Annotated in this window: 47 protein-coding genes and 1 other RNA gene (2 of these 48 running past the window's edge); 19 read left to right on the top strand and 29 right to left on the bottom strand. The window is 66.2% G+C overall.

The window, feature by feature from the left end; genetic code table 11:
• The 8 genes from cmk to gyrA form a co-directional block, all read right to left on the bottom strand.
• Positions 1 to 287, bottom strand: the beginning of a protein-coding gene (cmk, locus tag OKW38_RS23595; protein ID WP_429363279.1) for a (d)CMP kinase. It extends 400 nt beyond the left edge of the window; 287 of the gene's 687 nt are visible here — the first part of the coding sequence; its start codon is at positions 285 to 287; the stop codon falls past the left edge of the window.
• 47 nt (positions 288 to 334) lie between these two features.
• Complete coding sequence (aroA, locus tag OKW38_RS23590) at positions 335 to 1,639, bottom strand: 3-phosphoshikimate 1-carboxyvinyltransferase (protein WP_429363277.1); 1,305 nt, start codon at positions 1,637 to 1,639, stop codon at positions 335 to 337.
• Between the two features lie 18 nt (positions 1,640 to 1,657).
• Positions 1,658 to 2,599: a prephenate dehydrogenase gene (locus OKW38_RS23585; RefSeq protein WP_429363807.1), complete on the bottom strand. Its 942-nt coding sequence runs from the start codon at positions 2,597 to 2,599 to the stop codon at positions 1,658 to 1,660.
• Positions 2,600 to 2,660: 61 nt separating this feature from the next.
• Positions 2,661 to 3,782 (bottom strand): histidinol-phosphate transaminase, encoded by a 1,122-nt coding sequence (gene hisC / locus OKW38_RS23580; RefSeq protein ID WP_429363276.1) that lies wholly within the window; start codon positions 3,780 to 3,782, stop codon positions 2,661 to 2,663.
• Positions 3,783 to 3,863: 81 nt separating this feature from the next.
• A complete protein-coding gene (gene pheA, locus OKW38_RS23575) occupies positions 3,864 to 4,943 on the bottom strand; it encodes a prephenate dehydratase (RefSeq protein ID WP_090801324.1) in 1,080 nt (359 codons plus the stop codon).
• Between the two features lie 63 nt (positions 4,944 to 5,006).
• A complete protein-coding gene (serC, locus tag OKW38_RS23570; protein ID WP_184070725.1) occupies positions 5,007 to 6,089 on the bottom strand; it encodes a 3-phosphoserine/phosphohydroxythreonine transaminase in 1,083 nt (360 codons plus the stop codon).
• 206 nt (positions 6,090 to 6,295) lie between these two features.
• Positions 6,296 to 6,901, bottom strand: coding sequence for a DUF2059 domain-containing protein (locus OKW38_RS23565; RefSeq protein WP_090801328.1), 606 nt, complete (start codon positions 6,899 to 6,901; stop codon positions 6,296 to 6,298).
• 124 nt (positions 6,902 to 7,025) lie between these two features.
• Positions 7,026 to 9,656, bottom strand: a complete 2,631-nt coding sequence (gene gyrA / locus OKW38_RS23560; RefSeq protein WP_429335123.1) for a DNA gyrase subunit A — start codon at positions 9,654 to 9,656, stop codon at positions 7,026 to 7,028.
• 475 nt (positions 9,657 to 10,131) lie between these two features.
• Between gyrA and ompA the strand changes: the two genes are divergently transcribed.
• The 5 genes from ompA (at position 10,132) to OKW38_RS23535 (ending at position 13,483) form a co-directional block, all read left to right on the top strand.
• Complete coding sequence (ompA, locus tag OKW38_RS23555; protein WP_090801331.1) at positions 10,132 to 10,779, top strand: outer membrane protein OmpA; 648 nt, start codon at positions 10,132 to 10,134, stop codon at positions 10,777 to 10,779.
• A 235-nt stretch (positions 10,780 to 11,014) separates the two neighbouring features.
• Entirely contained in the window at positions 11,015 to 11,713 is a 699-nt protein-coding gene (gene ubiG, locus OKW38_RS23550) for a bifunctional 2-polyprenyl-6-hydroxyphenol methylase/3-demethylubiquinol 3-O-methyltransferase UbiG (RefSeq protein ID WP_090801333.1), read from the top strand.
• A 41-nt stretch (positions 11,714 to 11,754) separates the two neighbouring features.
• Positions 11,755 to 12,468 (top strand): phosphoglycolate phosphatase, encoded by a 714-nt coding sequence (gene gph, locus OKW38_RS23545; protein WP_090801335.1) that lies wholly within the window; start codon positions 11,755 to 11,757, stop codon positions 12,466 to 12,468.
• A 144-nt stretch (positions 12,469 to 12,612) separates the two neighbouring features.
• Positions 12,613 to 12,982: a transfer-messenger RNA gene (gene ssrA / locus OKW38_RS23540) on the top strand.
• A 303-nt stretch (positions 12,983 to 13,285) separates the two neighbouring features.
• Complete coding sequence (locus OKW38_RS23535) at positions 13,286 to 13,483, top strand: hypothetical protein (protein ID WP_429363805.1); 198 nt, start codon at positions 13,286 to 13,288, stop codon at positions 13,481 to 13,483.
• A 115-nt stretch (positions 13,484 to 13,598) separates the two neighbouring features.
• Here OKW38_RS23535 and OKW38_RS23530 read toward each other — a convergent pair whose 3' ends face one another.
• Positions 13,599 to 13,865 carry a hypothetical protein gene (locus tag OKW38_RS23530; RefSeq protein ID WP_018421395.1) on the bottom strand — a complete coding sequence of 89 codons (267 nt, stop codon included), beginning with the start codon at positions 13,863 to 13,865 and terminating at the stop codon, positions 13,599 to 13,601.
• 130 nt (positions 13,866 to 13,995) lie between these two features.
• Positions 13,996 to 15,075, bottom strand: coding sequence for a substrate-binding domain-containing protein (locus OKW38_RS23525; protein WP_429335125.1), 1,080 nt, complete (start codon positions 15,073 to 15,075; stop codon positions 13,996 to 13,998).
• Between the two features lie 134 nt (positions 15,076 to 15,209).
• On the opposite strand from OKW38_RS23525, the gene OKW38_RS23520 reads away from it, so the two are divergent.
• From OKW38_RS23520 to OKW38_RS23505, 4 genes are read left to right on the top strand one after another with little or no spacing between them, the layout of a single operon-like run.
• The gene (locus OKW38_RS23520; protein ID WP_090801339.1) at positions 15,210 to 15,695 is read left to right on the top strand and encodes an NAD(P)H-dependent oxidoreductase subunit E; all 486 of its coding nucleotides are present in this window, start codon (positions 15,210 to 15,212) and stop codon (positions 15,693 to 15,695) included.
• Entirely contained in the window at positions 15,692 to 17,266 is a 1,575-nt protein-coding gene (locus OKW38_RS23515) for a formate dehydrogenase beta subunit (RefSeq protein WP_429363274.1), read from the top strand. The genes OKW38_RS23520 and OKW38_RS23515 overlap by 4 nt, the downstream gene beginning before the upstream one ends.
• Positions 17,267 to 17,281: 15 nt before the next feature.
• On the top strand, positions 17,282 to 20,266 hold the full coding sequence (fdhF, locus tag OKW38_RS23510) for a formate dehydrogenase subunit alpha (RefSeq protein WP_429363272.1): 2,985 nt from the start codon (positions 17,282 to 17,284) through the stop codon (positions 20,264 to 20,266).
• Positions 20,267 to 20,274: 8 nt separating this feature from the next.
• The gene (locus OKW38_RS23505) at positions 20,275 to 20,535 is read left to right on the top strand and encodes a formate dehydrogenase subunit delta (protein ID WP_184027626.1); all 261 of its coding nucleotides are present in this window, start codon (positions 20,275 to 20,277) and stop codon (positions 20,533 to 20,535) included.
• Positions 20,536 to 20,621: 86 nt separating this feature from the next.
• Here OKW38_RS23505 and OKW38_RS23500 read toward each other — a convergent pair whose 3' ends face one another.
• Positions 20,622 to 22,346: an FAD-dependent monooxygenase gene (locus tag OKW38_RS23500; protein WP_429363270.1), complete on the bottom strand. Its 1,725-nt coding sequence runs from the start codon at positions 22,344 to 22,346 to the stop codon at positions 20,622 to 20,624.
• Positions 22,347 to 22,557: 211 nt separating this feature from the next.
• On the opposite strand from OKW38_RS23500, the gene OKW38_RS23495 reads away from it, so the two are divergent.
• The gene (locus OKW38_RS23495; protein ID WP_429363268.1) at positions 22,558 to 24,405 is read left to right on the top strand and encodes a tetratricopeptide repeat protein; all 1,848 of its coding nucleotides are present in this window, start codon (positions 22,558 to 22,560) and stop codon (positions 24,403 to 24,405) included.
• A gap of 74 nt (positions 24,406 to 24,479) precedes the next feature.
• On the opposite strand, the gene OKW38_RS23490 is transcribed toward OKW38_RS23495, so the two are convergent.
• Positions 24,480 to 25,781: an MFS transporter gene (locus OKW38_RS23490; protein ID WP_429363266.1), complete on the bottom strand. Its 1,302-nt coding sequence runs from the start codon at positions 25,779 to 25,781 to the stop codon at positions 24,480 to 24,482.
• A gap of 320 nt (positions 25,782 to 26,101) precedes the next feature.
• Between OKW38_RS23490 and OKW38_RS23485 the strand changes: the two genes are divergently transcribed.
• Both OKW38_RS23485 and OKW38_RS23480 read left to right on the top strand, forming a co-directional pair.
• A complete protein-coding gene (locus OKW38_RS23485; RefSeq protein WP_018421404.1) occupies positions 26,102 to 26,626 on the top strand; it encodes a GNAT family N-acetyltransferase in 525 nt (174 codons plus the stop codon).
• A 200-nt stretch (positions 26,627 to 26,826) separates the two neighbouring features.
• A complete protein-coding gene (locus OKW38_RS23480; RefSeq protein ID WP_429363264.1) occupies positions 26,827 to 27,852 on the top strand; it encodes a hypothetical protein in 1,026 nt (341 codons plus the stop codon).
• Positions 27,853 to 27,861: 9 nt separating this feature from the next.
• Here the strand turns inward: OKW38_RS23480 and OKW38_RS23475 are convergent, their stop codons facing one another.
• The 3 genes from OKW38_RS23475 to OKW38_RS23465 all read right to left on the bottom strand — a co-directional run bounded on the left by OKW38_RS23475 (position 27,862) and on the right by OKW38_RS23465 (position 32,259).
• Complete coding sequence (locus tag OKW38_RS23475) at positions 27,862 to 28,575, bottom strand: DUF2968 domain-containing protein (RefSeq protein WP_167368603.1); 714 nt, start codon at positions 28,573 to 28,575, stop codon at positions 27,862 to 27,864.
• Positions 28,576 to 28,921: 346 nt separating this feature from the next.
• Positions 28,922 to 30,373 carry a gamma-glutamyl-gamma-aminobutyrate hydrolase family protein gene (locus tag OKW38_RS23470; protein ID WP_090801352.1) on the bottom strand — a complete coding sequence of 484 codons (1,452 nt, stop codon included), beginning with the start codon at positions 30,371 to 30,373 and terminating at the stop codon, positions 28,922 to 28,924.
• A gap of 128 nt (positions 30,374 to 30,501) precedes the next feature.
• A complete protein-coding gene (locus OKW38_RS23465; RefSeq protein ID WP_090801353.1) occupies positions 30,502 to 32,259 on the bottom strand; it encodes a cation:proton antiporter in 1,758 nt (585 codons plus the stop codon).
• A gap of 209 nt (positions 32,260 to 32,468) precedes the next feature.
• Here OKW38_RS23465 and OKW38_RS23460 point away from each other — a divergent pair, with 209 nt between their 5' ends.
• The 7 genes from OKW38_RS23460 to guaD all read left to right on the top strand — a co-directional run bounded on the left by OKW38_RS23460 (position 32,469) and on the right by guaD (position 42,477).
• A complete protein-coding gene (locus tag OKW38_RS23460; RefSeq protein WP_429335134.1) occupies positions 32,469 to 33,848 on the top strand; it encodes an amidase in 1,380 nt (459 codons plus the stop codon).
• Between the two features lie 128 nt (positions 33,849 to 33,976).
• On the top strand, positions 33,977 to 34,486 hold the full coding sequence (locus OKW38_RS23455) for a disulfide bond formation protein B (protein ID WP_429363262.1): 510 nt from the start codon (positions 33,977 to 33,979) through the stop codon (positions 34,484 to 34,486).
• A 337-nt stretch (positions 34,487 to 34,823) separates the two neighbouring features.
• Positions 34,824 to 36,362 (top strand): xanthine dehydrogenase small subunit, encoded by a 1,539-nt coding sequence (xdhA, locus tag OKW38_RS23450; protein WP_429363260.1) that lies wholly within the window; start codon positions 34,824 to 34,826, stop codon positions 36,360 to 36,362.
• Positions 36,362 to 38,851, top strand: a complete 2,490-nt coding sequence (gene xdhB, locus OKW38_RS23445; RefSeq protein WP_429363259.1) for a xanthine dehydrogenase molybdopterin binding subunit — start codon at positions 36,362 to 36,364, stop codon at positions 38,849 to 38,851. The genes xdhA and xdhB overlap by 1 nt, the downstream gene beginning before the upstream one ends.
• A complete protein-coding gene (gene xdhC / locus OKW38_RS23440) occupies positions 38,832 to 39,848 on the top strand; it encodes a xanthine dehydrogenase accessory protein XdhC (protein ID WP_429363257.1) in 1,017 nt (338 codons plus the stop codon). Before xdhB ends, xdhC begins: the two co-directional genes overlap by 20 nt.
• 47 nt (positions 39,849 to 39,895) lie before the next feature.
• Positions 39,896 to 40,960, top strand: coding sequence for an adenosine deaminase (locus OKW38_RS23435; RefSeq protein WP_429363255.1), 1,065 nt, complete (start codon positions 39,896 to 39,898; stop codon positions 40,958 to 40,960).
• Positions 40,961 to 41,112: 152 nt separating this feature from the next.
• Positions 41,113 to 42,477, top strand: a complete 1,365-nt coding sequence (guaD, locus tag OKW38_RS23430) for a guanine deaminase (RefSeq protein ID WP_429363253.1) — start codon at positions 41,113 to 41,115, stop codon at positions 42,475 to 42,477.
• A 78-nt stretch (positions 42,478 to 42,555) separates the two neighbouring features.
• Here the strand turns inward: guaD and OKW38_RS23425 are convergent, their stop codons facing one another.
• From OKW38_RS23425 to OKW38_RS23360, 14 genes are all read right to left on the bottom strand, one after another.
• Complete coding sequence (locus tag OKW38_RS23425; RefSeq protein WP_187613239.1) at positions 42,556 to 42,930, bottom strand: hypothetical protein; 375 nt, start codon at positions 42,928 to 42,930, stop codon at positions 42,556 to 42,558.
• Positions 42,931 to 42,941: 11 nt separating this feature from the next.
• On the bottom strand, positions 42,942 to 43,754 hold the full coding sequence (locus tag OKW38_RS23420) for a hypothetical protein (RefSeq protein ID WP_429363251.1): 813 nt from the start codon (positions 43,752 to 43,754) through the stop codon (positions 42,942 to 42,944).
• A 147-nt stretch (positions 43,755 to 43,901) separates the two neighbouring features.
• Complete coding sequence (locus OKW38_RS23415; protein WP_090801370.1) at positions 43,902 to 45,146, bottom strand: NAD(P)/FAD-dependent oxidoreductase; 1,245 nt, start codon at positions 45,144 to 45,146, stop codon at positions 43,902 to 43,904.
• Positions 45,143 to 46,423: a beta-ketoacyl-[acyl-carrier-protein] synthase family protein gene (locus OKW38_RS23410; RefSeq protein WP_429363249.1), complete on the bottom strand. Its 1,281-nt coding sequence runs from the start codon at positions 46,421 to 46,423 to the stop codon at positions 45,143 to 45,145. Before OKW38_RS23410 ends, OKW38_RS23415 begins: the two co-directional genes overlap by 4 nt.
• The gene (locus OKW38_RS23405; protein ID WP_429363247.1) at positions 46,420 to 47,646 is read right to left on the bottom strand and encodes a beta-ketoacyl-ACP synthase; all 1,227 of its coding nucleotides are present in this window, start codon (positions 47,644 to 47,646) and stop codon (positions 46,420 to 46,422) included. Before OKW38_RS23405 ends, OKW38_RS23410 begins: the two co-directional genes overlap by 4 nt.
• Complete coding sequence (locus OKW38_RS23400) at positions 47,646 to 48,371, bottom strand: 3-ketoacyl-ACP reductase FabG2 (protein WP_090801376.1); 726 nt, start codon at positions 48,369 to 48,371, stop codon at positions 47,646 to 47,648. The genes OKW38_RS23405 and OKW38_RS23400 overlap by 1 nt, the downstream gene beginning before the upstream one ends.
• Complete coding sequence (locus OKW38_RS23395) at positions 48,368 to 48,856, bottom strand: hotdog family protein (protein ID WP_429363245.1); 489 nt, start codon at positions 48,854 to 48,856, stop codon at positions 48,368 to 48,370. The genes OKW38_RS23400 and OKW38_RS23395 overlap by 4 nt, the downstream gene beginning before the upstream one ends.
• 5 nt (positions 48,857 to 48,861) lie before the next feature.
• On the bottom strand, positions 48,862 to 50,046 hold the full coding sequence (locus tag OKW38_RS23390) for a beta-ketoacyl-[acyl-carrier-protein] synthase family protein (protein ID WP_429363244.1): 1,185 nt from the start codon (positions 50,044 to 50,046) through the stop codon (positions 48,862 to 48,864).
• Positions 50,043 to 52,502 carry an MMPL family transporter gene (locus tag OKW38_RS23385; RefSeq protein WP_429363242.1) on the bottom strand — a complete coding sequence of 820 codons (2,460 nt, stop codon included), beginning with the start codon at positions 52,500 to 52,502 and terminating at the stop codon, positions 50,043 to 50,045. The genes OKW38_RS23390 and OKW38_RS23385 overlap by 4 nt, the downstream gene beginning before the upstream one ends.
• Complete coding sequence (locus tag OKW38_RS23380; RefSeq protein ID WP_429363240.1) at positions 52,502 to 53,212, bottom strand: LolA family protein; 711 nt, start codon at positions 53,210 to 53,212, stop codon at positions 52,502 to 52,504. Before OKW38_RS23380 ends, OKW38_RS23385 begins: the two co-directional genes overlap by 1 nt.
• Positions 53,200 to 53,640 carry an acyl-CoA thioesterase gene (locus OKW38_RS23375; protein ID WP_429363238.1) on the bottom strand — a complete coding sequence of 147 codons (441 nt, stop codon included), beginning with the start codon at positions 53,638 to 53,640 and terminating at the stop codon, positions 53,200 to 53,202. Before OKW38_RS23375 ends, OKW38_RS23380 begins: the two co-directional genes overlap by 13 nt.
• A 90-nt stretch (positions 53,641 to 53,730) precedes the next feature.
• A complete protein-coding gene (locus tag OKW38_RS23370; RefSeq protein WP_429363236.1) occupies positions 53,731 to 55,455 on the bottom strand; it encodes a glycosyltransferase family 2 protein in 1,725 nt (574 codons plus the stop codon).
• A complete protein-coding gene (locus OKW38_RS23365) occupies positions 55,455 to 57,194 on the bottom strand; it encodes an AMP-binding protein (RefSeq protein ID WP_429363234.1) in 1,740 nt (579 codons plus the stop codon). Before OKW38_RS23365 ends, OKW38_RS23370 begins: the two co-directional genes overlap by 1 nt.
• Positions 57,194 to 57,671: the 3' portion of a hypothetical protein gene (locus tag OKW38_RS23360; RefSeq protein ID WP_429363233.1), read on the bottom strand. 191 nt of this gene lie beyond the right edge of the window; only the last 478 of its 669 coding nucleotides appear in the window; its start codon lies off the right edge, out of view — the gene reads right to left on this strand; it ends in the stop codon at positions 57,194 to 57,196. The genes OKW38_RS23365 and OKW38_RS23360 overlap by 1 nt, the downstream gene beginning before the upstream one ends.

Here is a 57,671-nt window from a genome sequence, read left to right as displayed (position 1 = left end):
TCCTCGGCACGAATTTCGGTCGATACATCGACGCCGTCGAGCTGCGCGAGCCCCTCGCGAAACGTGATATGCAGGTCGTCGATCAGTTTGACAAGTGCGTCGACGTCGTCCGCCGCGATGCCGTAGCGCAGGCTCGCGAGTGCCGCGAGCCGGTAGAGCGCGCCGCTGTCGAGCAGGTGAAAGCCGAGGTTGGCGGCCACCATCGCGGCCACAGTGCCTTTGCCGGAGGCGCTGGGGCCGTCGATCGTAATGACGGGCGTCTGGTGAAAGGGACGGATCGGTTTCATCTAAAAATGTCGCACATCGGGCGATTCGCACGCGAATCTGGATTGCATCAGGGTTGCGCGAGCGCCGTGAAGCGCTCGAAATAATCGGGGAACGTCTTGCCGACGCACCTCGGGTCGTTGATGCGGATCGGCACACCGCCCAAGCTCACGAGCGAGAAGCACATCGCCATACGGTGGTCGTCGTAGGTGTCGATCGCGGCATTCGGGATGAGCTTTTCGGGCGGCGTGACGACGAGGAAATCCTCGCCCTCCTGCACCTTCGCGCCGACCTTGCGCAGCTCGGTCGCCATCGCGGCGATGCGGTCGGTTTCCTTGACGCGCCAGCTTGCGATGTTGCGCAGCGTGGTCGTGCCGTCCGCGAACAGCGCGGCGACCGCGATCGTCATCGCCGCGTCGGGGATCAGGTTGAAGTCCATGTCGATCGGATCGAGCTTGCCATGGTCGTTGCCGACGCCGCGCACTTCGATCCAGTCCTCGCCCATCTGCAGGTTCGCGCCCATCTTGATCAGCGCATCGGCAAAGCCGACGTCGCCCTGGATGCTCGCGCGGCCCACCCCTTCCACTCTCAGCGGGCCGCCGCCGAGCGCTCCCGCGGCGAGGAAATACGACGCCGACGACGCATCCCCCTCCACCATGATCGCGCCTGGCGACTGATAACGCTGCCCGGCTGGCACCACGAACTGGTGCCAGCCGTGACGCTCGACGTTGATGCCGAAGCGCGCCATCAGCTTGATCGTGATCTCGATGTACGGCTTCGAGATCAGCTCGCCGTCGACCTGCACGGTGGTGACGCCGCTCGCGGTGCGCAAGAGCGGCAGCGTCATCAGCAGCGAGGTCAGAAACTGGCTCGACACGTCGCCGCGCACGCGGATCGGCGCGTCGGCCGTGGTCTGGGCGGGACGGATGCGTAGCGGCGGATAGCCTTCGTTCTGTTCGTAGTCGATCTTCGCGCCGATCTGGCGCAGGCCGTCGACGAGATCGCCGATCGGCCGCTCGTGCATGCGCGGCACGCCGTGGATCCGGTAGTCGCCGCCGTTCACGGAGAGGGCCGCGGTCAGCGGACGCACCGCCGTACCCGCGTTGCCGAGGAACAGGTCGGCCGTTCGCGCGGTGAACGCGCCGCGCGTGCCGGTCACGACGCAGGTGTCACCGTCGCGCTTCAGACATACGCCAAGCTTTTCGAGCGCGGCGAGCATCACGCGGGTGTCATCGGAATCGAGCAGGTTCGTGATCGTCGTCTCGCCTTCGGCGAGCGCGGCGAGCAGCAGCACGCGGTTCGAGATGCTCTTCGAGCCGGGCAGACGAATCGTGCCGGACGCACGGGAAAAAGGTCCGAGATCGAGGAATTCCATGATGTGTCCAGTTTCCGGTTATTTGGACGCGTCGCTGGAGGCCACGCCAGCCGCGCGCTGCTCCTGCCACTGACTGCGCGCGACGCGCGAGCGCGCGAACACCGCTTCGAGCGCGGCGCCGTCGCCGGCCTCGATCGCCGTGCGCAGGCGCGCGAGCACCGCGGTATACGCGTCGAGTTCGTCGAGCAGCGCCGCGCGATTGGCGACGCAGACGTCGCGCCACATCTCCGGACTCGACGCGGCGATGCGCGTGAAGTCGCGGAATCCGCCCGCCGCGAACGAGAACTTCAAAGCGGCGTCGGGCGAACTGAGGATTTGTTCGACGAGCGCGAACGACAGCACGTGCGGTAGATGACTGACCGACGCGAACACGCGGTCGTGCTGCTGCGGCGTCATGTCCCGCACCAAGGCGCCGGTGGCGCGCCACATCGCCGCGACGCGCTCGACCGCTTCCGGCGCGTTCTCCGGCAGCGGGCACAGCACGACGTTGCGGTTCACGTACAGATCGGGCAACGCGGCGTCGACGCCGCTCGACTCGCGGCCGGCGATCGGATGGCCCGGCACGAACTGGCCGATCCGTGCACCGAGCGCCGCGCGCGCGGCGGCAACCACGTCGGACTTGGTGCTGCCCGCATCGGTGACGATCGTGTTGGCGTCGAGATGCAGCGCCATGCGTTCGAGTAGCGGCTGTGTCTGCGCGACCGGCGCCGCGAGCAGCACGAAGTCCGCGCCCGCTAGCGCGTCGCGCAGCGCGGCGTCGTCGGTGAGCGCCGCAGCGCCGTCGATCACCCCGAGCGCCAACGCGCGCTCGCTCGACGCGGACGTCCGTCCCACCCCAACCACCGTGCGTGCCCCGCCGGCCTCGCCGCGTTCGCGCAACGCGCGCGCGAGCGATCCGCCGATCAGGCCGACACCGAAAATCACCAGCTTGTTAAAAGAAAACGCGGCCACGTCGCTCACACAATACGGACAATAAGCGCGCCGCTCCTGCCGGCCGACGCGCGGGATCAAGGAGCAATGCTTACGCAGCGGCAGGCTCGGCAAGCGTCTTTTCGAGCGCCGCGAGGAACGCTCCGTTTTCCTCCGGCAGGCCGATCGTGATGCGTAGCCATTGCGGCAAACCGTAGTTGCCGACCGGTCGCACGATCACAGCCTGTTTCAGCAGCGCGAGATTCACCCGGGCGCCGGCTTCGTCGTCACCGCCGACGCGCACGAGCACGAAGTTACCTTCGGACGGCACGTATTCGAGACCGAGCTTGTCGAACGCCTCGGTCAGAAGCTTATAGCCCTGCGCGTTCAGCGCTGCGCTCTGTTCCAGAAATGCGCTGTCGTTCAGTGCCGCAATCGCCGCGGCCTGCGCGAGCGTATTGACGTTAAACGGCTGACGCAGTCGATTCAGCAGATCGGTCAAGCCGGGCTGCGCGATCGCGAAGCCGATACGCAGGCCCGCCAGGCCGAACGCCTTCGAGAAAGTGCGCGACACCAGCAGGTTCGGATAGCGGCGCACCCAGTCGATCGAGTTATAGCGCTTGTCCGCCGACAGATACTTGGTGTACGCCTCGTCGAGCACGACGACCACATGGCGCGGCACTTTGCCGAGAAACGCCTCGAGCGTAGGACCGTCGACGAACGTACCGGTCGGATTGTTCGGATTGGCGACGAACACGAGACGCGTGTCGTCGTCGATCGCGGCAAGCATCGCGTCGAGGTCGTGACCATAGTGCACGGCCGGCACGACGATCGCGCGCGCGCCGACGCCTTGCGTTGCGAGCGCATAGACCGCGAACGAATACTCCGAGAACACTACCGCCTGGCCCTTCTCGACGAACGCGTGCGCGGCGAGTTCGAGGTTGTCATTGCTGCCGTTGCCGAGCGTGATCCACTCGGCCGGCACGCCGTAGCGCGCGGCGAGCGCCGCCTTCAGTTCGAAACCGTTCGAGTCCGGATAGCGGCCGAGGTCGGCGATCGCCTGCGCCATCGCGCGCTGCGCGGATTCCGGCATGCCGAGCGGATTCTCGTTCGATGCCAGCTTCACGATGCTCGCCTCGTCGAGACCAAACTCGCGGGCCACTTCCGAAATCGGCTTGCCGGCGATGTACGGCGCGATCGCACGCACATAGGAAGGGCCGAAAGACGCTGTCATGAAAATCTCCGAACGACGATGGATAGTGAAATATGCGTTCGGGCAGTGCACTTGGCGCCGCCCGGACGGCGCTGCCAGCCCTTACCGGGCGCGCGGATACGAGCCGAGTATTTTCAGGAACGCGGCCTTCTCGCCGAGCCCGGCGAGCGCGGCGGCCACGGCCGGGTCGTCGCGATGGCCTTCGACATCGATATAGAAGTAGTACTCCCACGTGCCGACGCGCGCCGGGCGCGATTCGAAACGCGTCATCGACACGCCGTGGCGCGCCAGCGGCTCGAGCAGCTTGACCATCGCACCCGGTTCGTTCACGACCGACACAATCAGCGAGGTCTGGTCGTAGCCGCTCGGACCGGTCGGCTGCTTGCCGATCATCACGAAGCGTGTGCGGTTGTGCGGATCGTCCTGGATCAGCGCGTTGGTGACCTGCAGGCCGTAGTGGATCGCGGCGCGGTCGCCGGCGATGGCCGCGACCGTCGGATCTTCGGCTGCCATCCGTGCAGCTTCCGCGTTGCTCGACACCGCCTGGCGCTCGAGATGCGGCGCGTTGGTCGACAGCCAGCGCTGGCACTGCGCGAGCGCCTGGGCGTGCGCGCACACGCGCGTGACGCCGGCGAGCCCGTTTTGCGTGAGCAGGTTGTGATGAATCGGCAATGCGAGTTCGCCGCCGATGGTCAGCTGCGTTTGCAGCAGCAGATCCAGCGTGCGCGACACCGCGCCTTCGGTCGAATTCTCGACCGGCACGACGCCGTAGTCGGCGGCGCCCGCCTCGACCGAGCGGAACACTTCATCGATCGACGGGCACGGCAGCCCTTCGATCGACTGACCGAAGTACTCATGCATCGCCTGTTCGCTATAGGTGCCGACGGGCCCGAGGTACGCGGCCTTGATGGTCTTTTCGAGCGCGCGGCTTGCGGCCATGATCTCGCGCCAGATCGCGCCGATGTGTTCGTCCGCAAGCGGCCCCGCGCTCATCTCCTGCAGGCGCGCGATCACCTGCATCTCGCGCTCGGGTCGGAACACCGGTGCGTTGAAATGCTTCTTGACCTCCCCGACTTCGAGCGCGACCGACGCGCGCTGGTTCAGGAGCGCGATCAACTGCGCGTCGAGCGCGTCGATGCGATCGCGCAGAGGTTTGAGTCGTGTATTGAGTTCGTCGTCCATGCGTAAAACGGCTTTGCCGGGTAACTGCTGGAAAAGAGGCGCACGCCTGCCGGTCAGTGTGACTCAGGCACTGCGCTGTTCGAATTCCTTCATGTATTCGACAAGCGCTTTGACGCCTTCGAGCGGGACGGCGTTATAAATCGACGCCCGCATGCCGCCGACGGACTTGTGGCCCTTTAGCTGCACCAATCCCCGCGCTTTCGCGCCGGACAGGAAATCTTCGTTGCGCGACTCGTCGGCGAGGAAGAACGGTACGTTCATCCGGGAGCGCGAGCCACGCTCGACCTTGTTCAGATAGAAGCTGCTCGAGTCGATCGTGTCGTACAGCAGCTTCGATTTTTCGAGGTTGCGTGCCTCCATCGCCAGGAGGCCGCCCTGCTTCTTCAACCACTTGAACACGAGCCCGGCAATATAGATCGCGTAGGTGGGCGGAGTGTTGTACATCGAATTGTTCTCGGCGACGGTCTTCCATTCGAACGCCGACGGGCAGATCGGCATCGCGCGATCGAGCATGTCCTCACGCACGATCACGACCGTCACGCCGGCCATGCCGATGTTCTTCTGCGCACCGCCGAATAGCACGCCGTATTTGGCGATGTCCATCGGGCGCGACAGGATATGCGACGACGCATCCGCGACGAGCGGAGTATCGCCGAGGTCGGGAATCTCGAAGGTTTCGACGCCGTGAATGGTCTCGTTGGTGCACAAGTGCACGTAAGCCGGATCGTCCGACAGCTGCCATTCCGAGCGCGCCGGCGCGCGGGTGAAGCCCTCGGCTGTCTTGCCGGTCGCGGCGAGATGCACGCTGCCGTATTTCTGCGCTTCCTTGAACGATTTCTCCGACCACGAGCCGGTGATGACGAAATCCGCGCGCGGTTTCGAGCCGAGCAGGTTCATCGGCACGATCGCGTTTTCGCCGAGTCCGCCGCCCTGCAGAAACAGGATGCGGTGGCTTGCCGGCACCTGCAGCAACTCGCGCAAATCGGTCAGCGCTTCCTCGTGGATCAACATGAATTCCTTGCCGCGATGGCTCATTTCCATCACGCTCATACCACTGCCTTGCCAATTCAGCATCTCGTCGGCTGCCTGGCGCAGCACTTCTTCGGGCATGGCCGCTGGGCCGGCGGAGAAATTAAAGACGCGCATGTGAGGTCCTGGAAGCGGGCGCGAAATAACGAAGTCGCGCGGGAATCGGCGAAAAGAACTGCGAAATGGCTCGCCGAAAAAGAAAATGGTCGTCTGCGCCAGTGCGCAAACGACCATTATCGCATTGTCGCCGCCAACCCGCCACGCCGGGTGGCCCAGTGGGCGCGACGACAGGCCGGCTGATCAGCGCAGCCTGCGAGCGGAATTTACTTGGCAGCCGGCTTGACCGATGCGACTTCCTTGTCGGCCTGCTCACGCGTTGCCTTGATCGATTCCGGCATGTACTTCTGCATCAGACCGTTCACGACGTCGCGGCCAACCTGGTCTTGCACCTGGATGAACTTGCGACCGGTCGGGCTCTTGTAGAACGTGGTCAGATCCTTGATTTCCGACGTGCTGTAGTACTTTGCGTACGCGTCGTACTGAGATTGCATCGCGTCCTGACGGAAAGAGTCGGTCGCGAACACCTGGCCCGCGCTGTCCACCAGCTTCGGCACTGCGTTCTTTTGCAGCGTCGGCACGGCGGCCTGCTTCTGCTTGTCCGTCATCGTCTTGTTCTCGGTCAGCGCGTCCGACAGGATTGCCGGAACGAGCTGCTTGGCCTGCATCTGCGCGCTGTTGCCGATTGCGCCAACCAGCTTCTGCGCATCGATGGCGTCGAGCAGCTCCTTGATGGCAGCTTGCTTGGCCGGATCAACCGGTGCTGCTGCGGCAGCCGGAGCCGCAGGCGCCTGGTTCTGCAGCGCTTGAGCCATGGCGAAGGTCGGCACGATGGCAGCCAGCAACATCAGTTGTTTGAATCGTTTTTGCATCACTACTCCCTAAGAGAAATTAACTTGAACTGCACGCCACACGGGAAAGCGTACCGGCCCGATACGCGGTGACCCGCAGCGTAGCTTCAACGTATTAACTGAGACTGAAAGCCGCTGGCACGGATCAAGCCGCGCCGCCGCCCTCACCGCCGTTATCACCTTCAGCGGAGCCGTCGGAATCGCTTTCCGACTCGCCCTCGGCCTCCGCTACCTGTTGCAGACCGGACAGCTTGGTCCCTTCGTCAAGGCTGATGAGTGTAACACCTTGCGTTGCGCGTCCCATTTCGCGAATTTCCGACACACGCGTGCGAATCAGCACGCCCGTCGTGGTAATCAGCATGATCTGCGCTTCCGGGTCCACCAGCGTCGCGGCAACGACCTTGCCGTTACGCTCCGACGTCTGGATTGCGATCATGCCCTTCGTGCCGCGGCCGTGACGCGTGTACTCGGTGATTGGGGTGCGCTTGCCGTAGCCGTTCTCGGTTGCGGTGAGCACCGACTGCTGCTCGTCGTCGGCCACCAGCAACGCGATCACGTTCTGGCCGTCCTCGAGTTGCATGCCGCGCACGCCGCGCGCCTCGCGGCCCATCGGACGCACGTCGTTTTCGTCGAAGCGCACTGCCTTGCCCGAATCCGAGAACAGCATCACGTCGTGCTGGCCGTCGGTGATCGCGGCGCCGATCAGGTAATCGCCCTCATCGAGACCGACCGCAATAATACCCTTGCGCAACGGCCGGCTAAATGCTTCCAGCGGCGTCTTTTTTACCGTTCCCAACGCGGTCGCCATGAACACGAACTTGTCGGCCGAGAACTCCTTGACCGGCAGCACGACCGTGATCTTTTCGCCTTCTTGCAGCGGGAACATATTGACGATCGGCCGGCCGCGCGAATTGCGCGAACCCTGCGGCACTTCGTAGACCTTGACCCAGTACACACGGCCGCGGTTCGAGAAGCACAGGATGTGGTCGTGCGTATTGGCAATGAACAGCGTGTCGATCCAGTCGTCTTCCTTCATGGAAGTGGCCTGCTTGCCACGACCACCGCGCTTCTGGGCTCGATATTCGGACAACGGTTGCGATTTCACGTAGCCCGCGTGCGACATCGTCACGACCATTTCCTGCGGCGTGATCAGGTCTTCGGTGTTCAGCTCGGTCGCGTTCAACTCGATCTTCGAGCGACGCGCATCGCCGAATTCGGCCTTGATGGACGTGAGTTCGTCGACGATGATCGCCGAAATGCGTTCCGGGCGAGCCAGAATGTCCAGCAGGTCAGCGATCTGCGCCATCACGTCGCGGTATTCGCCGATGATCTTGTCTTGCTCGAGACCGGTCAGTCGCTGCAGGCGCATCTGCAGGATTTCCTGCGCCTGCGTATCGGACAGACGGTAAAGGCCGTCGGTCTGCATGCCGAACGACGGGTTCAGTCCCTCCGGACGATAAGCTTCGCGACCGCCCGCCGACGCGTTTTCCGACTCGGCGCGTGACAGCATTTCGCGCACGAGCGACGAATCCCACGCGCGCGACATCAGCTCCTGCTTGGCGATCGGCGGTGTCGGCGCGGCCTTGATGAGCGCGATGAATTCGTCGATGTTCGCGAGCGCAACCGCGAGACCTTCGAGCACGTGACCACGTTCGCGCGCCTTGCGCAGTTCGTAGACGGTGCGCCGCGTCAGCACTTCCCGGCGATGCGACAGGAAGCACGTCAGCATTTCCTTCACATTCAGGAGCTTCGGCTGGCCGTCGACGAGCGCGACCATGTTCATACCGAACGTGTCCTGAAGCTGGGTCGCCTTGTACAGATTGTTCAGCACAACCTCGGGCACTTCGCCGCGCTTCAGCTCGATCACGACGCGCATGCCGCTCTTGTCGGATTCGTCGCGGATGTCGGAAATGCCTTCGAGCTTCTTCTCGTTGACGAGCTCGGCGATGCGCTCGAGCAGCGAGCGCTTGTTCACCTGATAGGGCAGCTCGTCGACAATGATCGCCATGCGCTGGCCACGGTCGATTTCCTCGAAGTGCGTCAGCGCGCGCATCACGACGCGGCCGCGGCCGGTGCGATAGCCGTCGCGCACGCCGGCCACGCCGTAGATGATGCCGGCGGTCGGGAAGTCGGGCGCGGGGATGATCTCGATCAGCTCGTCGATCGTCGCTTCCGGGTTTTTCAGCAGATGCTGACACGCGTCGACGACTTCATTGAGGTTGTGCGGCGGGATATTGGTCGCCATGCCGACCGCGATGCCGGACGAACCATTGATCAGCAGATTAGGGATGCGCGCGGGCAGGATGGCCGGCTCGTTCTCGCTGCCGTCGTAGTTCGGCACGAAGTCGACCGTTTCCTTGTCGATGTCGGCCAGCAGTTCGTGGCCGATCTTCGCCATGCGGATTTCGGTGTAACGCATCGCCGCGGCATTGTCGCCGTCGACGGAACCGAAGTTCCCCTGGCCGTCGACGAGCATGTAGCGCAGCGAGAAGTCCTGCGCCATCCGTACGATCGTGTCGTAGACAGCAGTGTCGCCGTGCGGATGGTATTTACCGATGACGTCGCCGACGATACGCGCCGACTTCTTGTAGGCGCGGTTCCAGTCGTTGTTCAGCTCGTGCATCGCGAACAGCACGCGCCGGTGCACCGGCTTCAGGCCATCGCGGACATCGGGAAGCGCTCGCCCTACGATCACGCTCATCGCGTAATCGAGATACGAACGGCGCATTTCCTCCTCAAGGGAGATTGGCAGAGTCTCTTTGGCGAATTGATCCATTATCCGTATCTTTTACGTGCGAAGGCGGGGTTTCGCCGCTTCTTCGCGTAAGCATTGCAGGCGCAACGCATCACGCGATTCTAACATGCCACGAATCCACGCCCGACGAAGGTACGTATACATATTAGAGGGCCACCCGCCAACACCTCGCCGATCGCACAATTTCAGTCTCGTCAGGCTCGATTCCTGCATGGGACCAATTCGCCGCTCAGCCAGAGCCGGCGGACCGCTCAGACGAAAACATTTGTTGCGCATGCACCACAATTGGAGGGGGATTTGATCGGGGGCGGATTTTTTTTTCGTCGGAAGGGAACGATATGGCAAAATGCCAACGCACAAAGAGTCAGACACTGCTCGAAGTCTACACAAACGGTTTTTGTTCCGCACCAATGTTATACTTCGAGCAATGTATGACTGGTCTTCGTCAACAGGCTCGCAGTAAACCTGCGGTAATCTCAATTTCGAGAGGAGAAATATGAATAAACTTTCAAAGCTCGCGTTCATTGCAGCTACCGCAGTTATGGCTGCATCCGCCATGGCGCAGTCGGTGCCGGCGTCGCGACAAGCTACCAACGACAACTGGGTGAATGGTACTGGCGAATACGTGTGGATGAACGGCACGAACGAGCTTTGCTGGCGCGATGCATTCTGGACGCCCGCAACGGCTAACGCCAAGTGCGACGGCGCTCTGGTTGCTCAGGCTCCGACCCCGCCGGCACCGGTCCCTCCGCCTCCGGCTATCTCCAGCGAAAAGATTACGTATCAAGCTGATGCGCTGTTCGACTTCGACAAGGCAATCCTGAAGCCGGCCGGCAAGGAACGTCTGAGCGAACTGGCATCGAAGATCCAGGGCATCAACCTCGAAGTCGTCGTCGCTACGGGCCACACCGACCGTATCGGTTCCGTCGCCTACAACGACCGTCTGTCGCTGCGTCGTGCTCAAGCTGTGAAGGCCTTCCTGGTCAGCAAGGGCGTCGAAGCCAACCGTATCTACACGGAAGGCAAGGGTCCGCGCAACCCGGTTACCACCGGTTGCAACCAGAAGAACCGCAAGCAACTCATCGCCTGCCTCGCACCGGACCGCCGCGTGGAAGTCGAAGTTGTCGGTACGCCGAAGCAGTAAGCTGGAAAATTACCGCAGTATCGAAAGCCCCGCTTCGGCGGGGCTTTTTTTATGCGCGGGTACCGCGGCCTGGCGTGATGCGCGACGCAGGAGGGTCCCGCTCAGCTACCAGCGGCTCGCAGCTTGCATCAGCGCCCGCTACCCGACGCGCTTTTGCCGCTCTTTCTCTCGCCCTATATACTCAGGGTTTATCCTCGAGCGTCCGCTCACCGCTTTCATCGAGGCAGCCTTCACCATGACCAACGCCGATCCTCACGAACTACAGAAATTCAGCGACCTCGCGCATCGTTGGTGGGACCCGAACGCCGAATTCAAGCCGCTGCACGAACTGAATCCGATTCGTCTAAGCTGGATCGACGCCCACGCCCATCTCGCCGGCAAAAATGTGCTCGATATCGGCTGCGGCGGCGGCATCCTGTCGGAATCGATGGCAGGTTTGGGCGCTCATGTGAAGGGCATCGATCTGTCGACGCAGGCACTCGGTGTCGCCGATCTTCACAGTCTTGAAAGCGGTGTAACCGTCGATTACGAAGAAATCGCGGCTGAGGCGCTGGCCGCACGCGAACCGGGCACCTATGACGTGGTCACCTGCATGGAAATGCTCGAGCACGTGCCCAGGCCGGCCGCGATCGTCGAGGCCTGCAAGAATCTTGTGAAGCCGGGCGGCTGGGTGTTTTTCTCCACGCTGAACCGCAATGTCAAGTCGTATCTGTTCGCGGTGATCGGCGCCGAATACATCGCGCGAATGCTGCCGATGGGCACGCACGACTACGCGCGCTTCATCCGCCCGTCGGAGCTCGCCGGCTTCGTGCGCGCCGCCGAACTGCGCACGGCGGACATCAAGGGCATCGTGTACAACCCGCTCAGCAAGCTTTTCGCGCTGTCGTCCGACACGAGCGTCAACTATATGCTCGCCTGTCGCCGCGACGCCTGAATTACCCGAACCGCCCCGATCCGCCGTATCCAAAACGAACAATGAGCGACCCGACTCCCCTGCCGCAACGCGAAGACAACGACGACACGCTCGGCTTTTGCCTCGCCGTGCTTTTCGACCTCGACGGCACGCTTGCCGACACGGCGCCCGACCTCGCGGCCGCCGTCAACAAGATGCGCCACGACCGGGGGCTCAAGATGGTGCCGCTCGAGAAGCTGCGCCCGCTGGCTTCAGCCGGAGCGCGCGGACTAATCTGCGGGGCGTTCGGCATCGGGCCCGATCATCACGAATTCGCATCGATGCGCGAGGAGTTTCTCGCGAACTACGAAGCAGATCTGTGCATCGAGACGACGCTCTTTCCGGGTATCGCGGAAGTGCTCGACGAACTCGACGCGCGCGGCGTGCGCTGGGGCATCGTCACGAACAAGGTCGCGCGGCTCACCGAGCCGCTCGTCGCGCAACTCGGGCTCGAGGAGCGCGCCGGCTGCGTGGTGAGCGGCGACACGACCCCGCATTCGAAGCCGCACCCCGCGCCGTTGCTGCACGCGGCGCGTGAGCTGGACATCGCGCCGGAGCGCGTCGTCTATATCGGCGACGATCTGCGCGACGTGCAGGCCGGTTTTGCCGCCGGCATGAAGACCGTCGCCGCGGCGTACGGCTATTGCGGCAACGACATTCCGCCGACCCGGTGGCACGCGCAACACGTCGTAGAATCGACGGCCGAGTTGCAAACCCTGCTGCGCGACATCGGCTGACAAAGTCAGACAGATCGGCTGAAGGGCCCGTCCCCCACTCCTGTTAGCCATGTTGCACCATTCAGCAGCCACCAAAGACGCACGACGCGGCCCTCGATCTATTGTAAAATCTCCTTTGGCTCACATATGTGAGCAACGAACCGCGGGGGCGACCTGGTTTCGACAGGGGTTGCGAAGCGGCTAGGGCATGTCGAGGACCCGTCACCTCGTTAATCAATGGGAAAAACGTAACTGCAAACGACGATACGTTCGCACTGGCAGCCTAAGGGCCGCCGTCCTCTGCCTAGTTCACTGACGGGCTAGTGTCGCAAGACCGGTAGCAATACCGACAGAGGTCATATACGTCAGTTAAGCCTTGGCGGCGTCACGACGTCCGGGTCGAAAATTTAGTGAATCGCCGTAGCGCAGCGTGTTCGTCCGCGTCGCTGCGGTTAAATCAAAAGACAGAACTAAACATGTAGAACTGGTCGTAGAGGACTTCTGGACGCGGGTTCGATTCCCGCCGCCTCCACCAAATACCTGGAACGTTCGCGATGAACGGCCCCAAAAAACCCCGGTAGCGTAACGCTGCCGGGGTTTTTTATTTTCGGCACCGTCCGCGACGCTTTGCGGGCCGGCCACACGTCTCCCCTTCACTCAGCGGGGACGCACAACACGCCCCGGTAAATCCGCGGCCGCTGCCTATACTCGTAGCTCGAAGCGAGTCGTCACTCGTCAACCACGCCGCCAAAACAGGAGCCTGCGTCATGCGCAAGACCATCGCTCTGCTGGCCCCGCTCGCACTCGCCGTGCTACACGCCGGTGCCTTCCGCCCAAACTGTCCGACGGCCGCTTCGTCACCGCTGACGGCATGACGCTCTACACGTTCGACAAGGACGCCACGCCCGGCGTCAGCGCCTGCACCGGCGGCTGCATGAGCAACTGGCCGGCAGCCACGGCGGCGCCGACCGACAAGCCGTCGGGCGATGCAAAGGGGGACGGCTTCAAGGAAATCTGGCACATCGCCAGGCCATAAGAATCCACTCCGGCCGGCAACTGGGCCGCCATCGCCCCCGCCACAAAGCACAACGCCGACCCAAGGGCCGGCGTTGCGTCAAACCTCGAAGCTCGAGCGAAGCCCGAGCCAATTCTTATTCGTCTTTCGGGCACTGCAGATTGCAGCCATTCGGATCGCCCATATCGCCGCGCTTGCGCGCCTGCGAACGTCGGCCGTGCTGATACTTGTCCGACGGGGCGGACGCGGCGAACGGCATCTGCGGATGCTCGTTAATGCGGAATTCGTCGGTCAGGATGCCACCCGGCACGCCAGGCGAATTTTGCGCGTAAGCGACGGAGACGGTGGCACAGAGCACACCAGCCGCGGCAGCGGCGGCACATGCATGGAGAAGAGCTTTCATGTCGGTTCAGCGCGGCTTGGCGCGCGGTAAAGGCGGATACGAAGCCAAGAGAGTAGCCGAAACCGGCGCGCTGCGCAGCCGCGCACGCCGAGCGCCACCGCTTTTCTGGTTACAGGCTCTTACTCCGCCGTTACGCGAGCGCGCCGCCGAGCCCCTCGTCCAGATCGACGAGCCTGCCGCAGTCGCACGGATCGTAGCCGGCGAGCTGCTCGACGCGTTGATGAAACGCGCTGCCGCGCAACAGGTTGATCACCGTCGCGAGCGGCGCGCGACAGAGGTGCGCGCGATCGCACGCGAAGTAATAGTCCTCGTCGACGATCGGAATGAAGTCGAGCCCGAAATGATGCGCGGCCGGTTCGACGCCGAAGCCTATGTCCGCCATGCCGCTCGCGACGAACGCCGCGATCGCCGAGTGCGTCAGCTCGGTCGACGCATAGCCGTTGACGCGGTCCGGGTCCACACCGACCTGTCGCAGCGCGAGATCGAGCACCATCCGCGTACCCGAGCCCGGCTGGCGGTTGACGAAACGGATGTCGTCGCGCGCCAGATCGCCGAGCCCGCCGATCCGCTTCGGATTGCCCTTGCCGATGAACAGACCCTGCTTGCGGCGGGTCAGATGCACGAGCACATGGCGTTGCGGATCGAGCCAGCGCCGGTAGGTATCGGCGCACACCGCGCGGAACTCGCCGAGCGGCAGATGAAAGCCCGCCAGATCGCACTCGCCGCGCGCAAGCGCACTAACCGCCTCGGCGCTGTCGCGGTACTTGATCTCGACCGGCAGATCGTTGGCGACCAGCGCCGTAACAAGCGCGGCCACCGCGTAACCGTGCGACGCGTGGATGCGCACGTCATCGGCGGGGGGCGCAAGCCAGCGGTTCAGATCGCTCGCCACTTCGCTCGCGAGCGCCTGCAAATTGCCGTCGAGCCGCTCGCCGCAGAGCCGCTGCCCGCGCAGCACCGCGTGACCGAGGTCGGACAACACCGAGCCGCGCCCACGCTCTTTCGCGATCAGAGGACCACCAAACCGCTCCTCGATGCTGCGCAGCAAGCCCCATGCGTGCCGATAGGACAAACCCTTAAGCGCCGCGGCCTGCGCAATGCTGCCAGATTCATCGACGAGCGCGAGCAGCGGCACCACGTCAGACAGGCTGGCCTCGCGGCCATCCGCGCCCTTCACCACCAGCTCGACCTGACATTCGATCCTGACCATATATGCTTGACCGTTTCCTATTGCGCGCGCCGGTCGGCCCGCCTATCTTTCGGCTATACCATATCGAATAAGCGAAGCATACGTGCATGCATTATGAATAACAAGTGCATATATCGCTTCGGAGGAGCCCCCCTTTGGACGATTCTCTCGCCACGGCGCCGGATCAGCTCGTGCAACGTCACGCGCAGCCGGGCCGCACACTCATCACGATCCTGCACGCGATCCAGGACGAACTCGGCTTTGTGCCACCCGCGGCGGTCGGACCGCTCGCCCGCGCGCTGAACCTGTCGCGAGCGGAAGTGCACGGCGTCATCACTTACTACCATCACTTTCGCACCTCGCCTGCAGCGCCCGTCACGGTGCAGCTGTGCCGCGCCGAAGCGTGCCGCAGCATGGGCACCGAGGCGCTTGCCCAGCACATCGAGGCGCACACCGGATGCCGCTTCGACGCCGGTCACGATGACGGCGCAACGGTGGAACTCGAATCGGTGTACTGCCTCGGCCAATGCGCGCTGTCGCCGGCGATGATGCTCAACGGCACGCTGCACGCGCGCGTGTCGCCGCAAAAATTCGACGCGCTGTTCGCCGCTGCCCGCAAATGCGTGGAGGTGCCGGCATGACGCGCATCTATGTTCCGCGAGATTCGTCGGCGCTCGCGCTCGGCGCCGATGCGCTGGCCGAAGCCATCGCCAGCGAAGCCGCGCGCCGCGGCATTGCGATCGAACTGATCCGCAACGGCTCGCGCGGGTTGCTGTGGCTCGAACCGCTCGTCGAAGTTGCGACGCCCGAAGGCCGCATCGGCTATGCGAATGTCGACGTGGAAGACGTCGCCGCGTTGTTCGACGCGGGCTTTGTCGAGGGCGGCGAGCATGCGCGGCGCGTCGGCGTGGTCGACGAGATTCCGTATCTGAAGAAGCAGCAGCGCCTGACCTTCGCGCGGATCGGCATCACCGACCCGCTGTCCATCGACGATTACGTCGCGCACGGCGGCCTCGAAGGCCTACGCAACGCCCTGCAAACCGACGGCGATGCCGCCTGCGAAGCGCTGATCGAATCCGGTCTGCGCGGCCGCGGCGGCGCGGCCTTCCCGGCCGGCATCAAGTGGCGCACGGTGCGCGGCGCGAAAGCCGCGCAGAAGTACGTCGTCTGCAATGCCGACGAAGGCGATTCCGGCACCTTCTCCGATCGTCTCGTGATGGAAAGCGATCCGTACGTGCTCATCGAAGGCATGATCATCGCCGGCGTCGTGACCGGCGCGACCGTCGGCTACATCTATGTGCGCAGCGAATACCCGCACTCGATCGCGACGCTCGAAGCTGCCATCGCCCGTGCGCGCACAGCCGGCTGGCTCGGCGACAGCGTGCTCTCGAGCGGGCAGCGTTTCGAGCTGTTCGTCGCGAAAGGCGCGGGCTCGTATGTGTGCGGCGAGGAAACCGCGATGCTGGAATCGCTCGAAGGCAAGCGCGGCATCGTCCGCGCAAAGCCGCCGGTGCCCGCACTCGTGGGTCTCTATGGCCAGCCCACCGTGATCAACAACGCGATCACGCTCGCCACCGTGCCGATCATCTTCGCGCGCGGCGCCGCGTTCTATAAAGACTTCGGCATGGGCCGCTCGCGTGGCACGCTGCCGTTCCAACTGGCCGGCAACATCAAGCGAGGCGGCCTCGTCGAACTCGCGTTCGGCGTGACCTTGCGCCAACTGCTCGACGACTTCGGCGGCGGCACCGCGAGCGGCCGGCCGGCGCGCGCGGTGCAGGTCGGCGGTCCGCTCGGCACCTATCTGCCGCCAAGCCAGTGGGACATTCCGATGGACTACGAGGCGTATGCGGCAGTCGGCGCGGTGATCGGCCACGGCGGTCTCGTCGTGCATGACGACACCTCGAATCTTGCCGAGCTCGCGCAATACGCGATGCACTTCTGCGCGCTCGAATCGTGCGGCAAATGCACACCGTGCCGGATCGGCTCGACGCGCGGCGTCGAGGTGATCGCGCGGATTCGCAACGGCGACACGTCGACGCGTCAGGTGCAATTGCTGCGTGATCTGTGCGACACGATGGTAGCCGGCTCGCTGTGCGCGATGGGCGGCATGACGCCCTATCCGGTGCTGTCCGCGCTCGATCATTTCCCTGAAGACTTCGGTCTCGCCGCCGATCCCACTGCCGACCACGCCACCAAAGCGGCCGCGGCCTGACTCCAGGAGTTCACCATGTCCGACCAGTTCAACTCCCCTGCCGGCGCCCCGAAGGAAGTCCCCCTGGGGGGCGGCTGCGGCTCAGGCAACTGCGCGTGCAAGTCGCAAGCCCTGGCACGCGCCGCCAACGCGTTCGCCGACGACACCGACTACGGCACCCCCGCCCGCCACTCGGACGTCGACGTGACGCTCGACATCGACGGCCAGGCGGTGACCGTACCGGCGGGCACGTCGGTGATGCGCGCGGCGGCTGAAGCTGGCGTCAACGTGCCGAAGCTGTGCGCGACCGATTCGCTCGAGCCGTTCGGCTCATGCCGCCTGTGTCTCGTCGAAATCCAAGGACGGCGCGGCTATCCGGCCTCATGCACGACGCCGGTCGAAGCCGGCATGAAGGTGCGCACGCAGACCGACCGTCTGCAGTCGCTGCGTCGCAACGTGATGGAGCTGTACATCTCCGACCATCCGCTCGATTGCCTGACCTGCCCCGCCAACGGCGACTGCGAACTGCAGGACATGGCGGGCGTGACCGGCCTGCGCGAAGTCCGCTACGGCTTCGACGGCGCGAATCATCTGAAGGACCAGAAGGACGAATCGAATCCGTACTTCACGTACGACCCGGCGAAGTGCATCGTCTGCAATCGCTGCGTGCGCGCGTGCGAGGAAACCCAAGGCACGTACGCGCTGACGATCACCGGACGCGGCTTCGAATCTCGCGTCGCGGCCAGCGAGAACCAGCCGTTCATGGAATCGGAGTGCGTGTCGTGCGGCGCCTGCGTGGCCGCGTGCCCGACCGCGACCTTGCAGGAAAAGACCGTCGTGATGCTCGGCCAGCCCGAGCACTCGGTCGTCACCACCTGTGCGTATTGCGGCGTCGGCTGCTCGTTCAAGGCAGAGATGAAGGGCAACCAGGTCGTGCGGATGGTGCCGCACAAGAACGGCCAGGCCAACGAAGGCCATGCGTGCGTGAAGGGCCGCTTCGCGTGGGGCTACGCGACCCACAAGGACCGCATCAAAAAGCCGATGATCCGCGCGACGATCACCGACCCGTGGCGCGAAGTCAGTTGGGACGAAGCGATCTCGTATGCGGCATCGGAATTCCGCCGCATCCAGGCGAAGCATGGCCGCGATTCGATCGGCGGCATCACGTCGTCGCGCTGTACGAACGAGGAAACCTACCTCGTGCAGAAGCTCGTGCGCGCCGCGTTCGGTAACAACAACGTCGACACCTGCGCGCGCGTCTGCCACTCGCCGACAGGCTATGGTCTGAAGACGACGCTCGGCGAATCGGCGGGCACCCAGACGTTCGCATCGGTCGATAAGGCCGACGTGATCATGGTGATCGGCGCGAATCCGACCGATGGCCACCCGGTGTTCGCCTCGCGTCTGAAGCGACGCGTGCGCGAGGGTGCGAAGCTGATCGTCGTCGATCCGCGCCGGATCGACATCGTCGATACGCCGCACGTGAAGGCGTCGCATCACCTGCAATTGCGGCCCGGCACCAACGTCGCGATCGTCAACGCGCTCGCGCACGTGATCGTCACCGAAGGCCTGCTCGACGAAGCGTTTGTGGCCGAGCGCTGCGAAACCCGCGCGTTCGAACAGTGGCGCGATTTCGTCGCGCTGCCGGAGAACTCGCCGGAAGCGACCGAAGCGGCGACCGGCGTGCCCGCGCAACAGGTACGCGAAGCCGCGCGCATCTACGCGAGCGCCGGCAACGCCGCGATCTACTACGGCCTCGGCGTCACCGAACACGCGCAAGGCTCGACGATGGTGATCGGCATCGCGAACCTGGCGATGGCGACCGGCAACATCGGCCGCGAAGGTGTCGGCGTGAATCCGCTGCGCGGCCAGAACAACGTGCAAGGCTCGTGCGACATGGGCTCGTTCCCGCACGAGCTGCCGGGCTATCGCCACATCAGCGATCCGCTCGTTCGCACTCAGTTCGAAAACGCCTGGAACGTCGCGCTGCAACCGGAACCGGGCCTGCGCATTCCCAACATGTTCGACGCCGCGCTTGACGGCAGCTTCATGGGCCTCTACTGCCAGGGCGAGGACATCGTGCAGTCGGACCCGAACACGCATCATGTGGCGGCGGCGCTGTCGTCGATGGAATGCATCGTCGTGCAGGACATCTTCCTGAACGAGACCGCCAAGTATGCACACGTGCTGCTGCCCGGCTCGTCGTTCCTCGAAAAGGACGGCACGTTCACCAATGCCGAGCGCCGCATCTCGCGCGTGCGCAAGGTGATGCCGCCGCTCGGCGGCTACGCGGACTGGGAAGTCACGCTGCTGCTGTCGCGCGCGCTCGGCTACGAGATGGACTACACGCATCCGTCCGAGATCATGGACGAAATCGCGCGGCTCACACCGACCTTCCACGGCGTGTCGTACCAGAAGATCGACGAAATGGGCAGCATCCAGTGGCCATGCAACGAGGACGCGCCCGACGGCACGCCGACGATGCACGTCGACACCTTCGTGCGCGGCAAGGGCAGGTTCGTGATCACGAAGTTCATCGCATCGCCGGAGAAGGTCACGCGCAAGTATCCGTTGCTGCTGACGACCGGGCGCATTCTGTCGCAGTACAACGTCGGCGCGCAGACGCGCCGCACCGAGAATTCGCGCTGGCATGACGAAGACCGGCTCGAACTGCATCCGCACGATGCCGAGGAACGCGGCATCAAAACCGGCGACTGGGTCGGCATCGAATCGCGCGCGGGGCAGACCGTGTTGCGCGCAAAGGTGACGGAGCGGATGCAGCCGGGCGTTGTCTATACGACGTTCCACTTCCCCGAATCGGGCGCGAACGTGATCACGACCGACAGCTCCGACTGGGCGACCAACTGCCCCGAATACAAGGTGACCGCGGTGCAGGTGATGCCGGTCGAGCAGCCGTCGCAATGGCAGAAGGACTATTCACGCTTCAATAGCGAACAGCTCGAACTGCTGAAGCAGCGCGAGCTGGCCAATGCGGCCGCGGCCGTCACCGCGGGCAAGTGAGGCGAGCCATGGACAATCGGAATCTGATCGACATGGCGAACCGGATCGGCGACTTCTTCGAGTCGATGCCCGACCACGAGGAAGCGCTGACCGGCGTCGCCGAACACATCCGCCGCTTCTGGGAGCCGCGCATGCGGCGCGCGCTGCTCGCGACGCTCGACGAAGCGCCGGACACGTATGACATCGCGCTATCGGACTTCACGCGCGAGGCGATCGTCAGGTATCGCGAGAAGTTGACGCCGGCGCCGGCCCAGGCGCCGGCGGCTTAGGCTCGGGCGGTTTCCCCAATCAACCAGGCGCGGCGGCGCGATCCGCTGCCGCGTGCGTGCCCATGCCACGCAACAGGCGGCGCCGATCACAACGTCGCCTGTTCCGATATCTCTCCCCCAACCGTAAACCACGCTTCGCAGTGCCGTACGAGACCGTGCAGGTCCGAGCCGGTGCGTCCGCGCGCGCTGATGTAGCCGTCGGGCCGCACCAGATAAAACGACGGCCGCGTGCGCCCATACGATTCGGACAACGCCGGGCCGCCGTCGCCGCTCGTATCGGTGACGCGCCAGATTCGCACCGCGTTCGGCAGCAGCCGCTCGACCTCGGCGGCGAGCTTTTCTACTTCGGGGTCGGGCGGCGGTGCATGTTTCGCGGCGGGATCGAGCGGCGTGCCATCGACGGGCAGCGGCGGCAACAGCAGAAACAGCGAGAAGAACGCCGGATCGTGCAGATCGAAAATGCAGCCGACGCCCGGCGCGCGCCCGAGCGGACCGTCGACGACGTGCACGAGCGCATCGGGTGCGCGCTCGCCCGCGCGCGGGCCGCCGTCGAGCATGCGTTCGAGCGTCAGCGGACTGCGCCGGTACTGGATCGACAGCTCGCTGATCGTCGCGCGTGCGGCATCGCGCAGCGGACCGAGCGTGGCCAGCACCGGCATCACGCGCTCGCGCAGCAGCTTCATCGGTCCGTGATCGGCCTCGGCCATCTGCGTGATGAAACCGGTCTGCCGCAGCACCTCGCGCTCGATCGGATGTCGCTCGGCGTGATACGTGTCGAGCAGACGATCCGGCGCCGCGCCGCCGATCACGCGCGCGAGCTTCCAGCCGAGATTGAGCGCTTCCTGGATGCCGGTGTTCATGCCTTGCGCGGCCGCGGGGCTGTGTACGTGCGCGGCATCGCCGGCGAGGAAGATGCGGCCCACGCGCAGCCGATCGACCATCCGGCTGTTCACGTGGAAGTACGCCGACCACGCCAGATCCGACACGTCGACGCGCTCGCGCACGCGTCGCGCGATCAGCGCCTTGCATTGTTCGAGCGACGGCGCCGGCGCCCGCTCCAGCGGCGGCTCGCCGAGCACCGCGGGGGCCGGCGGCGCGGCGCTGCCGGACGGCTCGACCGCATGATCGGCGATCAGACGATGGCGGCCGTGGCCCATCGGAAACAGCGCGACGAGACCGTCGCCCGACGCGAAGATATGGAACTCGTCGTCGGGCCAGTCGGTTTCGGCATGCAGGTCGGCGAGCAGAAAGGTCTGGTCGAAGGTCTTGCCCTCGAAGCTCAGGTCGAGGCGATGGCGAATCGAACTGTGCGCGCCATCGGCCGCAATCAGATATGACGGGCGCATGGCTTCCGTGCGGCCGTCCGCGCGGCGCAAGGTCGCCTGAACGCTCGCGGAGCCTTGCATGAACGCCACGAGCTCGACGCCGCGCTCGACCTTCACGCCGAGCGTCGCCAGATGCTCGGTCAGGAGCCGCTCGGTCACCGACTGGTCGAGAAATAGCAGATAGGGATAGCGCGTGTGCAACGGGTCGAAATCGAGCTGCGCAAGCCGCATGCCGTTCGAAAACAGATTCGCCACGCGCGCGCGATGGCCGAGCTCGAGAAACGGTTCGACCAGCCGATGCTGCTCGAGCAGTTCGAGCGTACGTGCCTGAATGCCGATCGCGCGCGAGTAAGGATTCGGCTGCGGCGCCTTGTCGATCAGGCGCACGGGGACGTGGGCGCGCGCGAGACTCATCGCTGCGGCAAGTCCGGTGGGACCGGCCCCGACGATCAGCACCGGCGACGCGTCGTAGGCGGCAGCGTCCATGCGGAACTCCGGAGGCAACAATGCGTTCTAGTGTACGCCGCCACTCTTGCGCACACGGGTGCGCTGCATCAATCGCGCGTCGGCAAGACGGGTTGCGCGGGGGTTCCATCCGTCGTTGCCCATGAACTCACGCTCCGCGCAAATCCGGGCCGCTTGCGCAAGTATGGGAAAATGCGCCCTCAGTCTGATTGATCCAAAAGCCCTCCCCGTCATGCAACCTGTATTTGACCGCGCGTTCGCGGCGCATCGTGACGGCCGCCTCGACGACGCCGAACGCGGCTACCGCGCCACGCTCGACCACGACCCCAGCCATGTCGACGCGCTGCATCTGCTCGGCGTGCTGCGTCACCAGCAGGGCCAGCACGCCGAAGCCGCGGCGCTGGTGCGGCGCGCGGTCGATCTGCGCCCCGAAGACGCGGCGCTGCAGCTGAACCTCGGCAATGCGCTGAAGGCGCTCGGCCAGATCGACGCCGCGATCGAGCAGTTCCGCAACGCGCTGACGCTCGCGCCGACCTTCCCGATGGCGCACTACAACCTCGGCAACGCGTACGCGTCGCAAGGCCGTCACGAAGACGCCGCCGATGCGTTCGAACGTTCGCTGCGCCTGCAGCCGAACGACGCGTCGTCGCACAACAATCTCGGCAACGCGCTGCACGCCCTCGGCCGTCACGCGGACGCGATCGCGTCGTTCCGGCGCGCGCTCGAGCTGCGCCCCGGTCACGCGGGCGCGCTGAACAACATGGGCATGTCGCTGAACGCGCTCGATCGACCGAACGAGGCAGTGCCCTGCTTCGAGGCCGCGCTCGCCGCCGAGCCGCGCTTCGTCGCCGCGCACTTCAATCTCGCGAATACGTTCGATGCGACCGGCCGCCATGCGCGGGCAGTCGCGTCATTTGAAGCGGCGCTGCGTCTGCAGCCGAACCTGCCGCCGGCGATCTATGGCATGGGCAACGCGCTCGCGTCGCTCGGCCGTGCCGAACAGGCGCTGCCGTATCTGGAGCGCGCGGTCGGGCTCGATCCGCAATTCGCGCTCGCGTGGCTTGCGCTCGGCACCGCGCACCAGGCGCTCGGCGCGCACGCGGCCGCGGTGCGCGCGCTCGATCAGGCGTTGCGGCTGCGCCCGGATCTCGCGTCCGCGCATATGAACCGTGCGCTCGCGTGGCTCGCGATGCGCGACTTCGAGCGCGGGCTGCCCGAATACGAATGGCGCTTGCAAACCGTCGCGCAACCGGTGATCCAGACGTTGCCGCGCTGGCACGGCGAGTCGATCGAAAAACACACGCTGCTGATCCATGCCGAACAGGGTTTCGGCGACACGCTGCAGTTCGTGCGCTTCGTACCGCGCGCAGCGCTTCGCGCCGCGCGCGTCGTGCTGGAAGTGCAGCCGCAGTTGGTGCCGCTCTTCGCGCCCGTCGCGCAGGCATGGCGCGTCTCGCTGATCGCGCAGGGCCAGCCGCGCCCCGCCGCCGATCTGCAGATTCCGCTCTTGAGCTTGCCGCTAGCGCTCGGCACGCGCTACGACACGATTGACGCGCGCACGCCCTATCTGAGCGTGCCGCCGGCCTATGGCCGCAAATGGCGCGGCTCGCTCGGCGGTCAGGCGAAGCGCAAGATCGGGCTCGCATGGTCGGGGCGCATCCAGCGCAACGAAACCCGCACGATGCCGCTCGCCGCGCTGGAGCCGCTGTTCGCACTGGATGGCATCGACTGGATCGTGTTGCAGCCCGATCTGTCCGAGGACGACCGCGCGGCGCTCGACGCGCATCCGCGCGCGGCCGCGATCCATCGCTTCGACCACCGCATCGGCGACTTCGCGGATACCGCGGCGATCGTCGAGCGGCTCGACGCGGTGGTGTCGATCGACACGTCGATCGCGCACCTCGCGGGCGCGCTGCGCAAGCCGCTGTGGCTGATGCTGCCGTTCGCCGCCGACTGGCGCTGGTTCGACGGCGACACGCGCAGCCCGTGGTATCCCGGCGCGACGCTCGTACGTCAGCCGCGGCCGGGCGCGTGGGATGAAGTCGTCGAGGTGGTCGCTGACGAATTGCGGCACGGGTAGCCACAGACCACGCGTCGCAAACAAAAGACCCCGCTAGCGCGGGGTCTTTTGTTTTCAGAACACGAAGTGAACCGTCAGGCCGCCCGATACTGACTGCGTGACTCCGGCGTGCGATACAGGAACAGCGTCGCGAGCAGACCGCAGATTGCCGCCACGCCGAGGACCAGGCCCGGCGCCGCCTTGTTGCTGGTCACATGGATCAGCAGCGTGGCGATGGCCGGCGTGAAGCCGCCGATCGTCGTCGCGAGACTGTACGCGAGCGAGAAGCCAGCGGTTCGCACTTCGACCGGCATCACTTCGGTCAGCGCGACGACCATCGCGCCGTTGTAGCAGCCGTACAGGAACGACAACCATAGCTGCACGGCGAGCAGACGCGCGAACGACGGTTCGGCGACGAGCCATTGCAGCGCCGGATACGCGGTGAGGATCGTCAGGATCGTGAACGCGAGCAGCACCGGACGGCGGCCGACGCGGTCCGACAACGCGCCGGACAACGGCAGCCAGATCAGATTCGAGATACCGACGCAGACGGTGACGACGAGCGCGTCGATCGCCGACAGCTTCAGCACTTCCTTGCCGAAGGTCGGCGTGTAAGCGGTGATCATGTAGAACGACACGGTCGTCATGACGACCATGCCCATGCCGCCCAGCACGATCGGGTAGTTCGCGAGCATCGACTTCAGGATCTCGCCCACGCTCGGACGATGCTTGCGCGCCGTGAACTCCTCGGTTTCCTGCAGCGAGCGGCGGATGATGAACAGGAACGGCACGATCAGACAGCCGATCAGGAACGGCACGCGCCAGCCCCACGCGAACATCTGCTCGGCGGGCAGAATCTTGTTGAGCCCCACGCCGATCAGCGCGGCGAATACCACCGCGACCTGCTGGCTGCCCGATTGCCACGAGCAATAGAAGCCCTTGTTGCCCTTCGTCGCGATCTCCGACAGATACACCGACACGCCGCCGAGCTCGGCGCCGGCGGAGAAGCCTTGCAGCAGCCGGCCGAGCAGCACCAGCACGGGCGCCACGAGCCCGATGGTCGCGTAGCCCGGTATCGTCGCGACCGTCAGCGTGCCGAGCGCCATCAGGCTCAGTGTGAGGATCAGGCCTTTGCGACGACCGTGATGGTCGATGTAGGCGCCGAGCACGATCGCGCCGAGCGGACGCATCAGGAAGCCCGCGCCGAACACGGACAGCGACAGCATCAGCGACGCGAAATCGCTGCCGCCAGGAAAGTAGGTCTTGGCGATCGCGGAAGCGTAGTAGCCATAGACCATGAAGTCGTACATTTCAAGAAAGTTGCCGCTGACAACGCGGAACACTGTCTTGACCTTGGATTCTTCGGTGGTGGAAGCGGCGTGGGTCGCTGTAGACATGACACTCTCGGATAGGCCCGCCGCCCTGTCGGACGGATCGACGCGGACGGTGACGAGCGGGCAGTTGAAACGATCCACTGCTTGGCAAGCGGATGCTGCAGGCGAACGCACAGGCATAAGCAAGTGCGCCCGGGGGCGCCGCATTTTGCTGCTCACGGCGCTCATTCGATATCAGGGTAAACGCTGAGCTCGATGTCGGGCCGATGCCACGTAATGTTACTGCTGATAGGGTCGACGCGAAACGCATACAGTTTGCTTACGCGCGACACCCGCGGGCAGCGGTAGACTGTCCGCGCGAGGCCATTCAGTCGATTACGCCGATGCGAACCACCCCTGCTCTTTCCCTGCGCCCCGCCACGCTCGAGGACGCCGCGCTGATTGCGTCGATCCACAGCGCCAGTTGGCAGGCGACCTATCGCGGTCTGTTGCCCGACGCGTTCCTCGACGGCGAAGTCACGCGCGAACGCGCCGCCTATTGGGAAGCACGTCTCGGCGCGCCGGGCGGCGAGCGCCGCATCGTGCTGATCGCCGAGCTGGCCGGCGAGCCGGCCGGCTTCGTATGTGTCGAGCGCCAGCCCGAGTCCGCGTGGGGCGTGCTGCTCGACAACCTGCATGCGCTGCCCGGTTATCAGGGCATCGGCGTCGGCAAAACACTGATGCACGCAGCCGTAGACTGGACGCGCGCGCAAGGCGAGGCACAGCTGTACCTATACGTGCTCGAGGGCAATACGGCGGCGATCGGCTTTTACGAGCGACACGGCTGGCAGTTGGTCGGCGCGGAGCCCGATCAGATGGGCGGCGTGGATATCACCGCGTTGCGCTACGTGTACCGGTTGAAGGCTTGAACGCCGTGGTTGAGTGTGCGTGATGCGCGTGGCGTCGCGGGGACGGCGCGCGCCGGCGGTATTCCTGTTTTCGGAGTCATCTGAACGGTGGACGACGTAGTTTCGAGGCATGATTTTCTGTTGCCGATGGCTTCATCGGCCCCCTACAGATTCCGTCACTGCCACACCGGTGAGCCTGTCCGAGACACCGGAAGAAACCGATGACCAGCACGCCACTCATCCTGATTGAAGGCGCATTCGCGCTTCCCCCTTTCCGTACGCTCGACCACCTGCCCGAACCGTTCGGCCGCGACTGGGCGTTGCTGTCCTGGCGAACCGGGCTCGATTCGCTGTATGCCGCGCTGCTGCGCACCGTGTGCGTCAGAGATCAGCAGTTGCTGTCGTATGGGCAGTGGGTGTCGATCGACGGCGTGCTGACCGGCGTGCTAACTGACATGAAGCGGCCGACAGAGACGCCCGTCGCGAACGCCACGCAGCCTGCCGGGGAACCGTCGAATACCGCGACGGCGGCGCATCCCGCTATGCAACGGAAGGTGCCTCAGGGTCCAATGCGAATCGCGCTCAAGGCCCGCTCGCCGCGAATCGCGCAGCGGCGCACTGTGCGGCATCGGCGAACGGTCGCGGCGAGTGCCGGCGTAATCGGCTGCGTCGCAGTGCTGGCGTGGTGGATCGTCGATCAGCCTCTGGCGCCGCGGCATATGGCCTCCGACATGCTGAAATCGGCGCAAGCTCTGAAGCCCCGTCGTGATGCGCCGGCGCCGGTAGAAAAGCGTCGTGCGCAGCATCTGGTTGCGAGTCCCGAGGCACCGGTGATTGCGGAGGCCGTCACACCGGCTCCTGTGCTTCCGCCATTACCTGCCGACGTGGCCGCCGCCGCACCCGCGCGCATCGCGGCTTTGCCTCAGCGCACCGCCACGCGACATGCGCCCACGCCGCGTGACGCGATTCGCTCATCGCCTCCGCGTCGTGCGCTTCGCGTGCAAACGCATCCGCTTCCGGTAAATCGGCATGCCGCGAATGACCCATCGCATGAAGCGCGCGTTCGTACCCGGTTCGGCGAAGACGGATACGCTGATGTAACGACGTTCGCCATGATGTCTTTGCGCGACGTCGCGCCGCTGCCGCGCTCCACCGTGTCGAACAATCTGCCGGCAAATAGCACCGAGTGGATGAACCACATATCGCAGCGTCGCGTCACCGAAATCCCGGAACAATTCGCGCAATGAGCGCTGCCGTTACTTCGACGCAGGCAAACCCGCTTCCGTCTGCTGCTGCAAGCGCGTGATCGCGCTCTGAAGCTGACGCAATTGCGCCTGCGCGTTGTCGCGCTCCGCGCGCAGCGCGAGCGCCTCGTCGCGCGTCTGCCGCTGCCGGTCGTCGACCTTCGCCTGCTGCGTGCGGGCGACGTCGAGATCGGTCTGCAGCCGTTGCGCCTGCTGCTGCGATATCGCGATGCTGCCCTGCAGATATGCATTCTGCGCCTGCAACCGCGTGCGATGAATCTCGGCGTCCGCGAGTTGCTGCGTCTGCTGCGCGAAACCGGCGTAGATCGCTTCCGCGCGCTCTGCCGAATCGCTCCTGATCACGCGCCAGAAATGCTTGTTCTGAAACAACGCGACGTAGTACGTCATCCGCGGCGGATGGAAGAACAGGCTCGCACCGTAGCTGCCGTTGTAGGTCGTGCGCAGTTCGCTGAGGTTCGCGTCGTGGATCAACTGGATCAAATCGGCGACGTCGCCGCGCGCGGCAGCGGGCGTATTCGCGGACACCTCGGGCTCAGCGACGGACTGGGGGCCAGCCTCTCGCGGCGCCAACTCCCCTGGAGCCGGCCGCGTGCCCGCCAGCGGCGCGCTCACGCTGTCCTGCTGTGCCACCGCAACACCCGTATGCCACAACGCATAGACACCGGCGAGCAACATAGCGCGCCGGATAACCAAGGAGTACTTCATATGCCTGCTCCACGCCGATCGAGAATGACGTTGGATTATCGCGCGGATTTATCGCGACGCGAAGCTCGTGGGCACTGTATGGACACGCTCGAAATCGAGATAGACGGTTGGCGCAGCGAACCACTCCATCCCGAAATCACAGTCGCAAAATAAAGACGCCACCCAGCTCGCACTCCTGACTATTTCGAGAGAAGAAAACGCACTGCCACATAACGTGACAGCGCGTCAGATGGATGGAATGGCTCCGTCGGGCTGCGGAAAACAGCGAAAGCGCGGGACCGATGCGCAACCACGCCGCGGACTCAACCTCGACCGCGCACGCCGCGCCAACGCAAACCCGCCTTGCTTAAAACCGCGTCTCCCGCGCGACCCGCAGGAACGTATCGAGCAACGGCGTGCAATCGAGCAGCTCCGGGCCGCCCGCGCGATGAAACTCCGGGTGCCACTGCACGCCCATCACGAACGGCGCGCGCCGGTAGCGCACGGCCTCGATGATGCCGTCCGACGCCGACACCGCCTCGATATTGAGATCGCGGCCCAGCGTCTTTACCGCCTGATGGTGGATCGAGTTGACGATCGCGTCGTGCCGTCCGGGGAACATGTTCAGCAGCGTCGAGCCATCCGGAAAATGCACGCCGTGCCGGTGCTGATCGTAGTTTTCGTTGACGTGGGCGTTCGCGGTGGGCACTTCGGTCGCGATGTCCTGATATAGCGTGCCGCCGAACGCGACATTGATCAGCTGACAGCCGCGACACACGCCGAGCACCGGCTTGCCCGATTCGACGAACTCGTGCAGCAGTTCGAGCTCGTACATGTCGCGCACGCGGTCACCGGGCCATTCGTGGCTGGCCGCCGATTCCGCATACGTCTGCGGCGACACGTCGGCGCCGCCTTGCAGCAGCAGGCCATCGAGATGCTTCGCATAGTCGCGCAGACGGATGTTGCTCGGGTGCAGCATGCCCTGATGACCAACGGTCGGGATCATGAACACCAGCACGTCGCGCGACATCACCCAGTGCGCGACCGACTCCTCCAGATACTGCAGCGTCTTGCCGCGCAAGCCCTTCGCGCCCGGTTCCGGGTGGAAGATGCGCGCCGACACGCCGATGCGCAGCGTGCGCTGCGTGATCCGCTGCCCCGCGCGATCGAACAGCTGCCGCGCGCGCGCCGCGATGATGCGGCCGAACACGCTCCACGCGGAGTCGCTCTGCTTCAGATAGCGCGGTGGCGACGGCGGCAGCGCGTTGGGTGGCGGCGGGTTCGTGGCGCTGAAATCGGGTGCCGCGCCGAAACCGGGCGGCGGCGAGCCGGGCGCGCGCGCCGCGGGTGCGGCGGCTGCCTCGGTGGCGATTTCGTCTTCGGTGGCGAGGTCCGCCGCGCTGCCGCCAGCCGCGCGCGGCTCGCCGGCGGCCACCGTCGGTTTCGCGAGCGGCTCGGGTTTCACCATGGTCGCGCCGCCGGCGTACGTACCAGCGCGCCGCACTTCGCGCTCGTGCACCTTGGCTTCCTGCCGCGCGGTCGATTCGGCGGCGGCGCTGCGCGCCTCGGCCGCGTCGCGCAGCCGCGCCGTGCGCGGATCTTCGGGCGTGACCGACGATGCGCTGAGCGGATCGTCGGTCGACGACCTCGCGGTCGCCTCCTCGGCCGTCGGGCTCGTGTCTTTGGCGGCCGACCGGATGGCATCTTCATGCGAGGGAGGAAGCGAGGCGGCCGGTTCGGCCGGCGCACTGCTCGGCGCGGGGGAGGCCGGCTGCGGACTGCCGGTCGTGCCGGCGTTTTCGGGTTTGTTTTCGCTCATGACTGTCGGACGGGCGCCTTACACGCGAACGAATGAATATGCCCTGATTATCCGTCAGTGCTGCAGGCCCCGCAAACCCGCACACAATTGCTCACATTGTTGCGAAGCGTTACACCGACCCCGATGACTCAAGGATCCGGCCGCTCTTCGAAGGTTTCCCGCAACGCGATCTGCATCGACGCATGAATTTTCACGCACCAGCGCCACACGAGCGCGAGCAGCAGCGCGGCGCACACGAGCACCGCGACGAGCAGGCCAGTCGGCGGCAGGATGCTGCCCGACAGCGCCGCCACCAGCAGAAACACGCCGATCATCGACACGATCGGCACAAGATCGGCGATCGCGTGACGCAGCGCGCTCGTGAAGCGTCCCGCGGTGGTCGGCTGCACGCCGACTTCGGCAAGCAGCAGCGCGAGCGACTTGGTCTTGCGATACACGGCCACGAGAAACGGCAGCGAAACGACGAGCGCGACGCTCCACTGCACGACGCGTTGCAGCGGCTCGTCGTCGAGCCAGTGCGCGAGCAGCCGGCCGCTATGCGGCGCGCTATACGACACGGCGAGGAAAATGGCCGCGACGAGCGCGAGATTCACCGCGATCTGCAATACGATCCGCCGCGTCATGCCGATGAGCGTCGGCTCGCCGCGCGCCGTGATCAAACTGCGCAGCCATTGCCCGTACATGCCGAACACGTTGGACAACGTGGCGGGCATCGCCTGCCCGATGCGGCGCGTGAGCGGATCGGCGACGCGGATCAGATATGGCGTCGTCAGCGTCGTCAATGCCGACACGGCGACCGCGATCGGATACAGAAACCCGCTCGTCACCTTCAACGTCAGACCGAGCGTCGCGATGATGAACGAGAACTCGCCGATCTGCGACACGGTCATGCCGACGCGCATCGAGGTGCGCGCGTCCTGCCCCGACAGAAACGTGCCGAGCCCGCACGACACGATCTTGCCGACGATCACCGCGAGCGTGATCACGGCGATCGGCCACGCGTAGTCGAGCATCACGGCCGGGTTCAGCATCAGTCCGATCGTCACGAAGAAGATCGCGGAAAACGCGTCGCGCAGCGGCGCGATCAGATGCTCGATCCGATGCAGATGGCGCGACTCGGCCATGATCGCGCCGATCAGGAACGCGCCGAGCGCGATGCTGTAATCGAGCTTGACGACCAGCAGACAGAAGCCGAAGCAGAAGCCGAGCACGGACACGAGCATCATCTCGTCGCTGCCCGTGCGCGCGACGTAGTTCAGCGCGCGCGGCACGAACAGCACGCCGACCAGCAGCGACACCGTCATGAACAGCAGCAGCTTGCCGAGCGTGACGGCCGCGAGCCCGGCCGACAGTTGCCCGGTCTGCGCGATGCCGGTCAGCAGCACGAGCATCGCGATACCGAGAATGTCCTCGACGATCAGAATGCCGAACACGAGCTGCGCGAAGCTTTCACGTTTGAGTCCGAGATCGGACAGCGCCTTCACGATGATCGTCGTGGACGAGATCGCGAGGATCGCGCCGAGGAACAGCGAGTCCATCGGAGTCCAGCCGAACGCGCTGCCGATCTCGTAGCCGATCCACAGCATCAGCACGATTTCGGACAGCGCGGCGACGATCGCCGTCGCGCCGACCTCGAACAGCTTGCGCAGGCTGAATTCGAGGCCCAGCGAAAACATCAGGAACACGACGCCCAGCTCGCCGAGCGTCTGGATCGTCTGTTCGTCGTGGATCAATTGGAACGGCGGCGTGTACGGTCCGATGATCACGCCGGCCGCGATATAGCCGAGCACCACCGGCTGCTTCAGCCGATGGAACAGCACGGTGACGACGCCGGCCAGCGCCATCACGACGGCCAGATCCTGGATGAAGCCGATACCATGGTGCATGAGCGCTTTCCTTACAAACAGTAATCTCGGAAAGCGCAGTGTAGCAAACGAACCGGCCAGCTTTTTGGCGAATTCGCGCGCCGCGCCGCCAGTAGCAGGCCGCGCGGCCGCAAAACCTTGCTCTACAATGCGGACGGACCTTTCCCTTTGGCTCCGCACTGCCTCGCTCATGCGCCCGCGCTACGCTCAACCGGATTTCTACCGACATCATGGCCACTGAATTCGCCCCTTTCCCGCCGCTTGCCCAGCTTGCCGCCGATCTCGCCGCCGGCCGCACGACGAGCCGCGCGCTCGTCGAAACCGCGCTGGACCGGATCGCCGATCCGGCTGGCCAGGGCGCCGCCGTCTTCATGCACGTCGACACCGACGCCGCGCGCGCCGCCGCCGACGCGCACGACCGCCTGCGCGCGGCCGGCACCGTGCTCTCGCCGCTCGCCGGGATTCCCGTGTCGGTCAAGGACCTGTTCGACATCGAAGGCCAGCCGACCCGCGCGGGCTCCGTCGTGCTCGCCGACGCGCCCGCCGCGAAGGCCGACGCGGTCGCGGTCGCGCGTCTGAAGCGGGCCGGCGCCGTGATCGTCGGGCGGACCAACATGAGCGAGTTCGCGTTTTCCGGACTCGGCCTGAATCCGCACTACGGCCATCCGCTGTCGCCGTACCGGCGCGGCGTGAAGGGCGACGAGCGGATTTCGGGCGGCTCGTCGTCGGGCGCGGCCGCATCGGTCGCCGACGGCATGGCCGCGGTCGCGCTCGGCACCGACACCGGCGGCTCGATCCGCATCCCGGCCGCCTTGTGCGGGCTGACCGGCTTCAAGCCGACCGCCGCGCGCATCCCGAAGCAGGGCGGCGTGCCGCTGTCGTCGACGCTCGATTCGTTCGGGCCGATCGGCGTGTCGGTCGCATGCTGCGCGCTGGTCGACCGGATGCTCGCCGGGCTCGAGCCGCGCATCCCGGCCGCGCGGCCGCTCGAAGGCGTGCGCCTCGGCGTGCTGACCAATTTCGTGACCGACGGCGTCGAGCCCGAAGTCGCGCGCGCGATCGATACCGCGCTCAAGCATCTGGAGGCGGCCGGCGCGATCGTCAGCGAGGTGCGCTTCGCGCCGCTCGACCGGCTGCCGGAGATCAACCGCTTCGGCTTTTCGTCGATCGAGGCGTATGCGTGGCATCGTCCGCTGCTCGACAAGCATCGCGAGCAGTACGATCCGCGCGTGCTCGTGCGCATCATGAAGGGGCAACCGGCTAGCGCGGTCGATTATCTGGACCTCGTCGCCGAGCGCGACGCGATGCTCGACGAAGCCGCGCGCACGCTGTGGCAGCGTTTCGACGCGGTCGTCGCGCCGACCGTGCCGGTCGTGCCGCCGCGCCTCGCCGACCTGCTCGACGACGACGACGCGTTCGGCCGCACCAATGCGCTGATCCTGCGCAATCCGAGCGCGTTCAACTTCCTCGATAGCTGCGCGCTGTCGCTGCCGTGCCATCTGCGCGGCGACGCGCCGGTCGGCCTGATGCTGGCGGGCGCACCGCACGCCGACGACGCGCTGCTCGCGATCGGCCGCGCGGCCGAGGCAGTGCTGAAAGCGATCCGGTAAAGAGGGCCGGGGTTGGCTGCCCGGCGCGGTCGCCGCCGCGCCAATGTTCAGGCAATAAGTGGCGCGGCCGGGGTTCGCGCTAGAATCGCGGGCACCCGCCCTTTCGTCTCCAGACCAATCGATGATCCATGACTAACGACTCCGCAATACTGCGCCGCGAGCGCACCCTGCTGGTTCTGCTCGGCCTGATCTGCGTCGCCCTCGTGGGCGGTGCGTTGTATCTGCAGTTCGGCCTGCGCGAAGACCCGTGCCCGCTGTGCATCATCCAGCGCTATTTCTTCCTGCTGATCGCGATCTTCGCGTTCCTCGGCGCGAGCTTCAGGCACTGGCGCGGCGTGCGCCTGCTCGAAGTGATGGCGGCGCTGTCGGCGCTCGCCGGCATCGCGACCGCGGCGCGCCATGTGTACATCCAGGCGAATCCTGGCTTCAGCTGCGGCTTCGACGCACTGCAGCCGGTGGTCGACAGCCTGCCCCCCGCGCACTGGCTGCCGAGCGTGTTCAAGGTTGCGGGCCTGTGCGAAACCGCCTATCCGCCGATTCTCGGGCTGACGCTGCCGATGTGGTCGGGCGTCGCGTTTATCGTCGCGTTCGTCGCGCTGGTGCTGAGCCTCGTGCGCAATCGCCGTCGGGTGGCCTGACGGCGGTGAAACCTGGTCGAGCGAGCTTCGAACGCCGTCTGAAGCGCCGAACTCGCCGCCAGGGCGCTTACCGATTCGCATCGCCAATGACGCCGGACTTCGTGTTGCCCATGCCGGGCACCGAAGTCCGGCGTTTTTTCTGCGCGACGTTCCCGCCTCGGCGCGAATCGTACCCGGATCATGACCGCCGCCGCATGAGCTTCATGCGACATGGGAAATATTTTCGGGCCGGGGTAGTGCTATCTTCGGGTATGGATGGCGATCTACGTGCGCGAGGCCGGCTTTTTGCGACCCCATGCGTAACGCGCGCCCGGTCCGCACTGTCTTCCGATTCGCCATGACAACGCAAACCATCCGCTTCTACCATCAGGGGTCCGTCCGCGAGGTCGCGGGCGTGTCGGCGACGCGCACCGTGCTGCAGCACCTGCGCGAGGACTTACGCTGCACCGGCACCAAGGAAGGCTGCGCGGAAGGCGACTGCGGCGCATGCACGGTCGTGATCGGCGAACTCGATGCGCGCGGCGACCTCACGTTGAAGGCGGTCAACGCCTGCATCCAGTTCCTGCCGACACTCGACGGCCGCGCCCTCTTCACCGTCGAAGACCTGCGCGCCGCGAACGGCGCGCTGCATCCGGTGCAGCAGGCGTTGGTCGACTGCCACGGTTCGCAATGCGGCTTCTGCACACCCGGCTTCGTCATGTCGATGTGGGCGCTCTACGAGAACCAGCCCGTCAGCGCCGGCCTGCCGACCCGCCATGAAATCGACGCCGCGCTGTCCGGCAATCTGTGCCGCTGCACGGGCTACCGGCCGATCATCGACGCCGCGCAGAAGATGTTCGACTACGCGCAGCATCCGCGCGTCGCGCTCGACCGCGAGGCCATCGCGACCACGCTGCGCACGCTGCAACGCGAAGACACGTTCGAATACAGCGCGCCCGGCATCCGCGGCGCCGCCTTCGGCTCGCCCACCTTCCACGCCCCGCTCACGCTCGACGCGTTCGCGACGCTGCGCGCGCAGCACCCGGACGCGCGCATCGTCGCGGGCAGCACCGACGTCGGCTTGTGGGTCACCAAGCAGTTCCGCGATCTCGGCGACTTGCTGTACACCGGCAACGTCGCGGAACTGAAGACGATCGCGCGCGACGCGCAAACGCTGACCATCGGTGCGGCGGTCACGCTCGAAGACGCGTACGCGGCGCTCACCGCCGACTACCCCGAACTCGCCGAACTATGGACGCGCTTCGCATCGCTGCCGATCCGCAATGCGGGCACGCTCGGCGGCAACGTCGCGAACGGCTCGCCGATCGGCGATTCGATGCCGGCGCTGCTCGCGCTCGGCGCCGACGTCGAGTTGCGCCGCGATCACACGACCCGCAACGTGCCGCTCGACGCGTTCTACCTCGGCTATCAGAAGACCACGCTCGCGGAAGGCGAATTCGTCAGCGCGCTGCGCGTGCCTCGCCCGGCTGACGCGCTGCGGTTTCGCACCTACAAGGTGGCGAAGCGTTACGACCAGGACATCTCGGCGGTGTGCGCGGCGTTTGCGCTGCACGTCGCGGAAGATGGCACGATCCGCGCGGCGCGGGTCGCGTTCGGCGGCATGGCGGCGACGCCGAAGCGGGCCGCGCATGCCGAAGCCGCGCTCAACGGCACGGCGTGGAACGAACCGACGGCCCGTCGCGCGATGGACGCGCTCGCCGCCGACTACCAGCCGCTCACCGACATGCGCGCGTCGAGCGCGTATCGGCTGAGGGTCGCGCGCAATCTGCTGTGGCGCTTCTACCTCGAAACGCGCGACGACGCGCCGCTCGCGCTCTGCGACGTGAACGCGTTCGCGTTCGAGGCCAACGCAATCGTCGTGAAGGAGTCGCCGTGATGAACCGGACCGATGCCTTTATCGAACCCGCGGGCGCGCGTGCCGATCAACGCGAGGACGCGTCGATCGGCGTACCGCTGCCGCACGAATCCGCCGCGCTGCACGTGAGCGGCGAAGCGACCTACACGGACGACATCGCCGAGCTGCACGGCACGCTGCACGCGGCGCTCGGCCTGTCGCGCCATGCGCATGCGCGCATCGTGTCGATGGATCTCGACGCGGTGAGAAACGCGCCCGGCGTGATCGCGGTGCTGAGTGCCGACGATATCCCCGGCGAAAACAATTGCGGCCCGGTGCTGCACGACGATCCGATCCTCGCCGACGGCGAAGTGCTCTATCTCGGCCAGCCGGTCTTCGCGGTGATCGCCGAGAGCCACGAACTCGCACGTCGCGCCGCCGCGCTCGCGAAAAGCGACGACGTGATCCGCTACGAGCCGCTCGACGCGATCCTCACCGTCGCCGATGCGAAAGCCGCAAAGCAGTTCGTGCTGCCGCCACTGCATCTGCGGCGCGGCGACCCCGACGCGAAGATCGCCGCCGCGCCGCATCGACTGGCCGGCAGGTTCGAGGTCGGCGGTCAGGAGCAGTTCTATCTCGAAGGCCAGATCGCCTATGCGGTGCCGAAGGAAATGGACGGCATGCTCGTCTACAGCTCGACGCAGCATCCGAGCGAGATGCAGCAGGTCGTCGCGCACATGCTCGACTGGCCCGCGCATAACGTCGTCTGCGAATGCCGGCGCATGGGCGGCGGCTTCGGCGGCAAGGAATCGCAATCGGCGCTGTTCGCGTGCGTGGCCGCGCTTGCGGCGCAACGCCTGCGTCGCCCGGTCAAGCTGCGCGCCGATCGCGACGACGACTTTCTGATCACCGGCAAGCGCCACGATGCAGTCTACGAGTACGAAGCGGGCTTTGACGAGCAAGGCCGCCTGCTTGGCGTGCGCGTCGAAATCGCATTGCGCGCCGGCTATTCCGCGGATCTGTCCGGCGCGGTCGCGACGCGCGCGGTGTGCCACGTCGACAACGCGTACTACCTGTCCGACGTCGATATCGTCGCGCTGTGCTGCAAGACCAATACGCAGTCGAACACCGCGTTTCGCGGCTTCGGCGGACCGCAAGGCGCGCTCGTGATGGAGGTGCTGCTCGACGGCATCGCGCGCGAGCTGCGGCTCGATCCGCTCGACGTGCGGCTCGCGAATTACTACGGCGTCGGCGAACGCGATACGACGCCGTACGGACAACGCGTCGAAGACAACATCATCGCGCCGCTGACCGACGCGCTGCTAGATTCGAGTGACTACCGCGCGCGTCGCGCGGCACTCGCCGAATTCAATGCGAAGAGTCCCGTGCTCAAACGCGGCCTCGCGTTTTCGCCGGTCAAGTTCGGCATCTCGTTCAACGTGCCGTTCCTGAATCAGGCCGGCGCGCTCGTGCACGTGTACAAGGACGGCTCCGTGCTCGTCAATCACGGCGGCACCGAGATGGGCCAGGGGCTCAACACGAAAGTCGCGCAGGTGGTCGCGAATCAGTTCGGCTTGCCGTTATCGCGCGTCCGGGTGACCGCGACCGATACCTCGAAGATCGCCAACACGTCGGCAACGGCGGCCTCGACCGGCAGCGACCTGAACGGCATGGCCGCCGAAGCCGCCGCGCGGACGATCCGCGCGCGGCTCGCCGAACTCGCGGCGCGCCAGCTCGGTGGCGACGCGAACGACGTGCAGTTCGCGCGCGGCAGCGTGTCGGTGAACGGCGGCGCGCTGCCGTTCGAACAGCTCGTCAACGCCGCGTATCTCGCGCGCGTGCAGTTGTGGTCGGACGGTTTCTACGCGACGCCGAAAGTGCATTGGGATGCGAAGTCGCTGACCGGTCATCCGTTCTATTACTTCGCGTATGGTGCGGCGGTGTCGGAGGTCGTCGTCGATACGCTGACCGGCGAGTGGAAGCTCCTGCGCGCGGACTTGCTGCACGACGCGGGCCAGTCGATCAATCCGGCGATCGATCTCGGCCAGATCGAAGGCGGCTTCATTCAGGGCATGGGCTGGCTCACCACTGAAGAGCTATGGTGGAGCCGCGACGGCCGCCTGATGACGCACGCGCCGTCGACGTACAAGATTCCCGCGGTCAGCGACACGCCCGCCGCGTTCCACGTTCGGCTCTACGACAACAGCAACGCCGAGCCGACCGTGTTCCGCTCGAAGGCGGTCGGCGAGCCGCCGTTGCTGCTGCCGTTTTCGGTGTTTCTCGCGATTCGCGACGCGATCGCGGCCGCAGTGCCGGGCACGCGACATGCTACGCCGTTGCGCGCGCCGGCGACGCCCGAGGCGATACTCGATGCGCTGGACACGTTGAGTGCGATGAACGCGTCGCAGAACGCAGATCCGACCGAAGCCGCCGCGCACCCCGATAGCCCCGACACAAACACGCAACCCGCCGCGGAAACGCCCGACGCGGCCCCCCACGGAGAATCGCCGGATGCAAGCCTGGCTCACTGACCTGCAACATCTGCTCGCGCATGGCGACGCCGCCGTGCTGGTGACGGTCGCGCGCGTCGAAGGTTCGGCGCCGCGCGAAGCCGGCACGAAGATGATCGTCACGCGCGAGGCGGCCAAGCATACGATTGGCGGCGGCCACCTCGAATGGAAGGCGATCGAGACCGCGCGCCAGGTGCTGCGCGACGGCATGCGCGCGCCCCACATGCGGCGGCTCGAACGCTTCGCGCTGGGGCCGAGCCTCGGCCAGTGCTGCGGCGGCGCCGTGATCCTCGCGTTCGAGCGGCTCGACGTCGGCGATCTCGGCTGGCTCACGTCGCTCGCCAAGCGCCTCGCGGCGGGGCAATCGACGGTGCGCAGCGTATCATTCGGCCCCGCGCCGGATGCGGTGATGCTGTCCGAGCCCGAGCCCGGCCTCGACGGCGCCGACTGTCTGCTGTGGGACGGCGCCGGTTTCGACGACAGCAGCGCGCTCCTGACCGAAACCATCGCGCCGGGCGAATTCGCCGTCGTGCTGTTCGGCGCCGGTCACGTCGGCGCGGCGCTCGTGCGCGTGCTGGCGACACTGCCTTGCACGGTGCGCTGGGTCGACGAGCGCGACGCGCAGTTTCCGTCGCTCGATGCGCTGCACGCGCCGAACGTGAGGATCGACGCGAACGACGCACCCGACGAGGCGATCGATCAGGCCGCGCCGAACACGTACTTCGTCGTGATGACGCACAACCACGCGCGCGATCTCGAACTGGCCGAACGCATCCTGCGGCGCGGCGACTTCGCGTTCTTCGGCATGATCGGCTCGCATACCAAGCGCAAGCAGTTCGAGCATCGGCTCGCGGCTCGCGGCATCGATCCGGCGCGGATCGCGCGGATGAAATGTCCGCTCGGCGTCGACGGCATCGTCGACAAGTCGCCCGAGGTCATCGCGATCTCGGCGGCCGCGCAGGTGCTGCAGGCCGTCGAGGCGAACGCGGGTGCGCGCCACCCGACGCAGGCGGTTTGATACGCGGCCTGCGCCGCTCGTTACCCAACACACAATTCCAAACCACGATGAACCCGACAACCGCTACCCCTGTTTCCTCCGTTACGCTCGCCGACAAAACCGCGCGCGCACCGAAGGCCGAGCTGCATATCCACATCGAAGGCTCGCTCGAACCCGAGCTGATTTTCGCGCTCGCGCAACGCAACGGCGTGAAGCTCGCCTACGACTCGGTGGAAGCCTTGCGCGCCGCCTATGCGTTCACCGACCTGCAATCGTTCCTCGACATCTACTACGCGGGCGCGAGCGTGCTGCTGCACGAGCAGGACTTCTACGACATGACGATGGCCTACGTCGAGCGCTGTCTCGCCGACAACGTCGTGCATAGCGAAATCTTTTTCGACCCGCAGACGCATACCGAGCGCGGCGTGCGGATCGCGACCGTCGTGGCCGGCATCGAACGCGCGCTCGCCGACGCGGAGAAGCGCGGCATGTCGAGCAAGCTGATCCTGTGTTTCCTGCGCCATCTGTCCGAGGACGATGCGCTCGCCACCTTCGACGAAGCGCTGCCGCTGTTCGAACAGTACGAGCATCGGCTGATCGGCGTCGGGCTCGATTCGTCGGAACGCGGTCATCCGCCGTCGAAGTTCGAGCGCGTGTTCGCGAAGGCGCGCGCGCTCGGTCTGAAGCTCGTCGCGCATGCGGGCGAGGAAGGCCCGCCGTCCTACATCTACGAGGCGCTCGACGTGCTGAAGGTCGACCGCGTCGATCACGGCGTGCGCAGCATCGAGGACCCCGCGCTCGTCACGCGTCTCGCCGATACGCGCGTCGCGCTGACCGTGTGCCCGCTATCGAACCTGAAGCTGTGCGTGTTCGACGACCTGACCAGGCACACGCTGAAAGACCTGCTCGATCGCGGCGTCGCGGTGACCGTCAATTCCGACGATCCGGCCTATTTCGGCGGCTACGTGAACGCGAACTATCTGGCGACGATCGACGCGCTGAAGCTCGACGACGCCGAGGTCTACACGATCATCCGCAACGGCTTCGAGGCGTCGTTCGTGACGCCCGAGGAACGCGCCATGCTGATCGGTAAGCTCGACGCGCGTATTGGCGGCACTGAGTGGCAGCACTGAGCCGCGCGCCGACGGATTTCAACTGACGGGCCTCGACCGACGTCGGCGGCCGGCGGCTTCGCTTCGTTCGTGCAAACGGCAACGACCCGAACCGGGAAGCCGCTGCCGCTGCCTGCGCCGCCCAGCTTTCAACATTCGGAGACAGCTTTTCCATGACTGAATCGGCTCATACCGCGCAAGTGGCGCAAGCGGCATTCCGCGCCCCTCTGCTGACCTTCAACGGCGATCCGGCGCACGCGCCGAACGCCGTGGTGTTCCACGAGGACGGTCTCCTGATCGTGGAAGACGGCCGCGTCGTCGCGGCGGACGCGTATGCGGCGCTCGCGTCGCGGCTCGCGCCCGGCACGCAGGTCGTGGAGCGGCGCGACAAGCTGATCGTGCCGGGCTTCATCGATACCCACATCCACTATCCGCAGACCGACATGATCGCGTCGCCGGCGCCGGGTCTGCTGCCGTGGCTCGACACGTACACGTTCCCAACCGAGCGCCGCTTCGCCGACATCGCGCACGCCCGCGACACGGCGAGCTTTTTCCTCGACGAACTGCTCGCCTGCGGCACGACGACCGCGCTCGTGTACTGCACGGTGCACAAGGAATCCGCCGACGCCCTCTTCGCCGAGAGCGAAGCGCGCAATCTGCGCATGGTCGCGGGCAAGGTGCTGATGGACCGCCACTGCCCGGCGTTCCTGCGCGACACCGCGCAATCGGGCTACGACGACAGCGCCGAGCTGATCGGCCGCTGGCACGATCGCGGCCGCCAGATGTACGCGCTGACGCCGCGCTTCGCGCCGACCTCGACCGAGGCGCAGCTCGAAGCATGCGGCGCGCTCGCGCGGCTGCATCCGGACGTGTTCATTCAGAGCCACGTGGCCGAGAACACCGACGAGGTGAAATGGGTCGCCGAGCTGTTCCCCGGCCACCGCAGCTATCTCGACATCTACGATCACTATGGGCTCTTGCGCCGTCGCGCGGTGTACGGCCATTGCATCTACCTCGACGACGAGGACCGCAAGCGCATGGCGCAAACCGGCGCGCTCGCCTCGCACTGTCCGACCTCGAACCTGTTCCTCGGCAGCGGCCTGTTCGACTTCGACAAGGCCGACTCGGCCGGCATGCCGATCGCGCTCGCGACCGACGTCGGCGGCGGCACGTCGTTCTCGATGCTGCAGACGATGAACGAAGCGCACAAGGTTGCGCGCCTCGGCGGCCATCATCTGACGGCGACGCGCATGTTCTATCTCGCGACCGCCGGCGCGGCCGAAGCGCTCGATCTCGGCGACAAGATCGGCACGCTGAGGGACGGCTCGGAAGCAGACTTCGTCGTGCTCGATCCGCAGGCGACGCCGCTGCTCGCGCGCCGCACCGCGCGGCGCGAATCGCTCGAGGAGCTGCTGTTCGCATTCGCGCTGCTCGGCGACGATCGCGCCGTGTATGAAACGTATGCGGCCGGCAAGTGCGTGCATCGCCGCGACGACGCGCGCCAGCGCGTGCCGGGGCGCGCGAAGATCGCGGCTTGACACCAGCTTCGGTTGAGACGCCCCAGTTGCAGAAGAAACGCTAGTGCGCGTCCTGGTCCGCGAGTGCTCACAAATTGGCTATTCAGTGTCAATTTCGAGCGTCTCAAATTCGACGGCAATCTCAGCGCCAACTGTTGAGAAAACGTATGCGATATGGTCGGCACGGCGCTTTCCAAAATGCGCGGATTTCTTGAGTACCTCGATTGCCGCGGCGTATGCCTCATCACCGGGTTTCAACACCTCAATCGAATTGACGATGTTCAACAATCCACCATCAACGATGCTTGCTCGCGTCACTCCAAGAAAGGTAACGGTCGCGCGCCGGCTCTCATCGTACAACCCAAGTGTTAGTACGTTTGGTGTATCGGCGCCACCTTCCTTGCTGGTCGCAATCGCATCCAGGTACCAGTCATGAAAACCGCCGAACTGTTCTAGTGCATCTGTGATGGTCATGGTGGCTTGTCCTATGGAAGTATGGAGACCGGCCAGCCGTGATCGCGGCCCTGGTCGTCCCAGTTGTGGGCGTGCGGATTTGGCTGGCCATGATGGTTGTCGAAGTCAATATCAACGGTCGGGGTGCCTTGTGAACCGTACATCCGCCATTGCTTCTTTTTCCCCGGCGCGTTCTCAACCCACGTGTTGGGCATACCCTCAAACGGGATTCCAGCCAGTTCCGTCGAATCCCCCGACACGTCGTTAGCGTAGTATGCAAACGGCTGGGCATCGCCGAGCAGCGTTGAGGCGCCCGCATCGTGGGCCAGATCGCCGTCGCTGCTGCTGGCTGCCGTGGCTGCGCGTGGAGCGATCAGCCCGGTTTGCCGGGTGGCTGGATCAGCCCGGCCGGACAGCATGGGTTCCCCGTTCGGGAGACCGACGGCCCTCGCCGCGAGATTGCTCAACGGCGTGCTGTGGGGGGATGGAAACAGGTCAGCCCGAGGGCCTTTAATGGCAAGACGAGCACCTCTGCGCAGATCGTCGAGAAGCGCATTAATGATCCACCAGCCATCGGTGTTGCGGTTCCAGTTTCGCACACCATCAAACGCCAGCAACTGACGATCAATGAGACGCCTGACCAGCGTTAGGTCCTCCTCCCACTTTCGCTGATTCAATCTGGCAATACTGAGAAATTCCTGGGTCTCCGCCTTGGCCTTCTGAAGGTCTGCGGCCCTTCCGAGGCACGCCTTGTAGTGCCGCTCATCGCAGATGACATAACATGCACCGAGGGGCCTTTGACAGCGCAGCTCCACGGAGTGCATTTCAAATACGGACAAGGACATAGGCGTGTCGACGATCTATTTGAAGTTGCTGCCCGGATTGGCAGCATCCAGATAGATACCGTGCTCGGGGTCGTCCGTATATGGGCGACAGCCCAAAACCTCAACTGCCCTCGATCCCCTGGGACACGCCCAAAGCGCCGGCCCGCCTCAGCCCGCCTTGCACACCTCGTGCAACGCGTTGAGGCGCCGCACCGGATCCGCGACATACGGATTCGACTCGTCCCACGCGTAACCGGCGAGCACCGCGCAGATCATGCGGCGGATCGGCGTCACCTGTTCCGGGTAGTAGATGATGTCCTGCAGCTCGCCCGTGTACCAGCGCTCGACGAATGCGCGGAACGTATCGATGCCCTTGCGCAACGGCACGTCGTAATCGGCTGACCAGTCGACCGTCGCGCCGTCGAGCTGCCGGTTCAGCGCGCGCGCCGCCAGATGCGCGGAGCGCAGCGCGATCGTCACGCCCGAGGAAAACACCGGATCGAGAAACTCGCCCGCATTGCCGAGCAGCGCATAGCCCGGCCCATGCAGACTCGCGACACTCGCCGCGTAGCCGCCGATCTGCCGCACCGGCATCAGGAACGGCGCCTGCCCGATCAGCCGGTTCAGCGTCGGCTCCTGCCGGATCAGCGCGCGCAGCGTCGCCTCGCGCTGCGTTTCGGGCACCTCGAGAAAACTCGCCTCGGCGACACATCCCACCGAACAACGGCCGCCCGCGAGCGGAATCATCCAGAACCACACGTCGCGACGCTCGGGATGCGTCGCGATGCAGATCTTGTTGCGATCGATGTCGTCGAGCGCGAGCCCGTCGCGCACGTGCGTGAACAATGCGGCGCGCGTCGGCATGCGCGTCGGCGCCTCCAGCTTCAGCAGGCGCGGCAGCACGCGCCCGAAGCCGCTCGCATCGAGCACGAAACGCGCTTCGACCCGATACGCGCCGGCACTTTCATCGACGACGTCGAGCACCGGTGCCGCGCCCGTGCGCACCGCGCTCACCGTGTGGCCGAACCGCACGTCGGCACCCTGCGCGGCCGCGCAGCGAATCAGCACGTCGTCGAACAGCGCGCGCTCGACCTGGTACGTGGTGCCCCAGCCCGGCGAATGCTTGTCGCGAAAGTCGAACGACGAGCTCTGGTCGCGATATACGAAGTGCGCGCCGTTCTTGTACTGGAAGCCCGCCTCGACGACGGCCTGCAGCATGCCGGCCTCTTCGAGGTACGCCATGCTTTGCGGCAACAGGCTCTCGCCGATCGAGAAGCGCGGAAAGTGCTGACGCTCCAGCACCAGCACCGAGCGGCCCGCCTTACGCAGCAGCGCGGCGGCCACCGCGCCGGCGGGACCCGCGCCGATGATCGCGACGTCGACCACGGTCCGCTTTGAAGAATCGCTGTTCAAATCACTCCTCCAACGGTTTGCGTACGTTGCCGCGCCGTATGTGAGCCTCGCCACGCGTCGAACATCAGGCTCGCGCAACTCCCGCCGAACCCGAAAGAAACCGACATCGCCGTGTCGATGCGCGCGTCGCGCGTCACGCGCACGAGCGGCATGTCCCGCACTTGCGGCTCCGGCGTATCCACCAGCGCGGTCGCCGCGATGAAGCCGTCGCGCATCATCAACAGCGTATAGATCGCTTCGTGCGCGCCGCACGCGCCGAGCGAATGCCCGGTCATGCCCTTGGTCGACGAAAACGCGGGCAACCCTTGCGCCGATGCACCGAACACGTCGCGCAACGCGTGCAGCTCTTCGAGATCGCCGAGCGGTGTGGACGGCGCATGCGTGTTCACGTAGTCGGGACGCCGGCCCGCCTGCTCGAGCGCGCCGCGCATCGCGCGCGCGATGCCGGCCGCACGCGGCGCGACCATGCCCGCGCGATCGGTGCAATCGCCGAAGCCGCTCAGCTCCGCGTAGATGCGCGCGCCGCGCGCGAGCGCATGGTCGAGCGCTTCGAGCACGAGCACGCCGCCGCCCGACGCGATCACGAAGCCATCGCGCTGCGTGTCGTACGGTCGCGACGCGCTCCGGGGCGTGTCGTTGAAGCGGCGCGACAGCGCGCCCATCGCGTCGAACATCAGCGTCGTGTTGTCGTGCAGCGCTTCGCTGCCGCCCGCGAGCACGATCTGCTGGCGGCCGGTCTGGATCAGCTGCATCGCCTGCCCGATCGCGAGTGCCGACGTCGTGCATGCCGATGACGGCGAATAGCCGACGCCTTCGATCCCGAACATCTGCGCGACGTTCGCCGACGCGGTGCTGCTCATCGTATGCGGCACCGTGAACGGCGGCACCTTGTCGACGCCGCGCGTGTGCGCGATCGCGAGCGCCGCGTCGTAGCTCGCCATCGTGCCGACGCCCGAGCCGATCACGACACCCGCGCGCGGCGACTGCAATGAAGCGAGGTCGAGCCTTGCATCGTCGATCGCGCGTCGCGCCGCGTGGCACGCAAAGCGCGCGGTGTCGCCCATGAAGCGTTCGAGCTTGCGCTCGAACGGCACCTCGTGCGCGACCGACGCCACGCCCGCGACTTGCGATGCAAATCCGCGCTCGCGCCACGCATCGATACGCTCGATTCGCGAGTGCCCCGCGCGCAACGCCGCGCAGACCTGGTCGAGCGTATTGCCGAGACACGACACGATGCCCATGCCGGTCACGGCCACGCGTTGCAGGCCTGTACTCATCGAACGCGCCGGAAAATCAGCGACGTGTTGATGCCGCCGAACGCGAAGTTGTTGCTCATCACGTACTCGGCGTCGATCTCGCGCGCGCCGCCGACGATGTAATCCAGCGGCGCGCAAGCCGGATCGAAGTGGTCGAGATTCAGGGTAGGCACGTACCAGTTGCGCTTCATCATCTCGATCGTCCACCACGCCTCGATCGCGCCGCACGCGCCTAGCGTATGGCCCACATAGCTTTTTAGCGAGCTGATCGGCATCCGAGCGCCGAAGGTCTGCGCGGTCGCGTGGCTTTCGGCGATGTCGCCGCGATCGGTCGACGTACCGTGCGCGTTCACGTAGGCAATCGCTTCGGGCGGCAATTGCGCGTCGCGCAGCGCGAGTTGCATCGCGAGCGCCATCGTGTCGGCGGTGGGTTGCGTCATGTGCGCGCCGTCCGAGTTGCAGCCGAAGCCGACCACTTCCGCGTGAATCCGCGCGCCGCGCGCCAGCGCATGCTCGTATTCTTCGAGGACGAGCGTCGCCGCGCCCTCGCCGACCACGAGGCCGTCGCGCGCGGCATCGAACGGACGCGGCGTCAGATGCGGCTCGTCGTTGCGCGTGCTGGTCGCGTACAGCGTGTCGAACACGGCGACCGCGGGACCCGACAGCTCTTCCGCGCCGCCCGCGAGCATCAGCGTCTGTTTGCCGGACTGGATCGCCTCGTACGCATAGCCGATCGCCTGGCTGCCCGACGCGCACGCGCACGAGGTCGGGATGATGCGGCCTTTGAGGTCCCAGAACAGGCTCACGTTGACGGCCGTCGTGTGCGGCATCATCTGCACGTAGCTGTTCGACGTGACGTTGCTCATCAAACCGGTTTCGAGCATCGTGCCGAACGCGCGGATCGGCTGCACCGAGCCCGACGACGAACCGTACGCGACGCCCATGCGGCCATCCGCGATGCTCGTGTCGTCGGCGAGGCCCGCGTCGGCGAGCGCGAGTTCGCTCGCGCGCACCGAGTACAGCGACACCGGGCCCATCGAACGCACTCTCTTGCGCGGGTAATGCGCGGGGATCGTGAACCCGGGCAGCGGACACGCGAGTCGCGTATGCAGCGACTCGAAGTAATCCCACTCGGCCATGCGCCGCACCGCGTTCTCGCCGCGCTTCAGGCGCGCTTGAACCGCGTCCCAGCTATCGCCGAACGCGGTCACGCCGCCCATGCCGGTGATGACGACGCGCTTCATCAGACCATCCCGCCGTTCACGCCGATCACCTGGCGCGTCACATACGACGCGCCATCCGACATCAGAAAGCTCACCACCGACGCGACCTCGGCCGGCTGGCCAACGCGGTTCATCGGCACGGTCTTCAGCGCATGATCGAGCGTCACCTGTTCGAGCATGCCGGTTTCGATCAACCCCGGCGCGACGCAATTGACGGTGATGTTGCGCGACGCGAGTTCGACCGCGAGCGCCTTGGTCGCGCCGATCAGTCCCGCTTTCGCGGCGCTGTAATTGACCTGGCCGCGATTGCCCATCACGCCCGACACCGACGCAATCGTGACGATACGGCCGCCCTGGCGCGCGCGCACCATCGGCATCGTCAGCGGATGCACGACGTTGTAGAAGGCATCGAGGCCGGTTTCGATCACGACGTCCCAGTCTTCTCCGGTGAGCGCCGGAAACGCCGCGTCGCGCGTGACACCCGCGCTGCACACGATGCCGTAGTAAGGACCGTGCGCGGCGACGTCGGCTTCGAGCGCCTCGCGGCACACGGCGCGCTCGCGCACGTCGAATTGCAGCACGCGCGCCGTGCCGCCCTGCGCGGCGATGCCCGTCGCGACTGCGTCGGCTTCGCTGCGTCCGGTGCGGCAATGCACGGTCACGGCGAAACCGTCGGCGGCCAACTTGTACGCAATCGCGCGGCCGATGCCGCGGCTTGCGCCGGTAACGAGAACTCGCCGGCTCATGAACTCATACTCCCTTCGATGAATGACTGGAAATCGGGCGGTTGAAACACCTTGATCACCGCTTCGGCACAGCGCGCGTCGCCGTCGTCGATCGTGCATTCGTAGGCACTGTGGCCTGCGTCGCTGCGCAGCAGCTCGCTCACGTGAACGCGCAAACGCGCGCCGCTTTGGAACACCGGCTGCAACGCCTGATAGCTGCGCGAGCCGAGCAGCACGCCGGGACGCGCATGGCCCCCGCCGCGCATCGCGACGAGCGCGATGTGCGCGGCGATCGCCTGCGCCATCAGCTCGATGCCGATCCACGCGGGCATCGCGCCGGCGGCGTCGGCATACCATGCGTGCGGGTCGACCTTGGCGAAGGCGCTCAGCGTGGTGTCGGCGAACGTGTCGATCGCATCGAGCAGCAGCATGCTGCCTCGATGCGGGATGATCGCCTCGATCGGCTGACGCACGAGTTGCTCGACAGTGAGTGGCGGAGTCGTCATGCGCTTTACCGGGCGAGAATCAGGCTGACATTGCTGCCGCCGAACGCGAACGAATTGCTCATCGCGTACTGCGTGCCCGTGCCGCGCGGCAGATGGCGCGCGCCCGCGACGAGATCGAGCGCGGGCAGCGCGGGATCGGCCTCGCCGTCCCATAGATGCGGCGGCAGCGTCGCGTTCTCGCGCGCGAGCGTGAGCCACGCGAAGCCGAGTTCGGTCGCGCCGGCCGCGCCGAGCAGGTGGCCGGTCAACGGCTTGGTGCCGCTCGCGGCGACGCCGCCGGGGAACACGCGCGCCATCAGACGCGCTTCCATTTCGTCGTTCTTCTGCGTGGCGGTCGCGTGCAGATTCACATAGCCGACCGCCGAGGCCGCGATGCCCGCGTCCGCGAGCGCTTCGCGAAGCGCGAGTTCGCCCCCGACGCCCTGCGGGTCCGGCGCCGAAATATGATGCGCGTCGCTCGATTCGCCGAGGCCCGCGAGCCGCACCGCCGCTTCGTCGCGGCTCATCAGGAACACGGCCGCGCCCTCGCCGACGTTGATGCCGCGGCGATTGCGGCTCATCGGATTGGTGCGCGCGCTGCTGGTCGATTCGAGCGACGCAAAGCCCTGCACCGTCAATTCGCATAGCGAATCGACACCACCGACGACAACCGCATCGCATAGCTGCAATTGCAGCAGCCGACGCGCCGACGCGAACGCCTTCGCGCTCGACGTACACGCGGTCGAAATCGTAAACGCCGGCCCGTGCACGCCGAGCGCGGCGGCAGCGAACGGCGCGGCGGTGCCGATTTCCATTTGCCGATAGTTGAAGTTGGCCGGCAACGCGCCGGCTCGTGCGTGATAGACGAACGCGGTTTCGGCCGCCTCGATGCCCGACGTGCTGGTGCCGAGCACGACGCCGATGCGCTGCGGGCCGTAGCGCTCGCGCGCGGCTTCGAACGCGGCCGCGATCTGCGCGAGCGCCGCGAGCAGCAGCCGGTTGTTGCGGCAGTCGTAGCGCGCGAGGTCGGCGCGCGGCGCGAGATCGAGCGGCGCGAGCACGCTGCCGACGAACGCGTCGCCGATGCCGGTATGCACATTGCCCATGCCGGGCGAGCGCGCGGCGGCGAGCGCCGGCGCGATCTCGTCGACGTCGCCGCCGAGCGCGTTGATCATGCCTAGCGCGTGCAAATAAACTGTTGGCGCTTTCATGCCGCCCTCCGTGATTCCGATGACTTGCCCGAGCGCGCTGCCGATGGCATGCCGAGAGGCGCGAGCAGCACCGCCACCGCGATGCCGAGCGCGAGCGTGGTGCCGAAGCTTTTGAGCGCGGGCATCGCGCTCACGCCGAGCATGCCGAACGACAATAACGTGGTCGCCGCCGACAGCAGCACGCCGGTCCACACCGCGCCGAGATCCGCCTCTGCGCGCGCGCAGCCTTCGCGCAGGAACACCGCATAGTTTGCGCCGACGCCAAGCACCAGCATCAGCGCGAGCCAGTTGAACAGATTGAGCGGCACGCCCGCGTAGCCGAACACCGCCAGCGCGACGCCGACCGCGAACAGCACGGGCAAGGTCGTGGCGATACCCCCGCGCGCCCCGTAGCGCAGCATCAGCAGCACGCACACGAGCACGAGCACGCCGCCGAGCCACCAGCCGCTATCCACGCGATACGCGCCGAACAGCCTCGACACGCTCGCGGCCTTATCGACGAACACGACGCCCGGCAGGCCGCGCGCGAGCGCGATCAGCGCGGGCTCGTTGCGCGGCGTCACGCCTTGCGGGATCACGACGGCCGCGTAGCCAGGTTGATGGGCCCAATTCTTGTCGTTCGATCCCACCGCGCCGAGCCACAGATGCCGATACGGCTGCGACCACGGCGCCGCGAGCCAGCGCTCGACGGTCAGCGGCGCGGGCGGCTTGGCGAAGCCGGCGAGCCACGCATCGGCGACTTCGTCCTTGAAGCCTGCTTGCAGCAGCGTCGCACGCAACGCGGCGAAGTCGCCGAACACATGCTGCGCGAGCAGCGCGCGATCTTCGCGCTGACGTTGCGCGGACGGCACGAACTGCGCGACCGACTGGTAGCCGCCGACGCTATCGGCGCTGCCGTTCAGCGCATCGAGCTTCGCACCGAGCGCTTCGGCGCGTTGCAGCACCGCTTCCTGGGTCGCGCCGCGCACGACGAAAAACTGCGCGCTGTTATCGACACCGACCGCCTCGCGCACCGTGTCTTCCTGCGCGGCCAGCGACGCATCGCGCTGGATCAGCAGATGGATGTCGTCGTCGCTGCTCAGACGCAGCCAACCGGGCACCGACGCGATCAGCAGCAGCGCGGCGACCAGCCAGGCGCGCTTGCCGCCGAGCGCATGCTGCCAGCGCGCGAGCAGCCGCGCCGCGCCCGCGAACAGGCGCCGAGGGCTGTGCTTCGGCGCGCGCGTGAGCAGCGCGGGCAGCAGCCACAGCACCGACGCGAACGCGGTCGTAATGCCCACCATCGCGAAGCACGCGATCTGCTTCAACGCGGGGAACGGCACCCACATCAGGATCGCGTAGCCGAGCAGGCTCGTCGCCAGCGCAACGCCCAGCGCGGGCCGTACCCTCCGCGCGCCGAGCCGCGCATCCCAGTCGCGGCCCGCGCCGAGATAGACGACGAAATACTGGATCGAGTAATCGACAGCCTCGCCGATCAGGCTCGCGCCGAACACGAGCGTCAACAGATGCAGCTTGCCGAAGATGAGCAGCGTCGCCGCGAGCGCGCAGACGATGCCGAGCGCGGTCGATACGAAGCCGAGCAGCAACAGACGCGGCGAGCGGAACACCCACATCATCAGCAGCGCGATGCCGGCGAGCGACGCGATGCCGATCACGTGCACCTCGCGTTCGGAAGCGCTGCGCGCGGCCTCGGCGTAGAACACGGCGCCCGTGCGTGCAACCGATACGTCGGGGAACGTCTGACGCAACGCGCTTTCCGCATTGGCGAGCGCGGCGTGTACCGCGCGCTGCGTCTTCGTTTCGTAGGCGGAGCCCGGCAGGGTCGCGATGACCAGCACGCTGGTCATGTCGCCATGCGCGTCGTGACGATGCGACACCAGCAGGTTGTCCTCGACTTCGAGATTCGACGTCGCGAGCGGCAGATTGCCGAGCCAGCGTTCGAGCCAGCCGAACGGATCGTCGGCGAGTTGCGTACTGAGGCCGCCTTGCAGCGGGCTGTAGATGCGCTGCGCGAGCATGTCGTGCGGCGTCGTCGCGCGCGCGGTCGCGAGCGCGGTGCGATCGGCCGGCGCGAGCAGGCCGAAGCGGTAAGGCAGATACAGCGCCGAGATCTGCGACAGGTCGAACGGCGGCAGTTCGGCCGTCACCGAGGCGAATGCGCCGCTCTTTTGCAGCGACGCGCCCAGTTGCTTCGCGGCCGCTTTCGCGTGCGCATCGTCGCGGCTCGTGACGAGCAGCACGGTGCGATCGCCGAGCGCGCTCGCGAGCGTGTCGACCGCTTTCTCGGCGACCGGGTCCGCTTCGGTCGCGGGCAGCAGCGCGAGCAGATTGGTTTCGAGCGGCGACGCTCCGGCGAAGCGCCAGCCGCAATACAGCGCCGCCAGCAGCGCGAGCACAAGCCATGCGGCGCGCACGCCCCACGCATGTTTCGCGGTCCGCTGCTGCGGCATGTCCATCACGGCGCTCCGAACAGGCTGCGCTCGTCCGGCGTCGGCTCGGCAACGGCCGTGCTGTTCGCAAACTCGAGCTTCGTCACGTCGCCGTTCGCGAGCGTGATGCGCAGGTTTTGCAGATAATCGCCGCCGCTCATGTCGAGGCCCTTGATCGATTGCGCGAGCTGCGGTTGATTCGGCGTGAGTCGCATGCGCCATTGCGCGGCGCTGCCTTCGGCGCTCACGTCGAACTGCGAGTACAGCGCCGACAGATCGCCGCCGAGCATCGCGCGCATCATCTTCGACACTTGCGCGACGCCGCGGCTGCCCTGCGCGCTATGCGTGCTCACGCGGCGGCCGCTGGCGTCGAGCTGCGCGACGCCTGCGTCGGTGATCACGTAGGTGGCCTTGTACGGCGTGTCGATCCGCCAGATCACGCCGCGCTCGCGGAAGAACAGCAAGGTGCCGTTGCTGACGAGCGGCTGCTTCATCGCGGCAAGCGTCTGCGTCTGCGTGAATTGCGCGCGCACGCCCTTGGGCTGCGCGAGATGCGCGGCGATCTGCGAGACGAGCGCGGTGTTGGCGTTGCTGGCGGCGTTGGCGGCTGGAGCCGTATTGCTGGCGGTGGCCGCATCGGCCGACGCCGCTGCCAATGCAAGCGCCCCTATTGCGACGATCGCCCCCGCCGGCCGCGACACGAGCGCTCCCAGCCCGCACCGGTTCACCGTCCCCATACGCGTCCCAGCTTTTCGAATACGACCGGCGGCGACACGAACTGCAATTCCTCGGTGGCGGCATCGACGGCGACCTGGATCGTATAGCCCTTCGTGAGCCGCGCGCCCGATGCGCAATCGACGATTTCATAGCCTATTTTCAGGCGGTTTTCGTATTCGAGCAGTTGCGCGCGCACTTCAATCTTCTGTCCGTACACGGCGGCCCTCACGTACTTCAGATGCGCCTCGACGATCGGCCACAGATAGCCGGACGCCCGCATCTCGAGATAGTCGTAATCGAACGCGCGCAACAGCGCCGCGCGGCCCAACTCGAAGTACTTCAGATAATTGCCATGCCAGCACACGTTCATCGCGTCGACGTCGTGAAACGGCACTTCGACGGTCGCGCTCGCGGCGAGCACGTGCTGCGTTTTCGCGGGCTCGCTCATGCGTTGGCTCCTTGGCGATCGGCAGCGGCACCGGCATCCACATGCGCCGCGGCACTCGTAACAGCGCGTACGTGCCGCACATCGTTCAGATCATGGTCGGCCATTTGCGCCTCGCTCGGGGCTGCCCCAGAAATCGAAGAAATTGAACCATTGGTAAGGGGCCTTGCGGCAGTAGTGTTCGAGGCGCAGCGCGTAGCGTTGCGCCCACGCTGCCAGATGCTGCGCGCGTTCGCGGCGCGGCAGCTCGATGCGCTCGGCGAACGGCTCGAAATACATGCGGTAACCGTCGCGTTCCTTCAGGCAGAAGAACAGGTAGACCGGACAGCCGAGCGCATGCGCGAGCACGTAGGGTCCTTGCGCGAACGGCGCGCTCGCGCCCAGAAATTGCGCGTCGGTGGTGCGTCCCGCCTCGCGCGCCGGCACCCGATCGCCGACGATCACCAGCAGCTCGCCCGCATCGATGCGCTGCTGCATCAGCACCGCCGTCTCGGGACCGAAGTCGCCGACTTCGAGCAGATGCCGCGCGAAGTCGCGATTCGACGACGCCAGCACCTCATTGAAGCGGCGCGCGTGCCCGGTGTAGACGACCGCCGTGACCTTCGCGTGTTCGCCGCGGATGGCGAGCGCGCGCATCATCTCCAGATTGCCGAGGTGCGCGCCGATCACGAGCGCGCCCTTGCCGCTCGCGATCAGTGCTTCGAACGCCACAGGATCGTCGAACGTGACGTCGGTGTCGTCGACGCGGCCGGTCCATGCGGCGAGCTTGTCGAAGCCCGATTGCGCGAACGCGAGCATATGGCGATACGCGGACAGCCAGCCCGGGCGCGGCGTATCCGCCGACGGCGCGACCGCGCTCAGATGCGCGAAGTAGTTGTCCGACGCGGCGCGCGCCGCGCGGCCCGTCAGCAGAAAATACGCGACGACCGGATGCAGCCACAGCGCGGTGAAGCGGCGGCCGAACAGCTTGCAGCTCAGCGCGAGCAGGCTCATGCCGAGGCGGCTGCCGCGTTCGGCGATGCGCCACCAGGCTTCGGGCCGGGGTTCATCGGCGGCGTCGGCCAGCGCGCCGCGGCGCGGCATCAGCTTGTGCGCGAGCAGCATCGGCAGACGCCACAGCATCCCGAACACGAGCCGCGTATGGCTGCGGCTGATTCGGACGTTGTCCCACAGCACGTCGAAATGCGACACGCCGTCGGCCGCGTAGGTCACGCGCGTCGGGATCGAGCGGAACGCGGCGCGGCGCCAGTAGAGACGCACGAGGATCTCGATGTCGAAGTCCATGCGCGTGGGTAGTCGCACGCTGTCGATCAGCTCGCACGCGAGCGCGAGCGGATACAGACGAAAGCCGCACATCGAATCGCGAATCGTCAGCGACAGCGTCTCGATCCACACCCACACGTGGCTCAGATAGCGGCCGTACAGACGTGCCTTCGGCACGCTGTCGTCGTAGACCGGACGGCCGAGAATCACCGCGCCGGGTTCGGCGCGCGCGGCATCGATGAAGCGCGGCACGTCGGTCGCATCGTGCTGGCCGTCGGCGTCGATCTGCAGCGCGTGCGTGTAGCCCGCGGCGCGCGCCGCGCGCAGGCCCGCCATCACCGCCGCGCCTTTGCCGCCGTTTGCGGGCAGACGCAGCAGCGTCATCTGCTGTGCGTATTGCAGGGCGAGCGCGGCGAGTACCCGCTGGGTCGGCGCGTCGCTGCCGTCGTCGACGACGAAGATCGGCAGGCCGTGCACCGCGAGATGCGCGACGCTCGCTCCGATCGCCTCCTTGTGGTTGTAGATCGGAATGACGATGCAGGGCGCGAACGTCATCACGCGTCCTCCCGATGCACGAGCAAGCCCGACGCGCATTCGCGTCCGTCGAGCCGGTACGCGAACTGCACACGCCGGCGCGCGGCATCATAGGCGAGCGTGAGCTCGAGCACCGCACCGGGCGACACCGGCGCCATGAACTTCAGGCGGTCGACCGATGCCACCTCTCGCACGCGCGGCCAATGCCCGGCCGCGAGCCGCGCTGCCCAGTCGACCTGCACGACGCCCGGCAGAATCGGCAGACCCGGAAAGTGGCCGGCGAAATGCTGGAGTGACTGCGGCACGCGCAGCACGTAGTGCAGCGTGTCGCCGACGCGCATGTCGCCGACGCGCATGTCGCCGACGCGCATGTCGCCGACGCGCGTTTCGGCGAGCACTTCCATGCCCTCGGCGAGCGGCGCGAACGCGGCCGCAACCGCGCTCGCGGGCAGCTTGCCGCGCGCGTCGAATGGCAGGCTCGCGCGAAAACGCCAATGACGCGGCAGCACGACCGCATCGAAGTAATCGGCCAGATGCCGGCGCAGCGTTTTCGCCAGCGCGACGCGGCCTTCGTCGCACAACGCAGCGCCGCCCGCTTCGGTCAGCGCGACCACCGCGCCGACGCGTTCGCGCGACGCGCCTATGAGCGGCACCAGCGCCGCCTGCGCGACATACGGATGCAGCGCGAGACGCGCCTCGAGTTCCGGCAGCGAGACGCGCTTGCCGCCGAGCTTCAGCACGCGGTCGAGGCGCCCTTGCAAGCGGAAGCGCCCGTCGGCATCGAACGCGATGCGATCGCCGGTGCGATGCCAGCCGTCGTGGTCGAGATGCGGCGAGCGCACGCACAGCGCGCCGTCGTCGTCGCGGCGCACCTCGGCGCCGGCGACCGGCTGCCACACGTCGCCCTGATCCTGACGCCGCCACGCGATCCCGCCGGTTTCCGTGCTGCCGTAGATTTCGAGCGGCGCCGCGCCGTAGCTCGCCGCATAGGCCAGCGCGGCGTCGGCCGCGAGCGGGCCACCCGACGAAAAGAACGCGCGCGGCGCGGGCGTAAGCGCGGCGAAGCCCGGCAACGCGGGCCAACGCGACAGCTGCGCGGGCGTCGACACCACCGCCGTCGCGCCGCATTGCGCGATGCGCGCCTGCAGTTGCAGCGGCTCGACGCCGATCGCGCGATCGAAGGCGCGGCCGGCCGCGAGCGGCCACAGCACGCGAAACAGCAAACCGTAGATGTGGTGATGCGGCACGCTCGCGAGCATCGTCGCGTCGCCGAGCAATGCGCCCCATTGCCGTTCGAGCGTGTGGACTTCGGCGTTGAATTGCGCGAGCCTCTTGCGGATCGGCTTCGGCGTGCCGCTGCTGCCGGATGTGTAGAGCGTCATCGGCGCATGGGCGTCGATCGGGCGGGCGGTGTGAGCCGCGCGATGCGTCGCTGCGACGAACGGCGGCAGATCCGCATCCGTCAGCAGGAAGTCGTAAGCGTGCGCGAGATCGGCGAGATAGCCCGGCGTTGCATTGGCCGGAATCACCGGCTCCTTGCCGCACGCGAACAGCGCGAACAACGCGCAGGCGAACTCGAACGGATCGTCGATACAGAGCGCGCAGCGCCGCGCGTCGGGCGTTCGCACGAGCTCGATCAAGCCCTCGACGCGCGCGCGAAACGCCGCGCGATCGAGCAGCACGGCGCCATCGCGGCACACCGGTGCGGCGGACGTCGCAAGCGCGGCATCGGCCGACAACAGATCATGCAGCGCGAGCATCAGGCGGCCTCCGAATCCGCTCGCGCGGCGCGCGGCAGCACGAACAGACGTCGCCATACGTATTCGCCCGCCAGCAGCGCGCCGATCAGTGCATAGGCGATCGCGCCGTTGTACAGCGACCAGGCCGCGCGGCTCCAATAGAGCGCGGTGTAGACGGAAAACGCGCCGTTCAGCACGAAGAAAACGCACCAGACCTGGGTCACGCGCCGCGTATAGCGCACCCCACCCGGCGGCAGATCGGGACTGCCGAGGCGCGCAAATTTTTCGATCATCGACGGCCCGCGCACGAGCGTCGCGCCGAACGCGATCAGCAAACCGAGATTGACGAGCGACGGATAGAAGCGCAGCAGCAGCTCGCTATCGGTGACGACGATCGTCGCCGATGCGCAGCTCAGCATCGCCACCACGCTCCAGTCGAGCGTGGAAAGCTGCCGCAGCGACATCGCAACCGGACCGCCGCCGGCCCAGCGCTGCAGC

It is taken from the genome of Paraburkholderia sp. MM5496-R1 (assembly GCF_050436205.1).
GTDB lineage: Bacteria > Pseudomonadota > Gammaproteobacteria > Burkholderiales > Burkholderiaceae > Paraburkholderia > Paraburkholderia tuberum.
This window is presented reverse-complemented; position numbering and strand designations above follow the sequence as displayed.

Excerpts from the sequence above, each read along its gene's own strand:
- OKW38_RS23460 (WP_429335134.1), top strand. The coding sequence starts at position 32,469 with ATGGCCACTGAATTCGCCCCTTTCCCGCCGCTTGCCCAGCTTGCCGCC.
- OKW38_RS23435 (WP_429363255.1), top strand. The coding sequence starts at position 39,896 with ATGAACCCGACAACCGCTACCCCTGTTTCCTCCGTTACGCTCGCCGAC.
- pheA (WP_090801324.1), bottom strand. The coding sequence starts at position 4,943 with ATGGACGACGAACTCAATACACGACTCAAACCTCTGCGCGATCGCATC.
- ubiG (WP_090801333.1), top strand. The coding sequence starts at position 11,015 with ATGACCAACGCCGATCCTCACGAACTACAGAAATTCAGCGACCTCGCG.
- OKW38_RS23400 (WP_090801376.1), bottom strand. The coding sequence starts at position 48,371 with ATGAGCCGGCGAGTTCTCGTTACCGGCGCAAGCCGCGGCATCGGCCGC.
- OKW38_RS23410 (WP_429363249.1), bottom strand. The coding sequence starts at position 46,423 with ATGAGTACAGGCCTGCAACGCGTGGCCGTGACCGGCATGGGCATCGTG.
- OKW38_RS23380 (WP_429363240.1), bottom strand. The coding sequence starts at position 53,212 with ATGGGGACGGTGAACCGGTGCGGGCTGGGAGCGCTCGTGTCGCGGCCG.
- gyrA (WP_429335123.1), bottom strand. The coding sequence starts at position 9,656 with ATGGATCAATTCGCCAAAGAGACTCTGCCAATCTCCCTTGAGGAGGAA.
- OKW38_RS23370 (WP_429363236.1), bottom strand. The coding sequence starts at position 55,455 with ATGACGTTCGCGCCCTGCATCGTCATTCCGATCTACAACCACAAGGAG.
- OKW38_RS23425 (WP_187613239.1), bottom strand. The coding sequence starts at position 42,930 with ATGACCATCACAGATGCACTAGAACAGTTCGGCGGTTTTCATGACTGG.
- OKW38_RS23395 (WP_429363245.1), bottom strand. The coding sequence starts at position 48,856 with ATGACGACTCCGCCACTCACTGTCGAGCAACTCGTGCGTCAGCCGATC.
- gph (WP_090801335.1), top strand. The coding sequence starts at position 11,755 with ATGAGCGACCCGACTCCCCTGCCGCAACGCGAAGACAACGACGACACG.
- OKW38_RS23390 (WP_429363244.1), bottom strand. The coding sequence starts at position 50,046 with ATGAAAGCGCCAACAGTTTATTTGCACGCGCTAGGCATGATCAACGCG.
- OKW38_RS23495 (WP_429363268.1), top strand. The coding sequence starts at position 22,558 with ATGCAACCTGTATTTGACCGCGCGTTCGCGGCGCATCGTGACGGCCGC.
- fdhF (WP_429363272.1), top strand. The coding sequence starts at position 17,282 with ATGTCCGACCAGTTCAACTCCCCTGCCGGCGCCCCGAAGGAAGTCCCC.
- OKW38_RS23515 (WP_429363274.1), top strand. The coding sequence starts at position 15,692 with ATGACGCGCATCTATGTTCCGCGAGATTCGTCGGCGCTCGCGCTCGGC.
- hisC (WP_429363276.1), bottom strand. The coding sequence starts at position 3,782 with ATGACAGCGTCTTTCGGCCCTTCCTATGTGCGTGCGATCGCGCCGTAC.
- xdhB (WP_429363259.1), top strand. The coding sequence starts at position 36,362 with ATGAACCGGACCGATGCCTTTATCGAACCCGCGGGCGCGCGTGCCGAT.
- OKW38_RS23475 (WP_167368603.1), bottom strand. The coding sequence starts at position 28,575 with ATGAAGTACTCCTTGGTTATCCGGCGCGCTATGTTGCTCGCCGGTGTC.
- OKW38_RS23420 (WP_429363251.1), bottom strand. The coding sequence starts at position 43,754 with ATGTCCTTGTCCGTATTTGAAATGCACTCCGTGGAGCTGCGCTGTCAA.
- OKW38_RS23530 (WP_018421395.1), bottom strand. The coding sequence starts at position 13,865 with ATGAAAGCTCTTCTCCATGCATGTGCCGCCGCTGCCGCGGCTGGTGTG.
- guaD (WP_429363253.1), top strand. The coding sequence starts at position 41,113 with ATGACTGAATCGGCTCATACCGCGCAAGTGGCGCAAGCGGCATTCCGC.
- OKW38_RS23385 (WP_429363242.1), bottom strand. The coding sequence starts at position 52,502 with ATGGACATGCCGCAGCAGCGGACCGCGAAACATGCGTGGGGCGTGCGC.
- OKW38_RS23375 (WP_429363238.1), bottom strand. The coding sequence starts at position 53,640 with ATGAGCGAGCCCGCGAAAACGCAGCACGTGCTCGCCGCGAGCGCGACC.
- OKW38_RS23455 (WP_429363262.1), top strand. The coding sequence starts at position 33,977 with ATGACTAACGACTCCGCAATACTGCGCCGCGAGCGCACCCTGCTGGTT.
- serC (WP_184070725.1), bottom strand. The coding sequence starts at position 6,089 with ATGCGCGTCTTTAATTTCTCCGCCGGCCCAGCGGCCATGCCCGAAGAA.
- aroA (WP_429363277.1), bottom strand. The coding sequence starts at position 1,639 with ATGGAATTCCTCGATCTCGGACCTTTTTCCCGTGCGTCCGGCACGATT.
- OKW38_RS23490 (WP_429363266.1), bottom strand. The coding sequence starts at position 25,781 with ATGTCTACAGCGACCCACGCCGCTTCCACCACCGAAGAATCCAAGGTC.
- OKW38_RS23485 (WP_018421404.1), top strand. The coding sequence starts at position 26,102 with ATGCGAACCACCCCTGCTCTTTCCCTGCGCCCCGCCACGCTCGAGGAC.
- ompA (WP_090801331.1), top strand. The coding sequence starts at position 10,132 with ATGAATAAACTTTCAAAGCTCGCGTTCATTGCAGCTACCGCAGTTATG.
- OKW38_RS23480 (WP_429363264.1), top strand. The coding sequence starts at position 26,827 with ATGACCAGCACGCCACTCATCCTGATTGAAGGCGCATTCGCGCTTCCC.
- OKW38_RS23465 (WP_090801353.1), bottom strand. The coding sequence starts at position 32,259 with ATGCACCATGGTATCGGCTTCATCCAGGATCTGGCCGTCGTGATGGCG.
- OKW38_RS23405 (WP_429363247.1), bottom strand. The coding sequence starts at position 47,646 with ATGAAGCGCGTCGTCATCACCGGCATGGGCGGCGTGACCGCGTTCGGC.
- xdhC (WP_429363257.1), top strand. The coding sequence starts at position 38,832 with ATGCAAGCCTGGCTCACTGACCTGCAACATCTGCTCGCGCATGGCGAC.
- OKW38_RS23505 (WP_184027626.1), top strand. The coding sequence starts at position 20,275 with ATGGACAATCGGAATCTGATCGACATGGCGAACCGGATCGGCGACTTC.
- OKW38_RS23365 (WP_429363234.1), bottom strand. The coding sequence starts at position 57,194 with ATGCTCGCGCTGCATGATCTGTTGTCGGCCGATGCCGCGCTTGCGACG.
- OKW38_RS23470 (WP_090801352.1), bottom strand. The coding sequence starts at position 30,373 with ATGAGCGAAAACAAACCCGAAAACGCCGGCACGACCGGCAGTCCGCAG.
- OKW38_RS23525 (WP_429335125.1), bottom strand. The coding sequence starts at position 15,075 with ATGGTCAGGATCGAATGTCAGGTCGAGCTGGTGGTGAAGGGCGCGGAT.
- xdhA (WP_429363260.1), top strand. The coding sequence starts at position 34,824 with ATGACAACGCAAACCATCCGCTTCTACCATCAGGGGTCCGTCCGCGAG.
- OKW38_RS23565 (WP_090801328.1), bottom strand. The coding sequence starts at position 6,901 with ATGCAAAAACGATTCAAACAACTGATGTTGCTGGCTGCCATCGTGCCG.
- OKW38_RS23500 (WP_429363270.1), bottom strand. The coding sequence starts at position 22,346 with ATGGACGCTGCCGCCTACGACGCGTCGCCGGTGCTGATCGTCGGGGCC.